Genomic DNA, 57,671 nt, shown 5'->3' on the forward strand with positions numbered 1-57,671 from the left:
TCCGAGTTGGCCGAGATGGTACCGACCTGGGCGATCGCCTTGTCGTCGGCGGTCGGCTTGGAGATGTTCTTCAGCTCGGCAACGGCGGCCACGACGGCCTTGTCGATACCACGCTTCAGGTCCATCGGGTTCATGCCGGCGGCCACAGCCTTGGCGCCTTCGCGGATCAGGGCCTGGGCCAGCACGGTGGCGGTGGTGGTGCCGTCGCCAGCGTCGTCGTTGGTGCGCGAAGCAACTTCCTTCACCATCTGCGCGCCCATGTTCTCGAACTTGTCAGCCAGTTCGATTTCCTTGGCGACGGAGACGCCGTCCTTGGTGATGGTCGGAGCGCCGAAGCTCTTTTCCAGCACGACGTTGCGGCCCTTCGGGCCCAGGGTGGCCTTGACGGCATTGGCGAGAACGTTGACGCCGCGCACCATGCGCGAACGGGCGTCTTCACCGAAACGAATATCCTTGGCAGCCATTGCGATTACCTCGATGTTTGCGCCGGGCCAGGCCCGGCGACGAAAAGGGATGTCTTACAGGAAAGCAGGTCGCGCCGAGGCTCAGCCGATGATGGCGAGCACGTCGTCTTCGCGCAGGACCTTGTACTCGACGCCTTCGCTCTTGTACGAGCTGCCGGCGTACTGGCCGTAGATGACCTTGTCGCCAACCTTCAGCGACGGGGCGCGCACGGTGCCGTTGTCCAGGGCCTTGCCCGGGCCGACGGCGACGACTTCACCCTTGGTGGACTTTTCCTTGGCCGAATCCGGAATGACGATGCCACCGGCGGAGATTTCGTCGGCTTCGATCGGCTTGACCACAACGCGGTCGTGCAGCGGCTTGATGCTCATGAGAGACCTCTTAAGTTATTGATTGGTCTGAAAAAGTCTGGCGATGTTAGCACTCACCCCAGGTGACTGCCAGCATTGCTCGTGAAAAAGCCCGACAGGTCGGGAGCAGGACAGAGATGGAGCTGCCCCCGGGCCTTTCAAGCCCCGTGGCGGAAAATTTTTCGACCGTGCGCTGCGGCGACGGACAGACGGGGGCCAGGGCTGGTTTCCGCAATTTTGGTGAACTGCGTCGCAGTGTCAGATATCTGACGTTCAGTTACGGCAAAGTGTCACGCGTTCGGCCTTAGGCTCGCCCGGCATTCCCAATCACAAGGAGTAGTCGATGCGATTGCTGTCCCCGCTCGCCGCCGCCTGCCTGCTGGCGCTGGCCGCCGCGCCGGCCCAGGCCGAGGTCTTCATCAACGAACTGCACTACGACGACAGCACCCCGGCCGGTGACGTCGGCGAAGCCATCGAAGTGGTCGCCACCGCGGGCGAGGACCTGTCCGGCTACCGGCTGTACCTGTACAACGGCGCCAACGCCTCGGCGGCCGTGGTCTACGACAACAAGCCGGTGCCGGCCGGCACCGCCGCCGGTTGCGGCAGTGCCACCCTCGCGGTGGTTACCTACCCGACCAACGGCCTCCAGAACGGCCCCAACGACGGCATCGCCCTGGTCGACGCCAGCGGCAAGGTGGTCCAGTTCCTCAGCTACGAAGGCGCGATCACCGCCTCCGGTGGCCCCGCCGCCGGCATGACCAGCCAGAACATCCCGGTTGCCGAAACCAACAGCACCGCCCCGGGCACCTCGCTGCAGCTGACCGGCAGCGGCAGCCAGTACGCCCACTTCACCTGGGCTGAATCGGCCGGTGAAACCTTCGGCCGCTGCAACAACAACCAGACCTTCAACGGCGGTGGCGGTACCCCGGGCGGCCCGAACACGCCGCCGTCGGTCACCACCACCACCCCGGCGCAGGGCAGCAGCACCTTCCCGGCCGCGGCCGACCTGGAAGTGGTGTTCAGCGAGACGGTGACCCTGGCCAGCGGCGCCTTCGCCCTGAGCTGCGGCAAATCCGGCAGCGTGCCGCTGACCTGGCCGGGCAGCGGCAAGACCGTGAAGCTGTCGACCAACACCGCCCTGGTGGCCGGTGAGGCCTGCCGCTTCGACATCCGCGCCGCGCGCATCACCGACAACCAGGGCGCGCACCCGGCCGCTGACAGCCGCATCGCCTTCACCGTGGCCAGCACCACCGGCAACCCGGACCCGGGCAATCCGGACCCCGGCAATCCCGGCAACCCGGGCACCCCGGAGGGCTACTACTCCAAGGTGAACACCTCCAGCCCGAGCCAGCTGCGCTGCTCGCTGCACGAGACCATCAAGGGCCACACCGCCTACCCGTACAGCGGCTCGGGCACCAGCACCTGGACCATCCTGGAAATTGCCGACGAGGACCCGAACAACAGCGGCAAGATCCTCGACGCCTACCGCAACCACAGCTACACCAAGGTGAGCAGCCGTGCGGGCACGGGCAGCGGCCTGACCTACAACCGCGAGCACACCTGGCCGAACTCGCTGGGCTTTGCCAGCACCACCGGCGACAAGGGCCTGCCGTACGCCCCGTACACCGACACCCACATGCTGTACCTGACCGATGCGCAGTGGAATGCCGACCGCGGCAACAAGCCGTTCGGCAAGTGCGATGCCAACTGCGGCGAGCGCGCCACCGAGGCCAACAACGGCCAGGGCGGCGGCAGCGGCGGTTACCCGGGCAATTCCAACTGGGTGCGCACCCCCGACGGCAACACCGGCACCTTCGAGGTGTGGGGCAAGCGCAAGGGCGACATGGCGCGTGCGGTGATGTACATGGCCATCCGCTATGAGGGCGGCAAGGATGCGGCCACCGGCCAGTCCGAACCGGACCTGGAGCTGACCGACGACCGCAGCAAGATCGTCAAGACCAGCAGCTCGCCGGCCTACATGGGCCTGCTGTCGACCCTGATCGACTGGCACCTGTCCGATCCGCCGGATGCCGCCGAACGTGCTCGTAATGACGTGATCTACTCGTTCCAGGGCAACCGCAACCCGTTCATCGACCACCCGGAATGGGCCACCCCGGCCCTGTTCACCTCGGCAAAACCGACCAGCTGCCAGCTGGCCAACTGACCGCGCAACGCAGCGGTCCATGCCGCCGCCGGGCCCAGACCCGGCGGCGGCCCTATACTCGGCGGTCATGTCGACCGTCGATCCCGTCCTGCTGCTGTTGACCACCTGCCCCGACCGGGCCAGTGCCGAGCGCATCGCGCACGCGCTGGTCAGCGAGCGCCTGGCTGCGTGCGTCACCCGGCTGGAGGGGGCACAGTCGACCTACCGCTGGCAGGGCGACGTCACCACCGACGCCGAACTGCAGTTGCTGGTGAAGACCACGGCGAGCCGCGTCGATGACGCGATCGCCCGCATCGTCGAACTGCATCCGTATGAACTCCCGGAGTGCATCGCGGTCGAAACCCGGGCCGGCCTGCCGGCGTATCTGGACTGGATCCGGGCACAGACCCGGGAGGACACCGATTGATGAAGTTGTTTGCTCGTGGCGCCGCACTGTGCGCCCTGCTCTGGCTGTCCCTGCCGGCCTTCGCGCTGGATGAGAAGGATCTGCTGCCGGTCGACCAGGCGTTCGCGCTGACCGCCACCGCGCCCGAACGTGGCCAGCTGCAACTGCAGTTCAAGATCGCGCCGGGCTATTACCTGTATCGCCACCGCACCAGCGTCAAGGCCGACCCGGCCTTCAACGCCGGCGCGCTGCAGATGCCCAAGGGCGACAAGCACCACGACGATTTCTTCGGCGAGGTCGAGACCTATCGCGAGCGCCTGCTGGCCACCCTGCCCGGCACGCCCGCCGATGCCGCCGGCACCATCAGCCTGGAAGTGCGCTACCAGGGCTGCGCCGATGCCGGCGTCTGCTACCCGCCGCAGAAGCGCATCGTGCAGGTGGCCCTGCCCGGCGCCGGCGGCAAGGCCGCGCTGCCCACCGCGCGCGCCACCGGCGTGAGCCCGTTCAACAACCCGCTGGCCGGTAGCGGCGGTGGCCTGCGCCTGCCGGGCGCCAGCAACACCCAGGCCCTGCCGCTGCCGTCGGAACAGGCGTTCGGCTTCGATGCCATCGCCAGCGATGGCAACACCCTGCTGCTGCGCTTCACCCCCGCACCGGGCTATTACCTGTACCGCGACCGCACCTCGCTGAAGCTGGAAGGCAGCACCGGCGTGCTGGCCGACAAGCCGCGCTGGCCGGCCGCGCAGTCGCACCGCGATGAGCACTTCGGCGATGTCTCGGTGTACTTCAACCAGGTGGAAGTGCCGCTGCCGTTGCGCCGCACCCGCACCGAGGCCGTGGACAGCACCCTGGTGGTGACCTTCCAGGGCTGCCAGACCGATGGCATCTGCTACCCGCCGATGACCCGCCGGGTGAAGCTGTCGATTCCGGCCGGCACGCTGACCGCCGCCGGCAATGGCACGGCCACTGCGGCGCCTGCCACGGCCAGCGACAGCCCGCGCGAGGAGGCCGATGGCACGCCGCGGCGCCTGCTGCCGACCGTGCCCAACGATGCCACCGACGCTGCCGTTGACAGCGCCGCGGGCGGTGATGCGTTCGCCGCCGATGCGCAGCAGGACAATGCCAAGCGCACCAAGCCGCCGGGCAGCGTGCCGAAGACCGACAGTTCACTGCTGTGGGTGCTGCTGCTGGCCCTGGGCGGTGGCCTGGTACTGAACCTGATGCCCTGCGTGCTGCCGATCCTGTCGCTGAAGGTGCTGAGCCTGGCGCAGAGCGGTGAGAGCGCCGAGCGTGCCCGCAGCCATGCCATGTGGTACACGCTGGGCGTGCTGGTGGCCTTCGCCGTGATCGGCGCGTTGATGGTGGGCCTGCGCATGCTCGGCAACGCGGTGGGCATCGGTTTCCAGCTGCAGCACCCGGGCGTGGTGGCGGCGCTGGCTTACATCATGTTCGCCGTCGGCCTCAGCCTGTCCGGCGTGTTCACCATGGGCGGCGGCATCGGCAACCTGGGCCAGTCACTGGCCCGCCGCAGCGGCCCGGCTGGCGATTTCTTCACCGGCGTGCTGGCCTGCGTGGTCGGCAGCGCCTGCGTGGGTCCGTTCTTCGGCCCGGCCGTGGCCTACGCCTTCGTGGCACCGCCGATCGCGGCGATGCTGGTGTTCCTGTTCCTCGGCCTGGGCCTGGCCCTGCCGTTCCTGCTGATCGGCTTCGTGCCGGCCCTGGCCCGCCGCCTGCCCAAGCCCGGCCCGTGGATGGAAACGCTGAAGCACGTGCTGGCCTTCCCGATGTATGCCGCCGCGCTGTGGCTGCTGTGGGTGCTGGGCAAGCAGCGCGGCGTGGACGGCATGGCGCTGGCCCTGGGTGGCCTGCTGCTGCTCACTGCCGGCCTGTGGCTGTTCGAGACCAGCCGCTGGCGCAGCAAGCGTGGCGCCAGCCTGCTGGGCGTGCTGCTGGCCCTGGCGGCGCTCGCCCCGGTGTGGGGCGTGACCCAGCTGGCCCCGCCGGCGCGCGCCGCCCAGGCCGCCAGTGACAATGTGGTGGAGTATTCGCCGCAGATGCTGGACCGCCTGCGTGCGGACAACCGCGTGGTGTTCGTGAACATGACCGCCGACTGGTGCGTGAGCTGCAAGGCCAACGAACGCGCGGTGCTGTCGCGCCCGGAGTTCAAGGAACTGCTCAAGCGCACCAACGCGGTGTACATGCGCGGCGACTACACCAACGTGGACCCGCAGATCACCGCGTTCCTGGATGAGCACAAGGCCGTGGGCGTGCCGCTGTACGTGGTGTACGGCCCCGGCGCACCGCCGACCGTGCTGCCGACGCTGCTGACCCAGGCCCTGGTGGAAGAAGCGCTGCTGCGCACCGCCCGATGAGCTGGCAACGGCCCGCACTGCTGTGGACAGCGGTGCTGGCCTCCGGCCTTGGCCTGTGGGCCGGGCATCGGTTGACGCCAGCGCCGGCGGCTTCGACGCCCGCTGATATGAAGTCTCCGATGCCTGTCCTTCGCGCCGGCGATGCGTTGCCGGCGCTGGTACTGCCCGGCGTGGACGGGCAAGCACTGGACATCCGCCAGCGTTTCCGCGGGCGACCGCTGCTGGTGAATGTCTGGGCCAGCTGGTGCGGGCCCTGCATCGAGGAAATGCCCGAGCTGGCGCGCTTCGCCGACGCGCAGGGCACGCACGGCGTGCAGGTGCTGGGCCTGGCACTGGATACGCCGGAGGGCGTGGCTGATTTCCTGCAGCGGGTGCCGGTGGGCTACCCGATCGTGCTGGACACCCCGGGCCCGCGCGATGCCAGCGTGCAGCTGGGCAATGCGCAGGGGCTGCTGCCGTACAGCGTGTTGTTTGATGCGCAGGGGCGGATGGTGAAGGCCAAGCTGGGGCCGTTCGAGCACGGTGAGATTGCAGGCTGGGTGGAGTGAGGGTGTTTTGCAGGGCTTGCAGCCCTGCACCTGCAGAAGCCGAAGCAAGAGCAACAGCAACAGCGGGCATTCCGTGGGATGGCGGGGCACTGTGGGTTTGCGGGGACGCCGTGAACCCATCCATGGGGGCTTGGTCGCCGCATCCATGCGGCTCACACCCCGCAAACCCACAGTGCCCCGCCTTCGACAGTTGGCCGGCGGCTGTTGGTGGGTGCCGACCGTTGGTCGGCACATCTGTCAGATATCGAATGAACTCATCCACGCATGGCGTGGATCTACTGGAACGGCGTCCGGCAGTAGATCCACGCCATGCGTGGATGAAATCTCTCAGATATCGAAATTCCGAATTGGGGTCAGAGCCCGTTGCGCAGCAACGGGATCCGACCCCGTGCCGACCAACGGTCGGCACCCACCAAAGCAGAGCGTCGTTCCAACAGCTCGCGGAAAACTGTCGAAGGCGGGGTGGGTCCGGTTGAGGGGGTCACTTCATGGATGGGTTTACGGCGTCCCCCTCAACCGGACCCACCCCGCCAACCCACGGAATGCCAGCTTTTGACGTTGATGTTGACGTTGATTCGGCGGGTGCAGGGCTGCAAGCCCTGCAATAAAACCCTCCTTGACCGCAGCCCGTCCCCGCCCGGAGAATTACGGATTAATTCTCATTTGCTGTTGCGCAGGATGCGGGCGGCAGCCTCAACGGCCTCTCTCCCCGATGTTCAAGAACGTCCTGTTCCAACTGCACTGGCTGCTGGGCATCACGGCTGGCACCCTCCTGGCCATCATGGGCCTCAGCGGCGCCACGCTGTCCTTCGAGGACGAGCTGCTGCGCGCGGCCAATCCCGGCTTCGCCGCCATCGCCGAGCACCACGCCGACGGACAGCAGGCCCTGGCCCTGAGCGAACTGGTGCCGCTGCTGCAGGCCGGCAGCGATCGGCCGCTGCAGCGACTGCGCGTGGATGCCACCGGCCAGCGCCCCTCAGTGGCGCGCTTCGCTGGCGGCAAGGATCACTGGGTCTATTTCAATCCTTACAACGGCGAACGCTTCAGCCACCTGCGTGGCCAGGCGTTCTTCGACTTCGTCGAAGACCTGCACCGGCACCTGGCCGCTGGCGAGCGCGGCAAGGTCGTGGTCGGCAGCTGCGCCATCGCGCTGCTGTTCTTCGCGCTGTCCGGCCTCTACCTGCGCTGGCCACGGCGCTGGTGGCACTGGCGCAGCTGGCTGGCAGTGGAATGGAAACGCAGCGGCCGGGGCTTCCTGTGGAGCCTGCACTCGGTGGTCGGCACCTGGGTGCTGCTGATCTACCTGATGAGTGCGCTGACCGGCCTGTGGTGGTCGTTCGACTGGTACCGCAGCGCGGCCAACAGCGTGCTGGGCGTGCCTGCACCGGCCAAGCACAAGGTCGCCCCGGATGCGTCCCTCGATCTGCAGCACGTGGAGGACACGCTGTATGCGCAGCCCGGCGTGCGCAGCGGCTACATCGACCTGCGCCTGCCGGAAAAGCCGGGCCAGGTGCTGAACGTGCGGGTGATGTCCGGTGACCCTGCCCTGCGTGGCGGCCACCACGACCGCGCGCACGACCTGCTGCAGCTGGACCCGGCCAGCGGCGCCCTGCTGGAAGCGCGCCCCTACGAACGCCAGGGCAGCGGCGGCAAGCTGGCCACCAGCATGTTCGCGCTGCATTCGGGCAGCTACTTCGGCCTGCCCGGCCGGGTGGTGGTGATGCTCAGCAGCCTGGCCATGAGCCTGTTCTTCATCACCGGCTGGATGCTGTACCTGGACCGCCGGCGCAGCCAGCGCGCGGCACGTGCGCTGCGGCAGACCCTGCCCGCAGGGCAGGAAAGCGGCGGCGAAGGCACGCCGTGGCGGGTGATCCATGCCAGCCAGAGCGGCCTGGCCGAACAGCTGGCCTGGCGCGCGGCGGCACAGCTGCAGGCCGCCGGCCACCCGGTGCAGGTGCTGCCGCTGGCGCGGGTGACGGCTGCGCTGCTGCAGGACAGCTCGCAGGTCCTGTTCATACTCAGCACCTTCGGCGATGGCGAGCCGCCCGACAGCGCCCGCCGTGCGGCACGCCTGCTGCTGGCCCAGAGCGTGGATCTCTCGGGCCTGCGCCATGGCGTCCTGGCGCTGGGCGATCGGCAGTATCCGCATTACTGCGCGTTCGGCGCTGCGGTCGACACGTGGCTGGCAGGCAACGGGGCACAGCCCCTGTTCCCGCGCATCGACGTGGATGCCGCCTCGGTGGTGGCGCTGCGCCAGTGGCAGCGCGAGCTGGGCGCACTGACCGGCATCGACACCGATGACAGCGTGCTGCCGCCGGCCACGCAGATGCACGACTGGCAGCTGCTGGCACGCGAAACATTGAACCCGGGCAGCCTGGGCGGCGCGATCTGGAAGATCCGGCTGGCACCGCCTGCCGACACGACCTGGCAGGCCGGCGACATCCTGCACATCGCACCGCGCAACAGCGTGCAGCACACCACGACGGTGCTGGAAGCACGCGGGCTGGACCCGCTGCAGCCGCTGCTGCTCGACGGTGGCACCCGCACGCTGCTGGACCTGGCAGGCGAACGCGTGCTGCCCGACGAAGGCGCCGCGCTGCCGGTACAGGACGCTGCGCTGTGGCTGGCGGGCCTGCCGATGCTGCCCGGGCGCGAGTACTCCATCGCGTCGTGCGCCGCCGATGGTGCAGTGGAACTGGTGGTGCGTCTGGTGCACGACGCTGCGGGCCGCCCCGGCCTGGGCTCGGGCTGGCTGTCGCTGCATGCGCCGCTGGGCAGCCGCATTGCCGCGCGCGTGCACCGCAACCCCGGCTTCCACCGCCAGGCCGGCGCGCCGATGGTGCTGGTCGGCAACGGTACCGGCATTGCCGGCCTGCGCAGCCTGCTGCGCGAAGCCGCCCAGCATGGCGAACACGGCCATTGGCTGCTGTTCGGCGAGCGCCAGCGCGCGTACGACCAGCTGTTCGGCGAGGAGATCGCGCAGTGGCAGGCCGAGGGCCACGTGGCACGCGTTGACCTGGCGTTCTCGCGTGATACCGATGGCGGTGGCTACGTGCAGCACCAGCTGCAGGCCGCTACGGCGGAACTGCAGGGATGGCTGGCGCGTGGGGCGGTGATCCACGTGTGTGGCTCGCTGCAGGGCATGGCCGAAGGCGTTGACCAGGTGCTGCGTGCGGCGCTGGGCGATGATGCGGTGGAGACGCTGCTGGAGAGCGGGCGCTACCGCCGCGACGTGTATTGATCCACCTCTGGTAGTGCCGGCCGCTGGCCGGCATGACCATGGCAATGCCGGCCAGCGGCCGGCACCACCGGAGTTCCATCACGCCGCCGCGCGCGGGCGTCGCTCCGGTTGCAGGCGGAACGCCGATACCGCTTCCGCCAGAGCCTGGACCTGCGTCTGCATGTGCGCGGTGGAGGCACCGGCTTCCTCCACCAGGCTGGCATTGCGCTGGGTGCTCGATTCCATCTGCACGATGGTCTGGTTCACCTGGGCGATGCCTGCATGCTGGTCCTGCGATGCGCTGCGGATGGCGGTGAGCAGTTCCGCCAGCTGCTGCACGCTGCCGACGATCTCGCCCATGGTGGTACCGGCCTGTTCGGCCTGCACATTGCCCTGGCCGACGCGGGCCACCGAGTCTTCAATCAGGCCCTTGATCTGCTTGGCGGCCTCGGCGCTGCGCTGTGCCAGCAACCGCACTTCGGAGGCCACCACGGCGAAACTGCGGCCCTGTTCGCCGGCACGCGCGGCTTCCACGGCGGCGTTCAGCGCCAGGATGTTGGTCTGGAACGCGATGCCATCGATCAGCTGCGTGATGTCACCGATGCGACGCGACGCTTCGCTGATGCCGTGCATGGTGGCCACCACCTGGCCCACGGCCTGGCCGCCTCGTGCGGCCACCGCCGCCGCGCCCTGCACCAGCGCATCGGCACGGCCGGCGGCATCGGCGTTGCGGCCGACGGTGTCGGTCAGCTCGTGCATCGACGCAGCCGTTTCTTCCAGGTTGGCCGCCTGCTGCTCGGTGCGCTGCGAGAGATCATGGTGGCCGGCAACGATCTCGCCCACGCCCACGTCCAGCCGCGAGGTGGCCTGCTGGATGCGGGTGACGATGCGGCCGAGCTGGCCGACGGTGGCATTGGCATCGTCGCGCATGCGCGCGAACACGCCCTGCAGGTCGCCTTCCATGCGCACGCTCAGGTCACCCCGGGCCAGTGCCGCCAGCAGCGCCTGCAGGTCGCCCAGGTTGGTTTCGAACGTGGCCAGCAGGTGGTTGATGCTGGTGGACAGCGTGCGCACGAAGCCCTGCTTGCCCTCCAGGGCGATGCGGCCGTGCAGTTCGCCGTGTGCGGCGGCGTCGACCAGCGCGGCCACTTCGGTTTCCAGCAGGGTTTCCAGCGCGCGGCTGCGCCATTCCACCGCCACGCCGAGGAAGTGATCCTCGTCGATGATGGCGTTGGCGATGAGCTGGTAGCGCACGCCGAGATGATTGATCTCGCGCTCCTCGCGACGGCGTACGCCCGCCAGGCTGGTCATCGCCGGGTGCAGGCGCACGGCATCGCTGCCAACCAGCGCGTCGGCCTGCATGCCCAGCTGTTGCAGCAGCGCGGGATTGGCGTAGGCCACCTGCCCTTCCGCATCGATCACCATCAACCCGGTCTGTGCGCTGTCCAGTGCCTGGCGCACGCGGGTGTTGCCGCGGGCGACCGCGCGCTCCTCCTCGATGCGCGCGCGCAGGCGCTGCTGCATGTCGATCAGGCGCTGCGCCAGCTGGCCGATCTCATCGTTGGCGTTGTGCACGCGCAGGGTGGTGTCCAGGCGATCGTCGGCGATGTCACTGGCAAAGCGCAGGGTGTCCTGGATCGGGCGGCGCACGGCGCGCAGCACCAGCACCAGGCTGGTGATCAGCACGCCAGCCACCAGGGCCAGCGTCGCGGCGAACAGCACGCTCAGGGTGCGTGCACCGGCCTGCTGGCGTGCCTGCGCCTGGGCCAGCGCCTGCACCTGTGCCTTCTGGAACGCGGCCAGTGCCGGCGCCACGCCGGCCGCAGCATCGACCAGCGACTGTGCTTCCACATCCAGGCCGACGCGTGCGGCGGTATAGCCCAGCAGCGCCGCCTGGTAGGCATCCATGTCGGTACGCAGGCGTTCCTGCGCCTCGGCCGGCAGCCCGGCCAGGGCCAGGTCGAAGGGCAGCTTCTCCTCGCTGGCCCGGTCGGCGTGGGTGGAGTCGCCATCGAGCAGCAGCAGGGCCTCCTGCCGGCGCATCTTCTGCACGTGCAGCTCCAGTGCCGGACGCTGCAGCGCGGCCACGTTCGCCTGCAGTGGATCGGCGGCCTGCTGCAGCTGCGCGGCCAGGCCGGCATCGCCGCGGCCCATTTCATCCACGCGCTCGAACAGGGCGGCGATGCCCTGCGAGAAGCCGTCGACCGCCTCGGCCAGGGACTGCAGCGCCTTGCGGCGGCCCGCATCCATCGGCATCGCGCGCAGCGCCTGCAAGTCGTCCTTCAGTTCCTGCTGGGTGGCCAGCAGCTGGCTGCGGTCGGCATCATCGAAACTGCGCGCATACTGGGTCTGCAGTCGCCGCGCTTCGGCCACGCGGGTGGCCAGCGCCGCCGCCAGATCGCTGCCATGCTGGTAGCTGGCCTGGGTGCGGGCGGCCTGCCCGCTGGCGTGGCCGGTCCACGCGTAGGCGCCGGCAATGGCGACCAGGCCCAGGCCGCAGACCCACAGGGTGGCCTTCAGTTTGTCGGCCACGCTGAGCCGGTGCGGCTGCAGCCAGCGCAACAGGGCAGGAAACGCCGAGCGCAGCCCAACCAGGCGGGTGCGCAGGGACCGAAGGCGAACAACCGCGGTCGACATGACAGACTCCAGGCGAAAGGACGCACCTGTATCGGCCTGGATCAGAAAGACTTTAGGACTGTTTTCCGCATCGGGCCGCCGAGCCGGCGGTCGCGGTCTTTGTACCGGCCGCAGGCGACGGGGCGATGACATCGAGGCCCGCCCTTGACCTCAACCCCGGTTGCGGTTGCACAGTAGGTGCCCCTGCCCCGCCTGGTGCCGTCATGACCGCGCTCGACATCCCCCGATACCTGCAGCGCCTGCAGTTGCAGGCCGCGCCGCCGGCCACCCTGGCCGGGCTGACCCTGCTGCAGCAGCGCCACAACGCCCATGTGCCGTTCGAGACCCTGACCTGCCTGCTGCGCGACCCCGTGCCGATCGATCTGGACAGCGTGCAGTGCAAGCTGCTGGAGGCGCAGCGCGGGGGCTACTGCTTCGAGCTCAATGGCGCCTTCCTCGCGCTGCTGCAGGCGCTGGGCTTCGACGCCCATGCCTTGAGTGCGCGCGTGCTGCTGTCGGCCAGCGAAGGTGAACTGACGCCGCGCACGCACCTGTTGATCCGGGTGCGCCTGGACGGCGAGGACTGGCTGGTGGATGCCGGCTTCGGCAGCCTGACCCCGACCGTGCCGCTGCGCCTGCACGCGACGTCGGCGCAGGACACGCCGCATGAGCGCTATCGGCTGCAGCGGCTGGACGATGGCGATTTCCTGCTGGCGGCCAGCAGCGGCGAGGACTGGCGGCCGCTGTACCGCTTCGACCTGGCGTCGCCCGCGGCCGCCGACAACGAGGTGGGCAACTGGTATGTGTGCACACACCCGCAGTCGAGTTTCCCCGGGGAACTGCGTGCATCGCTGACCTGGCCGGAGGGCCGCCGCACGGTTGGCAGCGGCCACTACACCGAGTACCGCCCGGGAAAGGTGCCGGAGAAGCGCGCACTGCGCGACGTGGCCGACGTGCGGCAGGTGCTGCAGGAAGGGTTTGGCATAAGGCTGCCGGAGGATGCGCGGCTGGACCCGGCCATTGCCGGGTGGCTGCAGCGGTGGCAGGCGACGGTCTTGTAGAGCGTGTTGTCCGCTCAACCGGCGCTTGTGTAGAGCCGAGCCCATGCTCGGCTGCCTCTGCCAGAAGCAGCCGAGCATGGGCTCGGCTCTACAGAAGATCAAAAGCAGCCGAGCATGGGCTCGGCTCTACAGAAGATCAGAAGCAGCCGAGCATGGGCTCGGCTCTACAGAGGGCTGTCAGGTCGCTACCGGGGCCTGCATGGCGATGCGGTTGCCTTCGCTGTCGGCGATCTCCGCCACGCGCCAGCCGCCGGCCTCGGCAGGGCCGAAACGCAGCGCGGCACCGGCCTGCAGCGCGCGGGCCAGGCTGGCGTCCAGATCATCGACGCCGATATAGATGCGCGCGCCCCGCTCGGACGGGCGATAGTCCGCGCCGTGCACCAGGGCCATGCTGGCGCCGCCGGCGTCATCATCGAACGGCAGGTAGGCCATCGTGCAGTCGTGCACATGCACCGGGGCGTCGATCTCCACCTGCAGCCACTGCTGGTAGAACGCGATGGCGCGGGCCAGGTCGGCCACCGCAATCTCGACATGCATGACAGGGTTCATCGCTGCACCACTCCGCTTCAGATGATGCGCAGGGTAATCGCCTTCAGCACCGCGCGGGTACGGTCGCGGGTGCCGAGCTTGTCGAGGATGGTGGACACGTAGTTCTTCACCGTGCCTTCGGCCAGGAACAGGCTGCGCGCGATTTCCTTGTTGCTGTAGCCGCCGGCCAGCAGGCGCAGGATGGCCACTTCGCGTTCGCCGAAGGTATCGCTGGGCGGTGCTTCGTCGTGGAAACGGTAGCGCGAGCGCACCGGTTCGGTGCTGACCGGCAGCAGCAGGGTTTCGCCGGCGGCCACCCGCTCGATCGCCTCGCGCAGGTCGGCCGGCGCCGCATCCTTCAACAGGAACCCCTGTGCACCCGCTTCGCTGGCGCGCAGCAGCAGGTCGCTTTCATCGAAGGTGGTCAGCAGCAGGCAGGGCGTGGCATCGCCGCGGGCGCGCAGCTGGCGCAGCGCCCCGATGCCATCCAGGCCGGGCATGCGGATATCGCTGAGCACCACGTCCACGGGCTGCGTCGCCAGTGCATCCAGCAGCGCCTGGCCATCCTCGGCTTCCAGCACCACCTGTACGCCCAGCCCCTGCAGCAGCGCACGCAGCCCGGCACGGACCAGGGCCTGGTCATCGGCCAGGGCGACGCGGATCGGTGCACCGCTCATGCCGGCAACCGTGCGATCAGGTGCATGCCACCCTGCGCGGTACGGGCCAGCTCGAGCTGGCCGTGCACGTCGGCCAGCCGCTCGCGCATGCCGGAAATGCCATTGCCTTCGCGGATGCGCTCGGCGCGCTGGCCGTCATCGCGGATATCGATACGCAACCTGGATTCCTCTTCCGTCATTGTCAGCCACACGTTATCGGCTTCGCCATGCCGTGCGGCATTGGTCAGGGCTTCCTGCACCAGGCGCAGCACGGTCTCGGCCGTGCGCGGGTCGGTCACCCGCACGCCATCGGCAATCTGCAGCTGCAGGCGCGGGCGCGGAAACGGCGCGGCCAGTGCATGCAGGGCGGTATCCAGGTCCAGGCCACGGTCATCGCGCATGGACTGCACGACCTGGCGGATGTCGGACAGCAGTTCGCCGGACAGCTGTTCGGCGGTCTGCAGGCCCTCGCGCCCGGCCAGTACCGGATCGGCGGCCAGCGCCCGCAGGTTGAGGCGCATGGCCGTGAGCTTGTGCCCGGCCACGTCGTGCAGCTCGCGCGCCAGGCGCAGCCGCTCGGCATCGCGGGCACTGTCGGCCAGCAGGGCACGGGTGGCCAGCAGATCGGCGTTGACCCGCGCCAGCTCGTCGCGGGCCAGCGCCGTGCTGCGCGCGTAGTGCGCGGTCAGCGCGGCGAAGGCCTGGAACCCGCCGTACAGCAGCACCACCAGCAGCGGCTGGGTGAAACCGCTGTGGCGCAGCACAGCGTACTCGGCCAGGTTGGCCAGCAGCGCAACCACCAGCACGAAGCGCGGCGGCCAATGCTCGGCCAGCTGTGCGACCAGCACCACCAGCAGCACCGGTGCAGTGCCCGTGCGTGGCTGCAGGGCAATGAGGGCGACGGCCAGCAGCGCCTGCAGCACGGCGGCCACCGCACGCACACGGGTGGGCAACCGCGCCCAGCCGTGCGCCACGAACAACAGCAGGAACAGACCGAGCAGCAGCAGGCTCGCCCCGGCATCGCTGCGTTGCACGCCGAACGACAGGCCGACCACCAGCACGGTGACCGCGCCGGCGAGGCTGAGGGGACGCAGCAGATGGCGGAGCAGGCTGGGCATGGGCGCATGCTGACCGGCGCGGGCCCCCGACGGCAATGGGTCCGGCGCAGAAAGTGACTTCTGGCACGTCGGATCGATGACCACTGGCCCTGAACCCCGGCCAGGCCCCGGCGCAGACTGGCCCCACACCTCCAGACGGAACTGCCGCCATGATCCGCACCGCCCTGACCTGCTCCCTGCTTGCTGGCCTGCTGCTGACCGGCGGCACCCATGCCGCCGAGCTGACCGTGAACGTGCACGATGTCCGCGCCCAGACCGGCACCCTGCGCGCCGCGCTGGTGTCCTCCGACGAGGCCTGGAACGGCAAGGCCGCACCGGTGCAGGCACAGCAGGCACACCCGCAGGGCGACAGCCTGCACTTCACCTTCAAGGATCTTCCGGCCGGCAGCTACGCCGTGCTGCTGACCCACGACGAGAATGACAACGGCAAGCTCGACACCAACCTGGTGGGCATGCCGATCGAAGGCTACGGCTTCAGCAACAATCCGCAGGTGATGCGCAAGCCGACCTTCGAGGAAGCCCGCTTCACGCTGCCCGTCGCCGGCACCGCCATCGACATCACCCTGCGCTGATTTCCCACCTGCACCGAGGCCCGCCATGGATCGTCGCCGCTTCCTCCGTACCCTGATCAGCAGCACCGCTGGCCTGGCCCTGGGCGCCACCGCCCTGCGCAGCGCCCCGGCCTTCGCCAACGACCCGGCGCAGTTCGCCCAGGGCCTGCAGGCGCATCCATGGCTGCTGGGCTGGCGCGGGGTGAGCAGCGAGACGCTGGGCCCGGCCACGGTGCAGCTGCAGGGGCGGCTGCCCGCCGGCCTGGCCGGCACCCTGTACCGCAACGGCCCGGCCTGGAGCGAGCGCGGCACCCTGCGCTACGACCACTGGTTCGACGGCGACGGCATGGTCCACGGCTGGCATTTCAACGGCGACGGCAGCCTGACCCACCGCGCACGCATGGTGGCCACGCCCAAGTTCACCCGTGAACAGAAGGCCGGGCGCTTCCTCTACCCCGCCGCCGGCACCAGCGTCCCCAACGCGCAGGCGGTGCGCAACAACGACGATGCCAACGTGGCCAACACCTCGGTGATGGCGCTCAATGGCCGTGTGTTCGCCCTGTGCGAATCCGGTTCGGCGTTCGAGGTCCACCCCGATTCTCTGGAAACCATCGGCCCGGTGACCTGGCGACCCGACCTGGCGGCCCTGCCGTTCTCGGCGCACCCGCTGGTGGACCGCGACGGCAGCGTCTGGAACTTTGGTTCGATCAGCCTGATGGGGGGCGCCGGCCTGCTGGTCTGGCACATCGGCAAGGACGGCCAGCTGCGCAGCGCCGATGTGATCGCCACGCCCGGCCGCGGCTACCTGCATGCCTTCACCATGACCGACACGCATCTGGTGTTCGTGCTGGCGCCCTTCGACTTCAAGGAGAGCGGCGGCAGCTTCTTCGAACGCATGCAGTTCGCACCGCAGCGCGCGGCCAACATCGCGGTGGTCGCCAAGGACGCCCCGGACAAGGCGCAGTGGTTTGAAGCACCGTTCGCGGCGATCTACCACTTCGGTGACGCGCACCGGAGCAAGGACGGCATCGTGGTGCGCGCCGTGCGCCGCGACAACATGGACGAAGCGCGTTCGCCGATGAAGGAAGCGATGGCCGGCGACGGCGCGCATGCCACCAACGGCCACAGCACCCTGGTGGAACTGCACCTGGACCTGCGCCGCGGCCAGGCGCGCTGGCAGGACACGGGCATCAGCACGGTGGAGTTCCCGCTGTTCGACCCGCGCACACCCGACTGCCGCGCCGCCCGCCTGTATGCACCGACGGTCGATGGCGCCAGCAACACGCCGTACTTCAATGCAGTCGCGGCGTTCGACGTGGAGCGCGGGCGCCGCCAGGTGTGGCGCTACGGCAGCGACATCATGGCCGAGGAGCATGTGTTCGTGCCCCGCCCCGGCAGCCGCAATCCCGATGATGGCTGGCTGCTCGGAACGTTGCTGGACCCGGTGAACAAGCGCAGTGGCCTTGCCGTGCTCGATGCGCGCCACGTGCAGGACGGTCCGCTGGCGCAGGCGTGGCTGCCCTATGCGGTGCCGCTGGGCTTCCACGGCACGTTTGCCGCACAGGCGTAAGCGCACGCGCACGCGGTCCGCACGCCGCCGCTGGCATGCTGAAGCTCCCCCGCGTCCTGCTGGAGCACCACATGCCCTTGTCCGACCACCGCCACGCGCTGGCACCGCACGGCCACCTGCGGGTGGCGATCAACCTGGGCAACCCGGTGCTGGCCCAGGGCGATGCCCGATCGCCGCGCGGGCCATCGCTGGAACTGGCCACGGCGCTGGCGCAGCGGCTGGGCGTGCAGGCCCGCTTCACCTGCCACGAGGCAGCAGCTTCGGTCGTGGCCGCAGCCGCTGACGACGCCTGGGACCTGGCCTTCCTGGCGGTGGACCCGGCGCGTGCCGACCGCATTGCCTTCAGTGCGCCCTACGTGGAAATCGAAGGCACCTACCTGCTGCGCGAGGCCAGCCCGGCACGCACGGTGGCCGACCTCGACCGCGAAGGCGTGCGTATCGCGGTGGGCCGCGGTGCGGCCTATGACCTGTACCTGAGCCGCGAACTGCGGCACGCGCAGATCGAACGCGCCGCCACCTCGGCAGCGGCGATCGAGCTGTTCGACCAGCAGCAGCTGGATGCGGCGGCGGGCGTCCGCCAACCCTTGCAGGCCTGGGCGCAGGCGCATCCCGGCCATCGGGTGCTGGCTGATCGTTTCACCGCGATCCAGCAGGCGGTGGCCGCCCCGGCTTCGCGGCCGGCAGACGCGCTGCAGGCGTTGTTCGCCGAAGTGGAGGCGATCAAGCAGGGGCCGCTGCTGGGCGAAGCGTTCGCGCGTGCCGGGCAGGCGGTGACGCTGGTGCGGTGAGGGCGCTTGCGTTCTGTAGAGTCGAGCTTGCTCGACTGAAGCGGCAGAAGCAGTCGAGCAAGCTCGACTCTACAGAGAGCGAAAGGCAGCCGAGCACGGGCTCGGCTCTACCGTTGCAGCAGCGCCAGATATCCCGTCACCGTCAGCAGGGACAACAGGGTTGTTCCCAGTACCGTGGCCGCCGTGGTCGATGCTTCGCGGCGGTGGAACTCGGCCAGCATGAAGGGGCCCGTGCCGGTGGGCAGCACGGCCATCAGCACGGCGGCGTGCGCCAGCGCGGCCGGCAGTGCGAATACCTGCGTGGCCAGCAGCCACACCAGCAGCGGGTGCACCAGCAGCTTCAACCCGCCCAGCACCACGGCACTGCGCCCAGCACCCGGCACGGGCGAGCGCCGCTCTCCGAGGAACAGGCCCAGCGCGATCAGCGCGCACGGCGCCGCCGCACCGCCCAGCAGCTTCAGGAACGTTTCCGCCGGTGCGGGCACCGACAGGCCCAGCGCCATCGGCAGCACGCCGGCCAGCGGCGCCAGCAGCAGCGGATTGCGCAGCAGCGAGCGCGCCACCTTGCCCAGCAGATGATGCAGGCGCTGCTCACGCTGCAGGCCGATCTCGATCAGCACGATGGCGGCGGCAAACAACACGCACACCGTCAGCAGGGTCGCGACCAGGGTCGGCGCCAGCGCCGACTGCCCGAGCGCGGCCACCGCCAGCGGAAAGCCGACGAAACCGGTGTTGGCATAGGCGGCGTTGAGCCCGTCGATGCTGGCATCGGCCAGCGCGTGGCCGCGACGTCGGCGCCACCACACCGTGGCGGCAAACAGCAGCGCCGTGCCACCGCCGAAGCTGGCGATGAAGCCCGGGTGCCACAACTGTTGCCAGTGCGCGTTGGCGACCACGTCGAACAGCAGCGCCGGCAGCGCCAGCTGCACCACGAACCGGTTCAGTTCGCTGGTCGAGTGCGGGCCCAGCGCGCCACTGCGGCGGGCCAGCCAGCCGGCAAAGATCAACGCGAACACGGGAAGGACGATGGCCAGGACGGACAGCATGGGCAGCGCGGAGGGAGGGAATGCCGCGCAGGCTACGCGCCATCATCAATACCTTCCAATGCTTTTAACGGGCATCAGCGATACCATTCGCGCATGATCGACATCCGCCCGCTGCGTTACTTCCTGGCCGTCGCTGAAACCCTGCACTTCGGTCGCGCCGCCGAACGCCTCAATGTCACCCAGCCGCCGCTGAGCCGGCAGATCGCCGCGCTGGAGGAATCACTGGGCGTGGCGCTGCTGGAGCGCGACTCGCGCCACGTGCGCCTGACAGCCGCCGGCCAGCGTTTCCAGGAAGACGCCCGCGGGGTGATGAATGCCCTGCAGCAGGCCTGCCACGCTGCCCGCCAGGTCGGTGCGGGCGAGCTGGGCGAGCTGCAGGTGGGCTTCATGATGCATGCCGCGCACAGCTCGGTACCGCCGCTGGCCCGTCGCTTCATTGCCGCGCATCCACAGGTGCAGCTGCGGTTGCGTGAGGCGCTGCCGATGGCCCTGCTGGACGGCGTCCGCTCGGGTGCGCTGGATGCGGGTATCGGCTTTGCGCCGGCGTCGCTGCGCGGGCTGGAACTGCTGCCGCTGCAGGAAGAGCCGCTGTGCGTGGTGGTGCCGGCCGACCATCGCCTGGCCCGCCGCCGCAGCGTCGATATCACCGCCCTGGCAGGCGAGGCACTGATCACCGCGCCGGCCGACGTGGTGCCAACCCTGCGCGAGGCCATCGAAGCCAGCTTCCATGCCGCCGGCCTTCAGGCCGATGTGCGGCTGGAGGTGCAGCTTCAGCAGAGCATCGTCAGCCTTGTGGGCGAAGGGCTGGGCATCGCGCTGGTGCCGGCCTCGCTGCAGCGCATGGGCATGCCCGGCGTGTCCTTCGTTCGCCTGAAGGACGCGCCGCGCGTGCAGCAGGTGGTATTCTGGAAAGCGGACAACCGCAACCCGGTGCTGGCGAGGTTCCTGGCCTGCGTGGTGGATCGGTAGGAAAGCAGCCGAGCATGGGCTCGGCTCTACAGAGAGCCAAAGCAGCCGAGCATGGGCTCGGCTCTACAGAGAGCCAAAGCAGCCGAGCATGGCTCGGCTCTACCGTAAGCGGTCAGCGCTGCAGGGCGTCCTGCACGGCCTTGGCCACGTCGGTGTTGTCGATATAGCTGCCGTCGTTCCAGCGCACGTGCTGGCGATAGCCGGCGTCGACGCCGCGCACGCGCTGGCCCAGCAGCTCGGCGCCGTTGCCCTTGGCCCACAGCGGCACCAGGCCGTTGGAGTGGTTGCCGGTGGGGCGGAAACTCATGCCCGGCATCTGCCCGCGGCCGTTGTTGCGCACCGGCTCAAAGGCTACCTTCTGCGCGTCCGGTCCCATCGGCATGCTGTTGTCGTGGTCGGTGGTGACGATCAGCAGGTTGCGTTCCCAGCCGCCGTTCTGCTCGATCCACGCCACCACCGCCGACACCGCATCGTTGAACTCGGCGGTTTCCTCGATCAGGCGGCCGTACTGCGGCTGGTCGGTGCAGGCACCGTAATGCCACTCGGTACCGCAGGCGCTGGTGTGCGCGGCCCAGTCGGTGGCACCGCCTTCAACCATCAGGAACAGGCCCTTGGGCGAACGCTGCTGCAGGAAGCGCAGCGCACCCCGGGTCATGGTGGCCAGGTCCGGCACGCTGTCGATCTTCTTCACCCCTGACGGCGTGGCGGCATCGCGACCGACCACCGGCAGCTGGCGCGCCTGCTGCAGAGTGTTGGCCACGCGCGGTACGCCGATCAGCGGGCGGTCTGCCGGCAGGCGGCCGTCGGCCAGCGCGGCGAAGTCTTCCTTGCTGCGGATCAGGCGCCAGGCACCGGCCGGGTTGCCGGCAATCGGCGTACCCGCTTCCAGCTGCTGCCAATCCTGCTGCGACACCCATTCCCACGGGTTCTGGCAGCCTTCGGCGGCGACCTTGTCCATGCCGTCCACGCAGGGCCTTCCGTCAACGCTGTAGCCGGGGCCACCGGTACCCATCACCAGGTCCATGTGGCCCTGGGCCAGCATCTGGTGGGCGATCTGGTGGTAGCTGTTGCGCGATTCGGCCTGCGCAGCGAACGCCGCCGGGGTGGCATGCGGGAACGGCACCGAGGTGACCACGCCGGTGGCCATGCCCAGTTCCTTGGCACGCAGGGTATTGAACTCCACCGGCTGGCCATCGTTGTTGTAGTTGATGGCGTTGTTGTAGGTCTTCACCCCGGACGACAGCGCGGTGCCGGCGGCGGCGCTGTCGGTGGCCACAGCCGCCAGGTACTGGTAGGCGACGAAGGGCAGATCCGGTGCCGGCACTTCGGTGGTGTCCCACGCCTGGGCGGGGTCATAGCCGATGCGCTGCGAATCGTCGCGGGTGGGCTGGCCGCTGGCGTTGAGCGGGAAGGTGGTGACCGCCAGGCGCTGCGGGAAGTCCGCATACGGCGCGCCTTCGCGGCTGCCGTACTGCCAGTACGCGGCTGCGTCCCAGGTGCCCCAGCCCGCGCCGTCGTTGATCATCACGATGACGTTGTGCGGGCGCGCTTCGGCGGTTGTCGCGGTGGCCGCCTGCGCATCGGGACGCGCATTGGGCTGGCAGGCAGTGAGCGCGACAAGCGCAGCCAGGATCGACGGGCACAGCCAGCGTCGCGCGAGGGGTCGGGTCATGGAGTTTCCTGCAGTACGAACGGCGGCGACACCGCCAACAGCGGCTCGTTATATCATTGCAATGTTGCAGATTCGTGCGGCGTTGCAGCCGGCACGCTGCGTACGATTGCGTTGATGATGTCACTGACCGATTCGCCGGTACCGGCACTTTCTTCGATCACCGTGGATGCGGCCACGCTGCGCATCCTGCAGCAGCACGATGCCAGGCAGCCACGCGCGCCGGCCTCGCTGACCAAGCTGATGACCGCGCATGTGGCCTATGAAGCCATCGCACACGATGGCCACGCGTGGTCGGATACAACGACGGTCGATGCGCGCGACGTACATGCCGTCGCTGCCGACGAAACACGGATGGGCCTCGTGCCGGGCGAGACCATCACCCTGGCCCGCCTGCTGGAAGGGCTGATGATCGTGTCCGGCAACGATGCCGCGCTGGCGCTGGCCCGCCATCTGGCAGGTTCGGAGGCTGCGTACGTGCAGCGCATGAACACTGCGGCCGCGCGGATGGGCCTGCGCGATACGCACTTCGTCTCGGTCTCGGGCATCACCACGCCCGGCCATGTGTCGACCGCGCATGACATGGCGATGCTTGCCGCGCGGCTGCTGGCCGATCGTCCGCAGGTGCTGGCCATCACCGCGCAGCGCCACTTCAGCCACGGCACGTTCTGCAAGGCCAACCAGAACACGCTGCTGGGCAGCGACGGCATCGATGGCCTGAAGACCGGCTATACCCGCGCGGCAGGCTTCTGCCTGGCGGCGACCGCGTGCCGCGACAGCGAGGAGGCAACGCACCGGCTGATCAACATCACCCTCGGCGCGCCCACGCGGGAAACGCGGAACGCGTGGGTCCAGCAGTGCCTGCAGGCAGGTTTCGCGCAGCTGCAGCGCGACGCGGCGATCAGCGCGTGCGGTTGACGGTGTCGACGATCAGCCGTTGCAGCTCCGCTTCCGCATCCGGCTGCCGCAGCGCGCCCGCGGCCACCGCTTCGGACAGCGATTCGGCGGCTCCCAGGATCGCCCAGCGCCCGGCCACGGGCACATTGCCGTCGTTCGCGAACGCGCCCAGCCACTGCGCGCACTGGTCGACGAACGCCTGCTGGTAGCGGTGGCGCACGTCGCGCAGCTCAGGTGACCCGGCCAATGCGGCGAGGATCGCCTGGATGTCGCTGCCCTGCGACAGCACGCAATCGATGTAGCCCGATGCGATGGCCTGCGCGCGTGCATCCAGGCGCGCCGGCGCCGCGCCGATGCGCGCATCGAACACGGCGGTCTGGCGCTGGTCGTAGTCGGCGTACAGCGCGGCCAGCAGCCCGTTGCGCGTGGTGAAGTGATCGTAGGCCACGGGCTTGGTCACGCCTGCGGCCTCGGCCAGGCGGCCCAGGCTGAGTGCATCGGTGCCCTCGCCGCCCACCAGGGTCCAGGCCACGTCCAGCAACTGGCGGCCGCGCTGTTCGCGCGACATCCGGCGGCGGGTGGGCGTGGCGGTGGTGGACATGCAGCGGCTCCATGTCAGCGGGCGGGCGTGCCTATGGTAAGGCCGATGTCCGCAGCGGTCTGCAGATGCGCCTGCGCCTGGCCACTGTCAGCATCGAGCAGCAGCGTGGACGAACGCACGGTGGCACCGCAGTAATCGAAGATGCCCATGTCGATCTGCGTCTTCATCGCCGCACCATAACCGCGCCGTTCGATCATCTCCGCGCCTGCGCCACCGATACCGACCAGGTGCACCTGCAGCCGCTGCAGCTTCTTTTCCACCTTGCCGTCGGCACCGTCGGCGTAAGCCCAGCCCTGGGTGAACACACGATCGATCCAGCCCTTCAGCAACGCCGGGAACGACCACCAGTACAGCGGATAGACCAGCACCAGCGCGTCGGCGGCATCCACGCGCGCGTGCTCGGCGGCCACGTCGGCCGGCACCGCTGCGGCCTGCTTGAACAGGCCGATGTCAGCGGTGTTGAAACGGGGATCGAAGCCTTCGGCGGCGAGATCGGCCACGGTGACGGTGTTGCGCGCGTCGGCGCCGGTGATGGCCTGGCCGATGCGGGCGGCGACGGCATGGGTGAGGGAGGCGGGATCGGGATGGGCGACGACGATCAGGCTGTGCATGGGAGATGCTCGTGAAGTAGTTAGTTACCAATGGTAACTAACGGGCATGTTTCCACCAGTACCTCGCGCAGGACGCTGATTTCAGCTGGATCGGCGCGGCCCCGCGCCGCCCATGCAAGCGTTCATGTGTCACCAAACGTCAAATGCGAATGATTCGTGATACGATTGTTAAAGAATTCTGAAACCCCCACACACGGACGTCCCAGCCATCGCCAGTGGACCCTCAACAGGAGTACTGCGCGATGTCGCACGCCGTTCTGAAACCCCGTCGTTCCGTTGCCGCCCTGGCTGCCGCCATCGGCCTTGCACTGGCCAGCACCGCCCACGCCGATGCCTCCGCTGATGCCGCTTCGGCCAAGCAGATGGATACCGTGGTGGTCACCGCCACCGGCGCCCAGCAGTGGATCAAGGATGCGCCGGCCAGCATCAGCGTCATCAGCCGCGAGGAGATCGAGCGCAAGCCGGTCACCAGCATCGGCCAGCTGCTGAGCACCGTGCCCGGCGTGACCGGCGGCTATGCGCTGTCCGGCGCGCAGTCGAAGATCCGCCTGCGCGGCCTGCCCGAGCAGTACACGCTGATCCTCATCGACGGCCGCCGCCAGGGCAATTCCTCCGGCGTGAACTACCGCGACGACCTTGGCCCGCAGGATCTGAACTGGCTGTCGCCGGACATGATCGAGCGCATCGAAGTGGTGCGCGGCCCGATGTCCTCGCTGTACGGTTCGGATGCGATGGGCGGCGTGATCAACATCATCACCCGCAAGATCGCCGACCACTGGGGCGGCTCGGTCACCTTCAACCACAGCATGCCCGACGCGTCCACGCGCGGTGACACCACGCAGATGGGCGCGCTGTTCAGCGGCCCGCTCACCGACAACCTCGGCGTGCGCATCGGTGCCAACGTCACCGACCGCAAATCCGACCGCCTGGAAGACCAGACCCCCGGCAGCAAGGCGGAGAATGCCAACCTGCAGTTCCACTGGCGCCTCAACGACGACCACGCGCTGACCATCGAAGGCTCGCGCGGCGTGCAGCGCAACACCGGTGCCGGTGATGTGTACGCCTGGGGCCTGTCCAAGCTGGTGCAGACCGGTTACGTGCTCGGCCACGATGGCCGTTACGGCGACACCACCACCTCCAAGACCACCCTGGTGCAGAACGACTACAAGGACAAGGGCAGCGCGGTGGGCAACCACTCGAAGGAAACGGTGTTCGATACCGCCTTCACCACCGGCTTCCACTGGGGCTTCGAACACAGCCTCAACGTGGGTGGCCAGTGGAAGCGCGAGCAGCTGGAAAACAGCGACACCATCGGCACCGTGCCGGTGACCTGGACCGGCAGCAGCCGCATCAGCCCGACCAGCGAAGCCGATTCGTGGGCACTGTTCGCCGAGGACCACATCACCCTGCACGAGCGCTTCGTGCTGACCCTGGGCGTGCGCTGGGACAACACCGACAACTACGACGACAACGTCAGCCCGCGCATCTACGGCGTGTGGCACCCGGGTGATGCGTGGACCGTGCGCGGTGGCGTGTCCAAGGGCTTCCGCGCGCCCAACCTGAAGCAGGGCACCGCCGGTGCCGCCACCCAGTCCGGTGGCCGTGGCTGCGGCAGCCTGACCCCGGAAGGCTGGAACAGCCGCCTGGTCAGCGCCGACGGCACCACCGGCTGCTACATGGCCGGCAACCCGAACCTGGAACCGGAAACCAGCACCAACTACGAGCTGGGCGTGGGCTTCGACCAGAACGGCTGGTCGGCGTCGGCCACCTACTTCCTGACCAACTTCAACGACAAGATCGAACAGGTGCCGCTGCGCGACATCCCCGGCCAGACCACCAGCTTCGTCAACGGCTTCTGGTGGACGGTGGCGCAGAACATCCAGAAGGCCCGCACGCGCGGCGTGGAAGCCAGCGTGACCGTGCCGCTGCACGAACGCCTGAGCTGGACCACCAATGCCACGCGCATGCTGGAATCGAAGAACCGCACCACCGGTGCCAGCCTGCTGGTGGTGCCGAAGATCACCGCCAACACCTCGTTGAACTGGGACGTGACCGATGCGTGGTCGTTGAACCTCAGCGCGCAGCACATCGGCAAGCAGCTGGTGGCCACGTCCAGCTCGACCTTCGCCAAGGCGTACACCACGGTGGACCTGGTGACCGGCTATGACGTGAACGAGAACCTGACCCTGCGTGCGGGTGTGCAGAACCTGGGCGACGTGTCCACGATCGAGGAAGGCAACAACTACGACGGCGGCGCGCGTACGTTCTTCGTCGGCCTGACCGCGCGGTTCTGAGGAAGTAACGGGGTCGGATCCCTTCGTGCAACGAAGGGCTCCGACCCCATCCACGCATGGCGTGGATCTACACCAGATCCTGCAGTGGCACGACCAGGGTTTCCCGCAGGTGCTCGTGGTTCCACGTGCTGGCGCCCCGCGCGTGACCCTCCAGCCGCAGCGCCGTGTGTCCGGCATCCTGCCAGCGCACGAGGATCTCCAGCTCCAGCGGTCCCTCCTCGCGCTCCAGCACGCGTACAAGCGCCGGACCGTCGACGCGGGCCAGCAGCCCCGGCGCCTGGCGCAGCGCGTCCATCTCCCTCACCAGCGCTGCATAGGCGGTTACGTTGTCCATGGCGTCAGCGGAACAGGTCGTTCAGGGCTGCGCCCGCAGCGGCCTGCTGCAGGCCGTCGAAACGGCCCTCGCGCAGGATCGGATCGGTGGCCTGCATCAGCCCGCCCCATGCCGCGCGCGCCAGTGCGCCGCCCAGGCTGACCCGGCGCACGCCCAGCGCGGCGATGTCCTGCAGCGTCAACGGGCTCGGCCCGCCGACCAGCAGGTTGACCGGCTTCGGTCCTGCTGCCGCAACCACCGCCGTGATCTGCTCGCGCGTGGTGATGCCCGGCGCGTACAGCACGTCGGCACCGGCTGCGTCATAGGCACGCAGCCGCTGCAGGGTGTCTTCAAGATCAGGCACGCCCACGAAGAAGTTTTCCGCGCGCCCCACCAGCAGCACATCGGCACCGGCACGGTCGATGGCCGCACGCGCAGCCGCCAGACGCTCCACGGCTTCCTCCAGCGGCCGCAGCGGCGCCCCCGCCACGCCGCTGGCATCTTCAATGGACAGCGCGGCGATGCCGGTTTCCAAGGCGGCGGTGACCGCTGCGCCGACCTCGTCCGGCGTCGCGCCGAAACCATCGCCGAAATCCGCGTTCAACGGCAGCGACGTCGCACCCGCCATCAGCCGCAGGTGTTCCAGCGTGGCTTCCAGCGAAACGGCACCATCGGGCCGGCCCTCGCTCCACGCGCAGCCGGCACTGGTGGTGGCCAGCGCCTGGAACCCCTGCCGCTGCAGATAGCGCGCACTGCCCACGTCCCACGGGTTGGGCAGCACGAAGCAGCCCTGCGCATGCAGCTGCCGGAAGGCGGCGCGTCGGCGGGCGGTATCGGCGTCGGGAGCAGTCATGGCGGACATCCAGGGCGGCGGTCCGGCCACCCTAGCCCGGCGGCCACCACGACTCAACGTGGCGGCCGCTGCCCGGCATCACCTGATACCTGCTGCTTATTGGACGCTGCCAGCCACATCGCCGAGCGTGGCGCCTCTGCCACCAGGACGCTGGCCATGCCGCCACATACCCCTGCCCCACCCTTTGACGCGGCCGACGACGCGCATTGGGCCGACCTGCTTTCACCCGTACGCCGGCGCCTGATCGCTTCGGCCGGCGTGGCCGTGGGCGGGCTGGCCGCCGCCAGTACGGCCAGCGCCGCGCCCAACACCACCGAACCCGGCCGCCCCGGCTTCCGCCCGATCATGCCGCCGCCCGCACAGGGCCACAGCCCCTGGGGCCAGGACACGGCCGCCGAAGCGACGCCGCGCCCGGCCAGCGTGCGTCCGGGCGAATCGCCGCTGCCCAGCCGGCCGCGTGCCTATACCGCTATCAAGAGCTACCACGCACACATCTATTTCGACGAAGACAGCTACCAGAAGGCCGCCCTGCTGCGGCGCTGGGCGGCCGAGCGCTTCCCGGTGGAACTGGGCAACTGGAACCTGGAGCCGCGCGGCCCGCATGTCACGCCCTCGTTCTATTTCGGCTTCACCAACGATCTGCTGCCGGTGCTGGTGCCGTGGCTGCAGCTCAACAGCCTGGGCCTGACCATCCTCATCCACCCCAACACCGGCGATGGGCGTGCCGACCATCTGTATTACGCGCTGTGGGTGAACCGCGCGCAGCCGGTGAACGCCTACAACTGGCCGGCGCCGAAACCCGGCGAGACCGAGGCACTGGAGGAGGTGTTCCCGAACGTGGTGCCGACGGTGCCGCTGGAGACGTGAGGGGGGGGGCCATCCACGCATGGCGTGGATCTACCGGGCGTGAGCGCGGGGGGGCCATCCACGCATGGCGTGGATCTACCGGGCGTGGGCGCGGGGGGCAGTCATCCACGCATGGCGTGGATCTACCGGGCGTGGGCGCGGGGGCAGTCATCCACGCATGGCGTGGATCTACCGGGCGCGGGCGCGGGGCGCGGTCATCCACGCGTGGCGTGGATCTACGTCATCGTCGGCCTACGTGCGGGCATCCCCGCCGCGATGGCGTTCAGCGGGCCTTGATCCGCCGCCACCCATAGGGCCGCAAGCGCTTCCACGAGTTTCAAACGATTGCTTTAAACGCCTGCAATTTCGCCGAACTGGACAGCATCCGCAGGTTCCGCCAGACTGCCGCCCTTTCCCGTTGATCGGATTCCATGGCGAAGCTGCTGGTCCTGCACGGCCCCAACCTCAACCTGCTCGGTACCCGCGAGCCGGAGGTCTATGGGCATACCACGCTGGCCGACATCGACCAGGCGCTGGCCGCCCAGGCCGCTGCGGCCGGGCATGCGCTGGAAAGCCTGCAGTCCAACGCCGAACACGTGCTGGTGGACCGCGTGCAGGCCGCACGCACCGACGGTACCACGTTCATCCTGATCAACCCGGCTGCGTTCACCCACACCTCGGTGGCCCTGCGCGATGCGCTGGCGGCGGTGGCCGTGCCGTTCATCGAGATCCACCTGTCCAACCCGCACACCCGCGAACCGTTCCGCCAGCACAGCTATTTCAGCGACAAGGCGGTGGGCGTGGTGTGTGGCTTCGGCGCCGACAGCTACCGCTACGCGATGGACGCGGCGCTGCTGCGGGTGTCCGCCACCTGATTGTCGACCCGGGCGCCAGCCGGCGCTCCACCTCACCTAGATAGAAACCAAAGAGGCCCTCATGGATCTGCGCAAAATCAAGAAGCTGATCGACCTGCTGGAAGAGTCGAACCTGGCTGAAATCGAAATCAAGGAAGGCGAAGAGTCCGTGCGCCTGTCGCGCGCCCCGGTGGCCGGCTACGCCGCGCCGATGCCCGCCCCGGTGTACGCCGCGCCGGCCGCCCCGGCTGCGCAGGCCATGCCGATGCAGTCGCCGACCGAAGCCTCCACCGGCGGCGCCGCCAAGCCGGGCCCGGCCCTGCCGGAAGGCCACGTGCTGCGTTCGCCGATGGTCGGCACCTTCTACGCATCGGCCGCTCCGGACAAGCCGGCGTTCGTCACCGTTGGCCAGCAGGTCAAGGAAGGCGAGACCCTGGCCATCATCGAAGCGATGAAGATGTTCAACCCGATCGAAGCCGACAGGTCCGGCACCATCGTCGCCATCCTGGGCGAGAACGGCCAGCCGGTGGAATTCGACCAGCCGCTGTTCGTGATCGGCTGAGGGGCACGCCATGCTCGACAAAGTCGTCATTGCCAACCGAGGGGAGATCGCGCTGCGCATCCTGCGCGCGTGCCACACCCTGGGCATCCGCACGGTGGCCGTGCACTCCACGGTCGACCGCAACCTCAAGCACGTGGCCATGGCCGACGAGTCGGTCTGCATCGGCCCGGCACCGTCGCCGCAGAGCTACCTCAACATCCCGGCGCTGATCGCCGCGGCGGAAGTCACCGACGCCCAGGCCATCCACCCGGGCTACGGCTTCCTGTCGGAGAACGCCGACTTCGCCGAGCGCGTGGAGGAGTCCGGCTTCATCTTCATCGGCCCCAAGGCCGACACCATCCGCATGATGGGTGACAAGGTCGAAGCCATCCGCGCCATGAAGTCCGCCGGCGTGCCGTGCGTGCCCGGCTCGGGCGGCCCGCTGGGCGAGGACATCGTCGCCAACACCAAGATCGCCCGTGAGATCGGCTACCCGGTCATCATCAAGGCGGCCGGTGGCGGCGGTGGCCGCGGCATGCGCGTGGTGCACGCCGAAGCCTCGCTGAAGACCTCGATCGAAACCACCAAGAGCGAGGCCAAGGCCGCGTTCGGCAATGGCGAGGTCTACATGGAGAAGTTCCTGGAGAACCCGCGCCACGTGGAGATCCAGGTGCTGGCCGACGGCCAGGGCAACGCCATCCACCTGGGTGAGCGCGACTGCTCGATGCAGCGCCGCCACCAGAAGGTGGTGGAAGAAGCACCGGCACCGGGCATCAGCGCCGAACAGCGCGAACAGATCGGCAAGGTCTGCACCGAAGCCTGCGTGCGCATCGGCTACCGTGGCGCCGGCACCTTCGAGTTCCTGTACGAAGACGGCCGCTTCTACTTCATCGAAATGAACACCCGCATCCAGGTGGAGCATCCGGTTACCGAAATGGTCACCGGCATCGACCTGGTGGCCGAGCAGCTGAAGATCGCCGCCGGCCAGAAGCTGTCGATCAAGCAGAGCGACGTGGTGCTCAGCGGCCATGCCATCGAGTGCCGCATCAACGCCGAAGATGCTGAAACCTTCGTGCCGAGCCCGGGCACCATCACCGGCTTCCATCCGCCGGGCGGCCCCGGCGTGCGCGTGGACACCCACATCTACAGTGGCTACCGCGTGCCGTCGAACTACGACTCGATGATCGGCAAGCTGATCGTGCACGGCCCGGACCGCGAGACCGCCATCGCCCGCATGCGGGTGGCGCTGAGCGAAATGGTGGTGGACGGCATCAAGACCAACGTGGCCCTGCAGCAGCGCATCATGCGCGACAAGGGCTTCCAGGCGGGTGGGCAGAACATCCACTACCTGGAAAAGCGTCTGGCCGAGCGCAAGAACAAGCCGATCGCGCTGACCTGATCGGCGGCAGATGCTGGACACGAAAAGGGCGGGGATTTCCCCGCCCTTTTTTGTTGCCTGTTTCCTGTAGTGCCGAGCCCATGCTCGGCATGCCGGGAGAAGCCCAGCCGAGCGTGGGCTCGGCTCTACAGAATCGGGTCAGCGCTTGTCGGCGACTTCGGCAGGAATCTGCGTATCGGCCAGCGGACGCACGCCATTGGGCGAGGTCGGGTCGATGATCACCATCGTTTCGGTCGAACCATCGGGCCAGACCACCTGGAAGGTACTGCCCGCCGGCAGCGCAGCGAAGGGCGCGCCGCTCTGCGCGCGGTACACCGCGGCCACCTGGCTGGCACCGGCGCGGCGCACGTCTTCCTGCGCCTTCACCGAGGTCAGTTCAACCTTGGAAAGGTGCCGGTAGCGATCCTCGTAGGTGTCGATCATCAGCAGGCCAACGGCGCCGGCCGAATACGCGACAAACAACGCCACCCAGAACCAGAACTTGGCCCCGTGCAGGAATCGACGGTAATTCATTGCCCGTTCCTCTTTCCAATCAATTGCTTGATCCATTCGTTCATCTTCCCCGCACCTTGCCGCGATACCGCAGCGTCATACACGAAATCCTGGAAATCCTGTGTCCCATCCTGCGAACAGATTCCTCCGTTCGCGCAGTAACTGTTCATCAGCACGCTGTCGGCCCCACAAGGTAGACCGAGTTGGCAGGCCGCAACCCGCCATGCCATCTCACTGAGCTGTTCACCGGCCACCATGTCCACCAGCGCCTTGTCGCCGGCAGCGCGCGTGCCCATGCCCGGCGCCAGAGCCATGTAGGCCTCCGGATCGCGCGAGGTACGCACGCGTTCGACCAGGTCACGGCGGTACTGCTCGTTGCTGTGCAGCGGCTCGCCCTCGGCGAACAGCGCCGCTTCGGCGGCGAGGTTGCCCTGCAGGGCTGCACGGCGGCGTTCGTTGAACACCAGCGACGGCCCCAGCTTGTCACCCGGCACGAAACCGCCGCAGCGCTGGGCCACGCGTTCGCGCGCCTGTACCATCGCCGGCGCCGCGCTCAGGCCCAGGCCAGCCAGCACGTTGTTGTCCAGGCGGTAGCCACCCGGGTCGACCGCATACTGCGCGCAGTAGTCGTAGACCCGGCTGAGCATCCAGCGCGCTTCGTGGTTGCCCTGCTCGGCCTGCACCTTCAGCCGCTGCGCGTAGGCGAACAGATCGGTCTCGCCCTCGATGTCGGCGCGGATATCCAGCGGCAGGCCCGAAGGCAACGCGGCGCTGCGCTCGAAGCCGGCCAGGCGGCGCGCGAGCGCCTCGGGCATCACCGGCTCCAGTGCTTCCTGCACCGTGGCCCTCGATACGGCCAACGGTTCGCCGACGTCCACCTGCGCGGCATGGCCATGGCCGCTGGCCCGATAACCGGCCACGCCCAGCACGGCCACGGCCGGCAGCACGAGCAACCAGGTTTTCAGGGTCGGGGCGAGGGCCATCGGCGGTCGGTTACGGCACGTCGGGCAGGAAAGCGCCAAGTCTAGCAAGGCCCGGGAGGCATGTCTGAACCGGTCTCGTTCAGCCTGGGTCGGCATCTCAGAGCATACGGAGACGGCCGGATGGTCTAGCATGGCCCCCTTTCCCGCGATTGCCCCCACCGCCATGCCGTTCCTGGAACTGACCCTGCGCTGCACCGAAGCCACCCAGCCCCGCTATGAAAACGCGCTGGAGGACGTGGGCGCGCTGGCGGTCACCCTGCTCGATGCCGAGGCCGACACCAGCAACGAGCAGGCCATCCTCGAGCCGGGCGTGGGCGAAACGCCGCTGTGGGACACCCTGGTGCTGAGCGCGCTGTTCCCGGCCGACAGCAACGCGCTGCTGCTGCTGGCTGCGCTGGAGGCGTTCGACCCGGAACTGGACTGGACCGGCGGCAGCTTCCGCGCGGTCGAGGACGAAGACTGGGAACGCGCCTGGCTGGACCAGTTCCAGCCGATGGATTTCGGCAGCCGCACCTGGATCGTGCCGTGGAACCATGAGCTGCCGGAGGCCGCGCAGGCCGCCGACGCCGCCGTGGTGCGCCTGGACCCGGGCCTGGCCTTCGGTTCGGGTACCCACCCGACCACCGCGCTGTGCCTGCGCTGGCTGGACCAGCTGGCCGTGGATGGCGTGCTGCAGGGCCAGCGCGTGCTCGACTTCGGCTGTGGCTCGGGCATCCTCGCCCTGGCCGCGCTGAAGCTGGGCGCCGCCGAGGCCATCGGCGTGGACAACGACCCGCAGGCGCTGATCGCCACCGCCGACAATGCCGAGCGCAACGGCGAACTGGCCCGCATGCACGTCTACCTGCCGCAGGACGAACCGGTGGCCACCTACCCGATCGTGGTCGCCAACATCCTCGCCTCGGCGCTGGATGCGCTGGCCGAACTGCTGGCCGCACGCGTTGCTGCCGGTGGCCGCATCGCGCTGTCGGGCATCCTGCATGGCCAGGAAGGCGAACTGCTGCAGCGCTATGCCGCGTGGTTCGACGACCTGCAGGCCACCCAGGATGGCGATTGGATGCGCATCACCGGCGTACGCCGCGCCTGATCGTGGTTGAATGACGGCTGGATCCGAGCCCGCGCCCTGAGCATGTCCGAGCCGAACCCACCGCGTCGTCCGCTTGCCACCTTCCTGCGTTCCGCGCCGGGAACCGATGCGCCGCCCGGGACCGGGCAGGCGCAGGACCCCGCTGACGACACGACGGATGCCACCGACGATCAGACGGCGCCGTTCGAACTGCCGGCCGAACCGGTGGTGGACACACCGCCACCGCCGCAGACGCGACAGTCCGATGACACTGTCATCGAACCGTCCTCCCGCATCGACGCGCCTGCGTCGGTCACACCCGCCAGCGATGCACCCAGTTTCCTCGGCGCCCGCCCGCGTGCCCTGCCGACGCCACGCTGGCACTGGGCACTGGTGGCCGGGCTTGCCCTGCTGCTGGTGCTGCAGAGCGTACTGGCCGACCGCGCGCGGCTGGCCGCCGATGCCGCGCATCGCCCGTGGGTCAGCGCACTGTGCGGCGTCCTGCGCTGCAGCCTGCCCGCATGGCGCGAACCGACTGCATTGACCATGACCAGCCGCGAGATCCGCCCGTTGCCCGGGCAGGCCGGCGTACTGCAGGTGCAGGCCAGCATCCGCAATGATGCGCGCTGGGCGCAGGCATGGCCCGACCTGCGCCTGTCATTGGCCGATGCCGATGGCCGGGTGATCGGCACCGGTGTGTTCCCGCCCGCGCAGTACCTGGGCGAAAACCCGGGCGCGGCACTGCTGGAACCGGGGCAGAGCGCCCGCATCGCCTTCCGTGTGCAGGAGCCGGCAGCCTCCACGGTCGCATTCACCTTCGAGTTCCTTTGATCGGGACGAAGGCGTCCAGCCGTGGCAGGTCGGGCACGCTCGCGCTAGACTGGCCGCCTCCACCTCGTCCGGCCGCGCGCTCCGCGCGCACGGGCCACCGAATCGGGAACCCCCTTGAACGCTGTCCTTTCTCGTCCTGACAACAGTCGTGGCGCTGCCCGGCCACCGCTGCGTGAACACGTCGCCCAGTCCGTGCGCCGCTACCTGCGTGACCTCGATGGCTGCGACGCGGACGATGTCTACGAGATCGTGCTGCGCGAGATGGAGATTCCGCTGTTCGTGGAAGTACTCAACCACTGCGAAGGCAACCAGAGCCGCGCCGCCGCGATGCTGGGCATCCACCGCGCGACCCTGCGCAAGAAGCTGAAGGAATACGGCATCAGCGCGTAAGCGCGCGCCGCCTCGCATGGCCCGGCGCTACCGATGCCCGCCCGGTAGATCCACGCCATGCGTGGATGAACGCCCGGCACGATCAGCCCACCCCACCGGCCCGTAGATCCACGCCATGCGTGGATGAACGCCCGGCACGATCAGCCCACCCCACCGGCCGGTAGATCCACGCCATGCGTGGATGAAAGCCCGGCACGATCAGCCCACCCCACCAGCCGGTAGATCCACGCCATGCGTGGATGAACGCCCGGCACGATCAGCCCACCCCACCGGCCTTCCAGTAATACCGCACCACGTGGAAGAACACCGGCGCGGCGAAGCACACCGAATCCAGCCGGTCGAGCATGCCGCCATGGCCCTCGATCATGTGGCCCCAGTCCTTGATGCCGCGGTCGCGCTTGATCGCCGACATCACCAGGCCACCCCAGAATCCCATCAGGTTGATCAGCAGCGACAGCCCGAACGCCTGCAGCGGCGTGAACGGGGTGATCCACCACAGCGCCGCCCCCAGCGCGCTGGCACTCAGCACGCCGCCCACGAACCCTTCCACCGTCTTCGACGGCGACAGCTTCGGCGCGATCAGGCGCTTGCCCAGCAGCTTGCCCCAGATGTACTGCAGCACGTCGGAGGACTGCACCACGATCACCAGGAAGGCAAACAGCAGCACGTTGCGCGACGGATCGTGGCCGGGCACGTGCAGGTTCAGCAGCAGCGGCACGTGCGAGATGCAGAACACGCAGATCATCAGCCCCCACTGCACCTTGGCTGTACGCTCCAGGTAGTGGGTGGTGTCACCACCGATGGTCGACAGGATCGGCAGGAACAGGAACGCATAGACGGGAATCAGCAGCGTGTACATGCCGTACCAGTCGATCCACACCAGGTAGTACTGCCACGGCAGCACGATGTAGAACGCCGCCAGCAGCGCGTAGTAGTCACCCGAGCGGGTCGGCGCCAGGGTGATGAATTCGCGCAGCGCGAACAGCGAGATGATGGCGAACAGCACGATCACCCCGGCGCGGCCGAACAGCAGCGCACCGCCGACCACGATCGCCATCACCCACCACGCGCGGATGCGCGAAACGAGATTGGCGATGACCGCACTGGGATTGCCGCGCTGGCGCCAGCGCAGGGTTTCGGATACCAGCGTGGCCAGCACCAGCACCGCGCCGACACCGGCAAACAGCAGGCCGGTCTGCTGGCCCACGCTCTGCGTGGCCAGATCACCGGAGACATCCAGCAGGAAACTCATGCGCGGCCTCCGTTCGGTGCCAGGTCCAGCAGCGCCTGCCGGCTGCGCGCCAGGAACGCCGCCTTGTCCTCATCGGCCTGCAACCGCAGCGGCGTGCCGAACGTGGCCGTGCACAGCAGCGGCAGCGGCAGGAAACGCCCCTTGGGCATCACCCGCTTGAGGTTGTCGATCCACACCGGTACGAACTCCAGTTCCGGGCGCTGCCGCGCCAGATGATAGATGCCACTCTTGAACGGCAGCAGCGGTTCATCACCGATGTTGCGCGTACCTTCGGGGAACAGGATCAACGAGCATCCCTCGTCCACCGCATCGCGCAGCCCCTGCAACGGATCCTGCTGGCGGCGCGCCGCATCGCGCTCGACCAGCACGCCGTTGAACACCGCATCGATCAGGTAACGGCGCAGCGCATCGCCCTGCCAGTACTCGGCAGCAGCCACCGGCCGCACCTGGCGCCGCAGTGCCGGCGGCATCGACGACCAGATCAGCACGAAATCGCCATGGCTGGCGTGGTTGCCGTAGTACACGCGGTGCTCGCTGGACGGCGCACAGCCGATCCACAGCGCGCGCGCCCCGGTCACTACATGGATCGCGCCACTGCAGGCGCGGGCGATCAGTTCAGCAAACATCGACACCTCCGCTCAGGTCTGCGGCCACAGCACTGCCAGCAGCAGCACCGAAAACTGCAGCAGCGTGGCCACGTACTGGCGCACCAGCAGGCGGCGCATGCCGATCCAGCGTGCCTCCCAGCCGCGCACGGGCGCCTGCGCATCGCGGCGGCGCAGGCCGGCGGTGTGCAGGGCCGCGTCCACCCGCTCGGCGGCGGCATCACCCTGCAGGTGCTCGCGCAGCAGCAGCTGCAGCAGGCTGGCGTCCAGCTGCACCCGAACCGCGTAATACGCCTGCACCACGCCCACTGCCACGCTCAGCAGCAGCAGGCCGGCGGCGAACATCGCCAGCCCAGGTTCCACGCCCAGCAGCAACAGCGCCACCAGCAGCAGGCCCAGTGACAGCGCGGCGGGCAGCCGGCCCTGGCGCAGCAGCAGGTGCATCATCGGCAGATCGGCAGCGGTGCTCATGCGGTGCTCTCCGGTGCGGCGGCGGCCGCGATGGCCTGTAGATGAACGTCATGCAGGACGATGGACGGCCGCGCGGCACGCACCCGGGCCACGGCCTCGGCGGCGCTGCAGACCCGCCCGGTCCGCAGCAGCCAGGTGGCCACGCTGGCCGCGCTGCGCGAGTAGCCCAGCGCGCAGCACACCAGCAGCGGCCCGTGCGCGCGCAGGCGCTCGATCGCCTCGGCAGCTTCAGCCAGCTGCGCGGGGGACGGCACCACCAGGTCCAGCATCGGCACGCTGGCATAGGCCGCGCCCGGCGCGTGGCAGGACAGTTCGGCGCAGGTATCGACCACGCCGCGCAACGGGGCAGGCAGTGCCGCGCAGGGAATGCGTCCCAGCCACACCCCGCCGGCCACCTCCACCGGCTGCGGCGCACCTCGCGTCCACAGCCGCGAATTGATCCAGGCCGCCGCCAGGTAAGGTGCCAGCAGCCAGCGCGCGGCCATGGTCAGCCGCCCATCGGCGCGCTTCTGGAACACCGCCGTGCCCAGCCCGGCATAGGCCAGCGCCACCAGCAGCAGCGACACCACCGGCCACAGCAGCCACAGCGCCGCGCCCCCCAGCAGCAGCACCGGCACCAGCAGCGCCGCCGCGCCCAGCAGGTAGAACGACGCCAGGCGCCACCGCTTCGGCGCGCGTGCCATGCGCCAGGCGCGCAGCGGCGGGGTGCCCTGCTCCGGCCACAGCCACACGCACAGCCAGCCGGCCAGCAGGCCGGTGGGCACATCGATGAAGTGGTGCTGGAAGGTGGTCAGCACCGAAACACCGATCAGCAGCGCCCACGCGTGCAGCAGCCAGCGCCATGCGCCCTGCAGGTACTGCGCGTACTTCACCCACAGCACGATCAGCAGCACGATGTGCAGCGACGGTGCCTGGTTGAACGGCTTGTCGAAACCCAGCAGCACATCGAACAGCCAGCCGAACACGCCGCCGATCTCCGGCCGTTCAAAGCTGAAGCGCAGCGGCCACAGCAGGAAGCAGGCCACCGCGATGACCTGCGCACTGAACAGCCGCAGCGCGTGCCGGTCCAGCTCGAGGCGCTGCCGGCACAGGAAGAACGAGATCGCGTAGAACAGGTCGATCGACCAGTACGGCACGATCGTCCACGGCACGAACGGGATGTGCGCTTCCCAGGCGAACGCCATCACCGGCAGCGCGGCGTGGCGCCCGGCCATCCAGTTGGCGAAGCCATAGCTGGCGAAGAAGAACGGACCCAGCAGCACCAGCCACAGCAGGGCGCGCCGCCAGGGGCGCCCCTCCGCAGCCAGCGGGGTTGCGGCCAGCGTCGCCATCACGCGGTCCGGCGCGCCAGCGACACGGTGAAGATGCCGAATTCGTCGATGCGCTGGGCCACCTTCTCGAAGCCAGCCAGGCGCACCAGCTCGTCCATTTCCTGCTGGGTACGGCGGCGCATCACCCACGCTGCGCCGCCCCGGTGGCTGGTCAACGCACGGGCGATGAACTCCAGCTGCGGGTGCCAGGGCTGGCCGGTGTAGGCCAGGTAGCCGCCCACCGGCACGGTCGCGGCGATGCCCTGTAGCGAACGCAGCACCGCATCGTTGTCGGGGAACAGTTCGTACAGGCCGGAGACCACCGCCAGCGTCGGCGCCGGGTCGACCTGCGCCAACTGTGCCGGGTCGAACGCATCGCCCTGTTCGAAGCGGGCGATGTCGGCCGCGCCGAGGCGCTCGATCAAGGCCTGGCCCTGGGTCACGTTCAACGCACTGAAATCACGCAGCACGATGCGTTCGGCGCGCTGCTCGCCCTGGCCCAGCGCTTCCAGTACGTAGCGGCCATGGCCGGCCGCCACGTCCAGCACGCGCACCGGCGTGCCCTGCCCGCGCAGGCGCTGGGCGGCATCGCGCAGCAGTTCCTGCAGGTGCTGGCCGCGGATGCGGATGCCGCGCCAGCCGATCGCATCCAGATAGTTGCGGTCGACCATGCGCCCCAGCGGACCCTTGCCGCGTGCTTCGTCGCGGTAGATGTAATCCAGCGTGCTGCCCGAGTCGAAGCCGGTCTGCAGGCCCAGGGCGATGCCCTCGGAGAGCGTGCCGCCGACCCGCAGGCCGCCACGCACCACGCGCCAGCGCAGGTCGGCCAGGCTGTTGCGCTCCGGCGGCCAGGCCAGGATCTCCGACTCTTCGAAGGTCGGCCCATGGCGGTGCGCATCGCGGCGCGACAGCTCGCGCAGCGGTTCGGCGAAACGCGCCTGGATGAAGCTGCGGATGCGCGCCAGTGCCGGCGCGCGATCACGTTCGCCCAGCGTGTCGTGGAAGAAGCCCGGCAGGTGCACGCGCTCCTTGATCGGGCTGGACAGGCGCTCGTAGAAGCGGTCCTGCGGGCCACGGTGCACGACGAAATCCGAGCCGGACACCAGCAGCTGCACCGGCACACTGATCGCCTGCGCATCGGCGACGATGCGGTCGGCGGCCTCGTACAGGCCCAGCAGCACGCGCACCGAGATCGGCCGGGTGATCAGCGGGTCGGTGCGGTAGCTTTCCACCCGCGCCGGGTCGTGGGTCAGCCACTGCGGCTTGACGTAGCTGTTGACGAAGAAGTTGCCGCGCAGCTTCTGCATCAGGCCCAGCCCCGCCCGTGCGAACGGCACGTACAGCTTCACCTTGAACGCCGGCGAAGCCATCACCAGTGCGCGCAGGCGCGGCGCGTAGTCGTGCACCCAGGTGGCGGCAACCACGGCGCCCACGCTCTGCGCGATCACCACGATGTCCTCCACCGCGATGCCATGCTCGGCACCGATGTGGGCGATGAAGCTGTCCAGGTCGCGCACCAGCGCCGGGAAACCCGGGGCATCACCGCGCGCGCCCGGCGAACGGCCGTTGCCACGTGCATCCCAGGCGAAGAAGGCGGTGTCGGGCAGGTCCAGCTCATCGACCAGGTGGGTGACCCGCCCGGAATGTTCGTGGCCGCGATGCAGCAGCACGATGGCCCTGGCCGGCGTGGTGGTCGTGGTGCTCGCCCAGTACCGGTAGAACAGCGGTACCTGGTCGAAGCTGTGGAATTCCCGTTCCTGCGCCTGACGCATGCAATCTCCAGATTGTCTTTTTGGTTTGTAGTTGATTACTGCGGCGGAAGCGCCGCTTCCTGCAGCCCGCGGCGGACGCGGTTGATCATCGTCAGCACGCACAGTGCGGCCATGGCCGCAGCCACGCCAGTGACCGTCATCGCGCCAACCCACCCGAACGCCAGCAGCAGGCCCAGCGCACCGATCACGAAGGCGCGGTCGCTCTTGCCCATCGGGCCGTCATAGCGGCGGCTGGCACCGACCATCAACCCCAGTACGCCGGCGTATTCGCTCAGCGCCGCGGTCCAGGCCAGCAGCCACAGCGCCTCGGGGCGCACGCCCGGCACGCTGAGCAGGCTCAGGTACAGCGCCGCATCGGCGATCACATCGCACAACTCGTTCAGGTAGGCGCCCAGCTTGGACTGCTGTCCGAACTCGCGGGCGAGCATGCCGTCCACGGCGTTGAGCGCCATGCGCAGCAGCATCCACAGCGGCAGCAGCAGGTACAGCAGCGGCTGCGCGGGCGCGCAGCACCACACGGCGGCGGCCACCAGCAGCGAGACCACGGCGGCGGCCACGGTCACCGTGTTGGCGGTGATGCCGAGGCGGTAGAGCCCGCGCACGGCCGGACGCAAGAGGTCCTGGAAACGTCCTTTCAATGCATAGATCGACACGATCTGAACCCGCAACTCCCTGGCAGTTCCGGCATAGCCTACCCCATGGCGTGTTCAGCCCGGCATGCCGATGCAGGCCGTTTTCCCCTGCCGGGGCCAGCAAAGCGCGCCGACAGCGCCCGCCACCGGCCCCCACGAACTACAATATCGGCCCCGCTCCGCTGCCGATTGCCCTGTCCCCATGACTGCTGATCTGTTGCCCGTCCGTCGGGCCCTCCTCTCCGTTTCCGACAAGACCGGCCTGGCCGAGCTGGCCACCGCGCTGGCTGCACGCGGCGTGGAGCTGCTGTCCACCGGCGGCACCGCCAAGGCCATTCGCGACATGGGCCTGGCCGTGAAGGACGTGGCCGACGTCACCGGTTTCCCGGAAATGATGGATGGCCGGGTCAAGACCCTGCATCCGATGGTGCACGGCGGCCTGCTCGGCCGTTCGGGCCTGGATGACGCGGTGATGGCCGAGCACGGCATCGGCGCCATCGACCTGCTGGTGCTGAACCTGTATCCGTTCGAATCGGTCACCGCCAAGGCCGACTGCACCCTGGCCGACGCGGTGGAGAACATCGACATCGGCGGCCCGGCCATGCTGCGCTCGGCGGCCAAGAACTTCGCCCGCGTGGCGGTGGCCACCGACCCGTCGCAGTACGCCGAACTGCTGGCCTCGCTGGAGGCCAACAACGGCCAGCTGTCGGCCAGCACCCGCTTCGCGTTCTCGGTGGCGGCGTTCAACCGCGTCGCCCAGTACGACGCGGCCATCAGCAACTACCTGTCGGCGGTCACCGCCACCGACGCCGCCGTGCCGGCCCGTGCCGAGTACCCGGCGCAGATGAACTCCACCTTCGTGAAGGTGATGGACCTGCGCTACGGCGAGAACCCGCACCAGAGCGGCGCGTTCTATCGCGACCTGTACCCGGTGCCGGGCACCCTGGCCACGTTCCAGCAGCTGCAGGGCAAGGAACTGAGCTACAACAACCTGGCCGATGCCGATGCGGCGTGGGAATGCGTGCGCCAGTTCGATGCGCCGGCCTGCGTCATCGTCAAGCATGCCAACCCGTGCGGCGTGGCCGTCGGTGCCGGCAACGGCGATGCCTACGAGCTGGCCTACGCCACCGACCCGACCAGCGCCTTCGGCGGCATCATCGCCTTCAACAAGCCGCTCGATGCGGCCACTGCGAAGGTCATCCTCGACCGCCAGTTCGTCGAAGTGCTGATCGCCCCGGACTACGAGCCGGCCGCGCTGGAATACGCGCAGAAGAAGGCCAACGTGCGCGTGCTGCGCATCCCGCACGGTGATGGCCTGAACAACTTCGACAGCAAGCGCGTGGGCTCGGGCCTGCTGCTGCAGTCTTCCGACAACCGCGGCATGACCCGCGACGAACTGAAGGTGGTGAGCAAGCTGGCACCGACCGACAAGCAGTTCACCGACCTGCTGTTCGCCTGGAAGGTGGCCAAGTTCGTGAAGTCCAATGCGATCGTCTATGCCAAGGACAACCGCACGATCGGCGTCGGCGCCGGGCAGATGAGCCGCGTCTATTCCGCGCGCATCGCCGGCATCAAGGCGGCCGACGCGAACCTGGTGGTGGAAGGTTCGGTGATGGCCTCCGATGCGTTCTTCCCGTTCCGCGATGGCATCGATGCCGCAGCGGCCGCCGGCATCAAGGCAGTCATCCAGCCGGGCGGTTCGATGCGCGATGCCGAAGTGATCGCCGCCGCCGACGAACATGGCCTGGCCATGGTGTTCACCGGCGTTCGCCACTTCCGCCACTGATCCTGGAGCGACACGGATGTCCGCAGTTTCTATCAACCCCCTGCTCCTGCCCGCCCTGCTGGGCGCGGTCCTGCTGGCCGGCTGCAAGCCGGCCGCCCAGCCGGCACCCGCCACTGCCCCGCACGCAGAGACGCCCGCCGCGGGCAGCACCGCAGCGGCCGGGCATGCCAGCCGCACCGCGCGCCTGCAGGCCTTCCTGACGGCGCGCTACGGCAAGGACGCGCAACTGTCCGGCGACTGGCGCGGCAGCTGGGCGCAGGACGGTGACAGCCGCCCGGTGGACTGGGCGGTGTGCGCCGAGCAGCCGGTGGTGAACGGTGACAGCTGGCAGCAGCTGCTGGCGGTGTGCGGCGAAGTGGCCGACGCCGGCCATGCCGACGCGGGCACCATCGACTTCTACGTGCTGCGCCCGGCCGCCGACAGCTTCGAGGTGGCGGCCGAGCTGACCGGCGGCACCTATGGCAGCAGCGGCCGCCCGGGCAGCGTCGAGATCCTGCGCTTCGGCAGCGATTTCTACGGCTTCCGCAACGTCAGCGGCTGGTACGGCCAGGGCTACTCGCTGCAGACGCAGAGCTTCATCCTGCCCGGCCCGAACGGTCTGGTGGATGCCGGCAGCGTGCGCAGCCACATCGACAACACCGCGGCCTACGACTGCGATGACGCCGAGCAGGCCGAAGACTGCCGCACCCGCATGTTCGACATCGAGTTCGAACTGCGCATGGACGACAGCAACCGCAGCGCGCGCACCTGGCCGCTGCTGATCGAGGAAACCGGCAGCAGCTGTGGCGGCACCAACGTGCGCCGCACGCACCGCTTCACGCTGGACCCGAAGACCTGGACCTATTCCTTCCCCGACGCGCTGCAACGCGAGGGCTGCGAGTGAAGCACGCGCGCCGCCGGGGACATCGCCCTTCCCTTCCCACGCAATCTGGAATCTCGTGATGAACGTACTTGTCATCGGCTCTGGCGGCCGCGAACACGCCCTGGCATGGAAGCTGGCCCAGTCCTCCCGTGTCACCGAAGTGATCGTGGCGCCCGGCAATGCCGGCACCGCCACCGAAGACAAGTGCCGCAACGTGGCGGTGAAGGTGACCGACATCGACGGCCTGCTGGCGCTGGCCCAGGCCGAAGGCGTGGCGCTGACCGTGGTTGGCCCGGAAGTGCCGCTGGTGGCCGGCGTGGTTGATCGTTTCCGCGCCGCCGGCCTGCGCATCTTCGGGCCGACCGCCGCCGCCGCGCAGCTGGAAGGCAGCAAGGCGTACGCCAAGGATTTCCTGGCCCGCCACAACATCCCCACCGCATTCTATGCCGTGCACACCGAGGTGGACGCTGCGCTGGCCTACATCCGCGACAAGGGTGCACCGATCGTGGTCAAGGCCGATGGCCTGGCCGCTGGCAAGGGCGTGATCGTGGCGATGACCCAGGCCGAGGCCGAGGACGCGGTGCGTGACATGCTCTCGGGCAACGCCTTTGGCGACGCCGGCGCGCGCGTGGTCATCGAGGAATTCCTCGATGGCGAGGAAGCCAGCTTCATTTCGATGGTCGATGGCGTGCACGCGCTGCCGATGGCCACCTCGCAGGACCACAAGCGCGTCGGCGACGGCGATACCGGCCCGAACACCGGCGGCATGGGCGCCTACTCGCCTGCGCCGGTGGTGACCCCGGAGGTGCATGCCCGGGTGATGCGCGAAGTCGTGAACCCGACCGTGCAGGGCATGATCGCCGATGGCATCCCGTTCACCGGCTTCCTCTATGCCGGCCTGATGATCGATGCCAGCGGCGCGCCGAAGGTGATCGAGTTCAACGTGCGCTTCGGCGACCCGGAAACCCAGCCGGTGATGCTGCGCCTGCAGTCGGACCTGGTGGACCTGGTGGAAGCGGCCATCGATGGCCGCCTGGACGCGGTGGACGCGCAGTGGGATCCGCGCCCGTCGCTGGGCGTGGTGCTGGCCGCAAAGCCTTACCCGGAAGCGCCGATCACCGGTGACGTGATCTCCGGCCTGGACGCCGTGCCCGCCAATGCCAAGGTGTTCCATGCCGGCACCACGCTGGATGCACAGGGCCAGGTGCTCAGCGCCGGCGGCCGCGTGCTGTGCGTGGCCGCGCTGGGCGACAGCGTGCGCGACGCGCAGGCCAATGCCTACGCCGGCGTGGCCAAGGTGACCTGGGCCAACGAGTTCCACCGCACCGACATCGGCTGGCGCGCGATCGCACGCGAGGGTTGAGGCCCGCGCGGTATCAGTAGATCCACGCCATGCGTGGATGAGCCTCACAAACAGAAAGGCCCGGCAGTGCCGGGCAGCCACGCATGGCGCGGGTCCACGGATGCCGTACCGCCGGGGTAGATCCACGCCATGCGTGGATGAGCCCCACAAACAGAAAGGCCCGGCATTGCCGGGCCTTTCTTCATTCCAACGCCACCCCGCCTTACGCGGTGAACAGCGCCTTCATCTTCTTCAGCGCGTTCGCTTCGACCTGGCGGATGCGCTCGGCGGACACGCCGTACTCATCGGCCAGTTCCTGCAGCGTCACCTTGCTGTCGGCATCCAGCCAGCGGCGGCGGATGATGTCGCGCGAGCGCGCATCCAGCTCGGCCAGGCCTTCGCGCAGCAGCTGCATCTGGTTGTCTTCGCTGTCTTCACGCTCGTAGGCCATCGACGGATCTTCGTCGTTGGACACCAGGAACGCAGCCGGCGACGGCGGGGCGTGGTCGTTGTCCTCGTCGGTCGGTGCGTCGAAACCGATATCGCGGCCGGACAGGCGCGATTCCATTTCCATGACCTCGCGCTCGGACACGTTCAGATCCTTGGCCACGGCGCTGACTTCGGCCGCGTTCATCCAGCCCAGGCGCGTCTTCGACTTGCGCAGGTTGAAGAACAGCTTGCGCTGCGCCTTGGTCGTGGCGACCTTGACGATGCGCCAGTTCTTGAGGATGAACTCGTGCATCTCTGCACGGATCCAATGCACGGCAAAGGACACCAGGCGCACGCCCATGTCCGGGTCGAAGCGCTTGACCGCCTTCATCAGGCCGATGTTGCCTTCCTGGATCAGGTCGCCCAGCGCAAGACCGTAGCCGTTGTAACCGCGGGCCACGTGCACCACGAAGCGCAGGTGCGAATGCACCAGCTCACGTGCGGCGTCCAGATCGTCACCGTCGCGGAAACGACGGGCCAGGTCCTGTTCGTCATCGACCGACAGCACCGGAATCTGGTGCACGGCACCGATGTAGGCGTCCAGCGAACCGAGCGCACTGGGAATCGGGAGATTGTTTGCCACAAGGGCAGTAGAGGTGTTCTGGCTCATAGGGGCTCATCTTAGCAGTCCGGCTTTTGGACTGCTAAAGCGGGAGGAAGTTCCAGTGTTCCGTCAACGGAACAATGGGCGATTCAACATCCCTACCCTATCGCGTATTGATGACAATGGCGAGCAGGCTCGACCATGGTCGAATACAAGCAAAATCAATCACTTGCCCCGAATAAAGTGCATGAATGGTCGTTTTGGGCCGCAAAATCCCATCGGCCCACCCCATTCAGCCGGGCAATGTTGCCGGTCGTTCAGCCCAGCCAGGCAAACGGCCACATCCGCCACCCCGGTAGTGCCACGCCATGCGTGGCAGGCGACGCTAATAATACCCGGCCATGTTCAGGAAGAAGCCCTTCTGGTCGTACTTCAGCTCGGTCATGTCGTCGCTGAACTCGGTGAAGTTGTAGCCTACGCCGACCTTGAAGTTCTCGCCCACCCGGCGGTCCACGCCCAGCAGCCAGCCCTTGCGCACGCCGCCGTCGCGCACCTTCAGCCAGCGGTGCTCGGCCAGCCCCTCCCACTGCGCGAACAGGCGGTAGCGCAGCTGCAGGGCCGCGAAGTCGGCGCGGCTGTCCAGCCAGGCGCCCTCGCCACGACCGGTCCGGTAGTCGCCCCAGCGCGAGGCCAGCTTGGCGGCCATCTCCCAGCGCTCGCCGATCTGGCGGATGCCTTCCAGCGACAGCACCTGCGAGCGCTGGTCGTACAGGTTGCCACCTTCCTGCCCCAGCGAGGCCACGTCATAGAGGTAGGTGAACTTGCCGAAGCCGGCCCAGCGCGTGTTGTCGTGCGGGCGCCAGGCGAAGCCGACGTTGGTCTCCACCAGCTTGGCATCGGCCACCGGGTTGATCCGGTCCTGGGTGTCGGCGTAGTTCGCGCGCAGGGCGAAGCGCCAGTCTTCGTTGAGCTTGTACAGCAGGCGGTTGGTGGTCACCCACTGCTCGCGCTGCTCGGCACCGCTGTCGCGGCGGTACTCCAGCTTGCTGTTCCACTGCGCCACCGCATCGGTGCGGCCACCGCTGACGCTGTACGCGCGGCGGTTGATGCGGCCCACGGTGGATTCCAGCTCGCCATCCATCAGGGTGAAGCCCAGGTTCCAGCCCTGCGCCGGATAGAAATCCATGCCGAAGGTGTGCACCAGCCCCGCGCTGTCCTGCCGGCGGTCCTTCAGGTACTGGCTTTCGTTGTAGACGTTCACCTGGTTGCTCAGGCGCCAGCGCTGGCCGACCGTCCAGCCGCTCTGCAGGCCGCTGTCGAACAGCGGATCGGTGCCGGTGCGGTCGGTGCTGTAGCTGTAGCTGCCGTACAGGCTGTGGTCGGGCGCCATGCGGTACTCGGCATCGACCTTGCCGCCGTGGCCGCGGCTGCCGCCACTCAGTTCGGCACCGACGCTGCTGCGGTCGCCGAACAGGTAGCGCGCGCCCAGGGTCAGCAGGTCGTTCTTCTCGTAGGCACCACCGTCATCGTCGAGGGTCACCTGGCCGGTGCCGTACAGCTCCCACGAGGAACCGAAGCGCTGGCGGTAACCGATCGCCGCCAGCAGCGCGGAGACATCCTGCAGCTCCTGCTCCTCGCGCACCCGGCGCAGTTCGCCGGTCAGCTGGCCGTCGTTGCCCAGCCGCCATTCGGCGGTCAGCTGGCTCTGCTCCAGCGCCAGTTCGCCCTGCTCGGTGCGGGTGTGGCGGCCGTACAGGCTGAAATCATCGGTGAGGTAGCCGAGGAATTCCACGCCGTATTCCTGGATCGGCAGGCCGGTGTCCTGGCGTGCCACCGAGAAACCGGCGTCGACGTCGCGCCACCATGCGCCCAGGCTCCAGTCCTGGCTGGTCCAGCCCAGCTCGCGCAGGTTGGCGCGGGCTTCCACCGCCGAGGCCTTGCCCGAACGGCGGCCTTCATAGGGGTTGCGGCGGATGAAGCTGAGGCCGCCGTTGTCCGAATAGAACACCGGCGCTGCGGTGGCATCGGTGCGGGTCTGTTCCATCTTCAGGTAGGTGCCGCGGCCGGCCTGCAGGGTCAGGTCGGCGCCCTTCAGGCTGTAGTTCTCGCCGCTGCGGTTCTCTTCCACCCAGGTGCCGCCCACCGCGACGTGATCGCCGATCCACTGGCGGCCGCGCGCGCCATAGGTCACATCGTCGCTGCTGAAGCCCAGCGGCACGTATTCGTAGTCCACCAGCAGCAGCTGGTCGTAGCCATCCAGCGGCATGTCGCGGGTGATGCTGCGCACGTTCTCGCGGGTCAGCTGCGCCAGCGGACGGGTCAGGATCAGGCGGCCCTGCAGGTCGTCGATCTCGTAGTCCACGCCCTCCTGCAGGGTGGCACGGGTTTCGGTGCGGCCGGTGGTGCGGTCGCGCACTTCCAGCACCACCTGTTCCGAGCCCGGCAGCAGATCGGTGTGGCGCAGGTAGTACAGGCTGCCGCCCGTGCCGAGGAATTCGCTGTGGCCCGGCGCAGACTGCGCCTCCGAACCGAACACCTTCAACTGCGAACGCGCTTCGCCCAGCGGCGTGGCCGACAGCGAACGCCAGTTCAACGCGCCGCCGTACAGCGAACGCACGTACTGGCCGTATTCGGTGCCGGTAATGCCGGTGGCGAAGTTGCCCCACAGGGCCTGGCTCTGGTCCCAGTCCACGCGCAGGTACAGGCGGCCCTGGGTATCGACGTCGCGGTAAGTGGTGGAGTCATCACCGTACACCGGGTAGTACAGGTCCGGATCGAGGCGGCGGAACACATCCTGCGCATCGGCACGGCTGAAATCGCGGAACAGGTACTTCAGTTCGCGGTCCTGGGTGTCGGCCTGCGCCGTCACCAGGTACTTGCCCCGCATTTTGCCCTTCAGGTAGAACGCCAGCCGGCCTTCGCTGAGGAAGCCATCGGTGTCGCGGTCATCGGCGGCCAGCGGCTGCACGTTGCCACTGGCACTGTTCTTGGACAAGGTGACATCGGCAATGGCGACCAGGAACAGGTAGCGGCCGGTCACGTCCACGTCCAGCTGGCGCTGCGCGGACGGTGCGTCGCGCGATTCCACCCGCACGTCATAGCGGTGCTGGCCGACCGGCTCCAGGAACTCGGCAGCGAACTTCTGCTCCAGGTCGACCGGGAAATCCTGGCCGTTGATGCGCACCCGGCTGTTGGGTTCCAGGTTGCGGCCGTACAGGCGCACGCGCGAGCCGTGGATGGGAATGTTCTGCAGGCGCAGCATGCTCTGCCCGTAGATGCTGTTGCTGACCTGCAGGTCCTGCGCGCTGGCCCCGTCCAGCGCCTGGCCCAGGGTCTTTTGCACGTTGTCGCGGGTCACCTGCAGGCCACGGTCGAAGTCGGCCGGGGTGACCAGCTGGATACGCTGGATCTGCGTTTCATCAAACGAGCCGCCGGCGCCGTACGCGCGCGCCACGTAGATCAGTTCATCGCCGGTGCGCAGCTTGAACTGTTCCGGCACGGTGCCATCCCATTCGGCATCGCCCACGTAGTCGGACGGCAGCTCGATGCGCGCCAGCGGCGTCACCAGATCGGTATCGGTGCCGCGGTACAGGGTGACTTCCAGCTTCTCGATGAAGGAGGCGTAGTTGTTGTAGCTGTGGAAGCGCAGGGGGCGGATCACCCGGCCGTTTTCGAACGGTACGGTGGCGGCGGCCTGCACGCTCAGGCTGGGTGGCACCATGCTCGGGTCTTCGGTGGCCCACACCACGCCGCCGTTGGGCAGTTCGGCCATGAACTGGCCACCTCGCGCGGACACGTCCGGGGTGACCGCCGGCGCCAGCGGCACGCTGCTGGCGGCGGACGGATCGGCTTGCCCCGGCAGTGGCAGCAGCGGCGTGTCGGCGTCATCACCGATCCGCAGCAGTTCGCCGTCGTCGCTGCGGCAGGTGTCACCCTCGCAGCGCACGTCGCTGGATGCCGTCGGCGCGGCCTGCTGGGCCAGTACCGGGGGGGCGGCCAGCAGCAGGGCCAACACGCTGCAGGACATCGCATGGGGAAGCAGGGCTCGCACGATCAGGGCAGGGCTCCGGTGGTGGGTCTTCATCTCAGCGCCCCTCCCCGCTGTTGGGGCCGGCCGGCGGTGGCCCGCTGGGCGGTTCGATCGTCAGTTGCTGCAGGACGCGGCCATCACCGCCATGCACCTCGATGCGGGTGGCGGCGGCGACGTCGGCCGGCAGGCGGCTGGCCAGTGCGCCACGCACCGCCTGCGCACGCTGCTGGGCCAGGGCTTCCTCGCCCGCCGTGGCGACCAGCAGCACGCGGCCACCGCCGCGCGCCAGCAATGCCTGGGCGGCCTTGTCCAGCACGCTGGCGCGGTCGGCGGCCAGCGTGGCGCTGCCCGGCGCGAACAGCGCCTGGCCCAGTTCCACCCGCGCCGGGCGTGGCACCACGGCGGCAGGCGTACCTTCGCGGCTCATCCCGCCGTCGGGCATGTGCACGCCGAAGTCGAAGCGCGCCGGCAGGCCGGGGGTGATGCGCCGTACCAGCGGGTTGGGCGTGGTGAAGCGCGCACCGGCCGGCAGCGTCGACGGATCGACCTTGAGGATGAAGTTGCGGCCGCGTGCTTCGCCACCCGGGATGCCGACCAGGTGGTAGCGCCCGAACGCATCGGTTTCCATCACCAGGCCTTCCACCGCCGCCACGCGCACGCCCGGGATGCCGCGTTCGCCGTCGTCCTGGATGCCGTTGCCGTTGCGGTCGTCGAATACGCTGCCGATGATCAGGCTTTCATCCAGCAGCGGATCCACGCTGACATCGACGTCGGCCGTGGCCACGTTGCCGATGCTGCGGTTCTGCCCGTCGATGGCGGTGATGCGGTTGGTGTGTACGCCGGTGCCGGTGCCTGCGCCGACGCGCAGGTAGTACACCACCGTGGCGCGCTCGCCCACCGGCACGTCGATGCCGTCGATGCGCAGCGGCTGCACGCCACTGGTGCGCGCATCGTTGTCGGCATCGCGCACCGCGAAGCCACCACTGACGAAGGTGAAGCCCGGCGGCAGCGTATCCAGCAGCGTGGCACCGTTGGCATCGACCTCGCCCACGTTGTCGATGGTGACGGTGTAGCGCACCAGGTCGCCGATCTGCGCACTGCGCTTGGCGGCCACCTTGGTCAGGCGCAGCACGGCCTGCTGGCCGGCCACGGTCACCGCCACGTTGGCTTCGGCGCACAACGGGGTCGGCACGCTCAGGTCGCAGACGCGGTAGCGGAAGCTGTCGGTTCCGCTGAAGTCCGCGGCCGGCGTGTACGTGCACACCCCGTTGGCGCACTGCACGGTGCCATGCGCGGGCGCGGCCGCCACCTGCAGCGAGGCCGGGTCCAGCGGCGCGCTGCGGGTGGTGTCGTTGGCCAGCACGTTGATCAGCAGCGGGCCGCTGGTCTCGGCAGTCACCGCGTCATCGACCAGGGTCAGCACGTTCGGCTCGACGACGATGGCCACCGATGCGCTGGCACACATCGACGGATCGGCGACATCGCAGACCTGGTAATCCAGGCTCTGGATACCGGCGAAGTTGGCCAGCACCGCGAAGCGGATGTGCTTGTTCGGCAGCACCGTGGCATCGCCATACGGCGGCGGCGCGGTGATGGTGACAGTGACCGTGGCCGGATCCACTGGCGTGCCATCCACGCGGTCGTTGCCGAGCACGTCGATGTCCACCACGCCGTTCTGCGGCATGTCGATGCGGTCATCCTCGGCCACCACGCCCGGCTCTGCGGCGATGACGGTCACGGTGACGGTACCGACGTCGCAGACGGTGGGCTGGTTGACCAGGCACAGCGTGTAGGTGGTGCTGTAGCTGCCCGGCGCCAGGCCCGCAGCCACGTCCACCCAGCCATCGGCGCTGAAGGTCAGTGCATTGGTCGCCACCGGCACGAAGTTGACCTGGGCCGGGTCGAGCGCGGCGCTGTTGAAGGTGTCGTTGGCGAACACGTTCAGCAGGCGGGTGCGCCCTTCCGGCCCGACCGGGCCACCCGTATCGTCCACCGCCAGCAGTGCGCCCACCGGGCCCTGCACCAGCACGGTGGCGATGGCGGTGGTGCAGTTGGTCGGCACGCCGTTCTCGCACAGCTGGTAGGCCAGCTGCACCTGCCCGGCCTGTACGCCCGGGGCCACCATGATCTGGCCCTGGTTGTTCATGGTGTAGCCCGGCGTGCTGCCGGTCAGGCTGGCCACCACGCTGCCCACCGGCGGCGGCGAGACGTTGTTGAAGCTGTCGTTGTCCAGCACCGAGCGGGCGATGGTGCCGCCCACCGAGGGATCGACCGGCGTGCTGCTGAAGTCATCGTTCACCGCCAGCACCACGTTGGCCGCGCCACCCACGTTGAAGGTGACGGTGGCCGTGCTGCACAGGGCCGCGTTCGGCGCGGGCAGGCAGACCTGGTAGGTGAAGCTGACCGGCCCGCTGGTACCCACCGGCGGCGTGTAGGTGAAGCTGCCATCGGCGTTGAACTGCAGGCCCGCCGGGGCCGCGCCCTGCACGCTCCACACCGAACCGGCCGGCATGTTGTCGTTGCTGGCCACGCTGTTGGCCAGGGTCTGCCCGGCCTGCACGCTGAAGGCATCCGGCTGCGGCGCGGGGCTGACCACCACGGTCACGCTGGCGGTGGCACAGTTGCCGGGCGCGGCCACTTCGCAGACCTGGTAGGTGACCGTGGTCGGCCCGGACGTGACGCCGGTGCCGATGCTGATCGTGCCGTCCGGGTTGATGCCGAAGCCCGCCGGTGCGCCCACCAGGGTCAGGGTGACGGTGCCGGCCGCCGGCGGCGAAGTGCCGTTGAGCGAGTCGTTGGCCAGCACGCTGGGCGTGGTGCCGCCCGGGGCGATGCCGCTGAAGCTGTCATCGCCCGCCACCAGGGTGCCGGTGTTGACGTTGAGGGTGACCGACGCGGTGCCGCACTGTGCGGCATTGGGTGCGGGCAGGCACACCTGGTAGGTGAAGGTGACCGCGCCCAGCGTGCCGGCCGGCGGCGTGTAGGTGAAGCTGCCATCGGCGTTGAACACCAGGCCCGGCGGCGTTGCGCCCTGCACGCTCCAGGTCGAACCGGCCGGCATGTTGTCGTTGCCCGCCACCGTGCTCGACAGCACCTGGCCCGCGCGCACGCTGTAGGCATCCGGCTGCGGCGCCGGGCTGACCACCACGCTCACCGTTGCGTTGGCGCAGTTGCTGGGCGCGGCCACTTCGCACACCTGGTAGGTGATGCTGGTCGGGCCGGAGGGCACGCCGCTGCCGATGCTGATCGTGCCATCGGGGTTGATGCTGATGCCGGCCGGTGCGCCGACCAGGCCCAGGGCCACCGTGTTCGCCGGCGGCGGGGTGACGCCATTGAGCGAGTCGTTGCCGAGCACGCTGGGCGTGGTGCCGCCCGGGGCGATGCCGGGGAAGCTGTCATCGCCGGCCACCAGGGTGCCGGTGTTGACGTTGAGGGTGACCGTGGCGGTGCCGCACAGCGCCGCATCCGGTGCCGGCAGGCAGGCCTGGTAGGTAAAGGTGACCGCACCGGTGGTGCCCACCGGCGGCTGGTAGGTGAAGCTGCCATCGGCGTTGAACACCAGGCCGGCCGGCGCGGTGCCCTGCAGGCTCCAGGTCGAGCCGGCCGGCAGGTTGTCGTTGCCGGCCACTGAGTTCGACACCGTCTGCCCGGCCTGCACGCTGAACGCATCCGCCTGCGGTACGGGGCTGACCACCACGTTCACCGTGGCGGTGGCGCAGTTGCTGGGCGCTGCCGCTTCACACACGCGGTAGGTCAGCGTGGTGGCCCCGGAGGTGACGCCACCGCCGATGCTGATCGTGCCATCGCCATTGATGGCGAAGCCGGCCGGCGCCCCCACCAGGCCCAGCGTCACCGTCCCGGCGGCTGGCGGCGACACGCCATTGAGCGAGTCATTGGCCAGCACGCTGGACGTGGTACCGCCCGGGGCGATGCCGCTGAAGCTGTCATTGGCCGCCAGCAGCGTGCCGGTGCCGATGTTGAAGCTGACCGTGGCGGTGTTGCACAGCGCCGCATTCGGTGCGGGCAGGCAGGTCTGGTAGGTGAAGCCGACCACGCCGGTGGTGCCGGCCGGCGGCGCATAGGTGAAGCTGCCGTCGGTGTTGAACACCAGCCCGGCCGGCGTCGCGCCCTGCACGCTGAAGCTGGAGCCGGCCGGCATGCTGTCGTTGCCCGCCACCGTGTTGGAGAGCACCTGCCCGGCCTGCACGCTGAAGGCATCGGGCTGCGGCGTCGGGCTGACCACCACGGTCACCGTGGCGGTGGCGCAGTTGCTCGAGGCCGCCGCTTCGCAGACCTGGTAGGTCAACGTGGTGGTGCCTGCAGTGACGCCGGTACCGACGCTGATCGTGCCGTCGGCGGCGATGGTGAAGCCGGCCGGTGCACCGACCAGGCTGACGGTGACGCTGCCAGCGGCCGGCGGCGACACGCCATTGAGCGAATCGTTGGCCAGCACGCTGGGCGTGGCGGTGCCCGGGGCGATACCGGTGAAGCTGTCGTTGCCCGCCACCAGGGTGCCGCTGTTGACGTTGAGGGTGACCGTCGCGGTGCCGCACAGCGCCGCATCCGGTGCTGGCAGGCAGGCCTGGTAGGTGAAGCTGACCGGGCCGGTCGTGCCCGACGGCGGCGCGTAGCTGAAGCTGCCGTCGCTGTTGAACACAAGGCCCGCCGGCGCGGTGCCCTGCACGCTCCAGGTCGAGCCGGCCGGCATGTTGTCATTGCCGGCCACGTTGTTGTTCACCGACTGCCCTGCCTGCACGCTGAAGGCATCGGCCTGCGGTGCCGGGCTCACCACCACGTTGACGCTGGCGGTGGCGCAGTTGCTGGACGCCGCCACTTCGCAGATCTGATAGGTGAGCGTGGTGCTGCCCGACACCACGCCGCTGCCGACGCTGATCGTGCCATCGGGATTGATGCCGAAGCCGGTGGGCGCACCCACCAGGCTCAGCGACACCGACGCAGCCGGCGGCGGCGTCACGCCATTGAGCGAATCGTTGCCGAGCACGCTGGGTGTAGCCGTGCCCGGGGCGATGTTGCTGAAGCTGTCATCGCCGGCCAGCAGCGTGCCGGTGTTGACGTTGAGGGTGACCGTCGCGGTGCCGCAGACGCTGCCGTTCGGCGCCGGCAGGCAGGCCTGGTAGCTGAAGGTCACGGCACCGAGGGTGCCGGCCGGCGGCGTGTAGCTGAAGCTGCCATCGGCGTTGAACACCAGGCCGGCCGGCGCCGTGCCCTGCAGGCTCCAGGTCGAACCGGCCGGCATGTTGTCGTTGCCGGCCACGTTGTTGACCAGCTGCTGGCCGGCCTGCACCGAGAACGCATCGGCCTGCGGCGTCGGGCTGACCACCACGGTGACACTGGCGGTATCGCAGTTGTTGGCCGCCGCCGCTTCGCACAGCTGGTAGCGCAGCGTGGTGGAACCGGCCAGCACGCCGCTGCCGACACTGATCGTGCCATCCGGGTTGAGGGTGAAGCCGGCCGGTGCGCCCACCAGCGACAGCCGCACATCGGCCGCCGGGGCCGGGCTGGCGCCATTGAGGCGGTCATTGGCCAGCACGCTGGCGGCCGACGTGCCACCGGCAACCACGCCGGTGATGACGTCATCGCCAGCCACCAGGTCGCCGTTGTTGATGTTGAGGGTGAACGTGGTGGTGCCGCACAGTGCCGCATTCGGTGCCGGCAGGCAGGCCTGGTAGGTCACGGTGATCGGCCCGGCGGTGCCGGCCGGCGGTGCATAGGTGAAGCTGCCATTGGCGTCGAAGGTCAGCCCGGCCGGTGCGGTGCCCTGCACGCTCCAGGTGGAACCCACCGGCATGTTGTCGTTGCCGGCCACGCTGTTGGCCAGCGTCTGCCCGGCCTGCACGGCGAAGGCATCCGGCTGCGGCGCCGGGCTGACCACCACCAGCACGCTGGCGGTGTCGCAGTTGGCCGGCGAGGCGGCCTCGCAGATCTGGTAGGTCAGCGTGGTCGGGCCGGACTGCACGCCGGTGCCCACGGTGACCAGGCCATCGGCACTGATCGAGAAGCCGGCCGGTGCCCCGACCAGGGCCAGCGTCACCGTACCGGCAGCCGGCGGCGACACGCCGTTGAGCGAATCGTTGGCCAGCACGCTGGTGCCCACGGTGCTGCCCGGCGCGATGTTGCTGAAGCTGTCGTCGCCGGCCACGAGGGTGCCGTTGTTGATCGTGAGGGTGGCGGTCGTGACGCCACAGACTGCCGCGTTCGGCGCAGGCAGGCAGACCTGGTAGTCGAAGGTGACCACGCCCAGGCGGCCCGGCGGCGGCGTGTAGGTGAAGGCACCGGTGGCGGTCATCACCAGGCCATCCGGCGCGGTGCCCTGCACGCTGTACTGCGCACCCGGCGGCACGTTGTCGTTGCCCGCCACGCTGTCCGACAGCGTCTGCCCGACCTGCACGGCAAAGGCATCCGGCTGCGGCGACGGACGGACCACCACGGTGACGCTGGCGGTGTCGCAGTTGTTGGCCGCAGCGGCTTCGCAGATCTGGTAGGTCAGGGTGACCGGGCCGGAGACCGCGCTGGACGGCACGCTGATCGTGCCCTGCGGGGTGATCGCGTAACCGGCCGGCGCGCCGACCAGGCTCAGCACCACCGTGGCATCGGCCGGCGGCGACACACCATTGAGCGAATCATTGGCCAGCACGCTGGTGCTGGAGGTGCTGCCGGCGACCACACCGGACAGGGTGTCATCGGCCGCAACCAGCGCGCCGTTGTTGATGTTGAGGGTGAGCGTGGCGGTGCCACACAGGTTGGCGTTGGGTGCCGGCAGGCAGACCTGGTAGGCCACCACCACCGGACCGCTGGTCCCGGCCGGCGGCGCATAGGTGTAGCTGCCATCGGCGTTGAAGCTGAAACCGGCCGGCGGCGTGCCCGGCAGGCTCCAGCTGGAACCGGCCGGCATGTTGTCGTTGCTGGCCACGCTGGCGCTTAGGCTCTGCCCCACCTGCACGGCGGCGGCATCATCCTGCGGTGCCGGGTTGACCACTACGGTGACGCTGGCATTGGCGCAGTTGCCCGGCGCCACGGCTTCGCAGATCTGGTAGGTCAGCGTGGTCGGGCCGGACATCGCACCGCTGCCCGCGGTGATGGTGCCGTTCGGATTGAGGGTGAACGCGGCCGGTGCACCGACCAGGCTCAGCACCACGTCGCCCGGCGCAGGCGGGCTGACGCCGTTGAGCGAATCGTTGGCCAGCACACTGGCGGCGGACGTGCCGCCCGGGGCAATGCCGGCCAGCGTGTCGTCACCGGCCAGCAGGGTGCCGTTGCTGACGTTCAGCGTGACCTGCGCGGTGGCGCAGTTCGCGGCATTCGGTGCGGCCAGGCAGGCCTGGTAGAGGAAGGTGACCGCGCCGGTGACGCCGCTCGGCGGCGTGTAGTTGAAGCTGCCATCGGTGTTGAACACCAGGCCGGCCGGCGTGGCGCCCTGCACCGTCCAGCTGGAACCGGCCCGCATGTTGTCGTTGCCGGCCACGCTGGCCGACAGCACCTGCCCGGCCTGCACGCCGAACACATCGGCCTGCGGT

At 68.9% G+C, this 57,671-nt stretch carries 45 protein-coding genes (2 of these 45 cut by a window edge); 22 read left to right on the top strand and 23 right to left on the bottom strand.

The window, feature by feature from the left end:
* Both groL and QMZ26_RS06080 read right to left on the bottom strand, forming a co-directional pair.
* Nucleotides 1-464, bottom strand: partial view of a chaperonin GroEL gene (gene groL, locus QMZ26_RS06075; RefSeq protein WP_006473018.1) — the 5' portion only. It extends 1,186 nt beyond the left edge of the window; only the first 464 of its 1,650 coding nucleotides appear in the window; the start codon lies at nucleotides 462-464; the stop codon falls past the left edge of the window.
* A gap of 81 nt (nucleotides 465-545) precedes the next feature.
* On the bottom strand, nucleotides 546-833 hold the full coding sequence (locus tag QMZ26_RS06080) for a co-chaperone GroES (RefSeq protein WP_079223700.1): 288 nt from the start codon (nucleotides 831-833) through the stop codon (nucleotides 546-548).
* Nucleotides 834-1,155: 322 nt separating this feature from the next.
* Between QMZ26_RS06080 and QMZ26_RS06085 the strand changes: the two genes are divergently transcribed.
* The 5 genes from QMZ26_RS06085 to QMZ26_RS06105 all read left to right on the top strand — a co-directional run bounded on the left by QMZ26_RS06085 (nucleotide 1,156) and on the right by QMZ26_RS06105 (nucleotide 9,522).
* On the top strand, nucleotides 1,156-2,976 hold the full coding sequence (locus tag QMZ26_RS06085; protein ID WP_079223702.1) for an endonuclease: 1,821 nt from the start codon (nucleotides 1,156-1,158) through the stop codon (nucleotides 2,974-2,976).
* Between the two features lie 67 nt (nucleotides 2,977-3,043).
* A complete protein-coding gene (gene cutA, locus QMZ26_RS06090; RefSeq protein WP_150453002.1) occupies nucleotides 3,044-3,382 on the top strand; it encodes a divalent-cation tolerance protein CutA in 339 nt (112 codons plus the stop codon).
* Entirely contained in the window at nucleotides 3,379-5,733 is a 2,355-nt protein-coding gene (locus tag QMZ26_RS06095; RefSeq protein WP_283220890.1) for a protein-disulfide reductase DsbD domain-containing protein, read from the top strand. The genes cutA and QMZ26_RS06095 overlap by 4 nt, the downstream gene beginning before the upstream one ends.
* Nucleotides 5,730-6,281, top strand: a complete 552-nt coding sequence (locus tag QMZ26_RS06100; RefSeq protein ID WP_283220891.1) for a TlpA disulfide reductase family protein — start codon at nucleotides 5,730-5,732, stop codon at nucleotides 6,279-6,281. Before QMZ26_RS06095 ends, QMZ26_RS06100 begins: the two co-directional genes overlap by 4 nt.
* Nucleotides 6,282-6,993: 712 nt before the next feature.
* Nucleotides 6,994-9,522: a sulfite reductase flavoprotein subunit alpha gene (locus QMZ26_RS06105; protein WP_283220892.1), complete on the top strand. Its 2,529-nt coding sequence runs from the start codon at nucleotides 6,994-6,996 to the stop codon at nucleotides 9,520-9,522.
* Nucleotides 9,523-9,600: 78 nt separating this feature from the next.
* Here QMZ26_RS06105 and QMZ26_RS06110 read toward each other — a convergent pair whose 3' ends face one another.
* Nucleotides 9,601-12,138 (bottom strand): methyl-accepting chemotaxis protein, encoded by a 2,538-nt coding sequence (locus tag QMZ26_RS06110; protein ID WP_283220893.1) that lies wholly within the window; start codon nucleotides 12,136-12,138, stop codon nucleotides 9,601-9,603.
* A gap of 203 nt (nucleotides 12,139-12,341) precedes the next feature.
* On the opposite strand from QMZ26_RS06110, the gene QMZ26_RS06115 reads away from it, so the two are divergent.
* Nucleotides 12,342-13,178 carry an arylamine N-acetyltransferase gene (locus QMZ26_RS06115; protein ID WP_283220894.1) on the top strand — a complete coding sequence of 279 codons (837 nt, stop codon included), beginning with the start codon at nucleotides 12,342-12,344 and terminating at the stop codon, nucleotides 13,176-13,178.
* 177 nt (nucleotides 13,179-13,355) lie between these two features.
* On the opposite strand, the gene QMZ26_RS06120 is transcribed toward QMZ26_RS06115, so the two are convergent.
* The 3 genes from QMZ26_RS06120 to QMZ26_RS06130 are packed head-to-tail and all read right to left on the bottom strand — an operon-like array spanning nucleotide 13,356 to nucleotide 15,480.
* A complete protein-coding gene (locus tag QMZ26_RS06120) occupies nucleotides 13,356-13,727 on the bottom strand; it encodes a VOC family protein (protein WP_345782659.1) in 372 nt (123 codons plus the stop codon).
* 17 nt (nucleotides 13,728-13,744) lie between these two features.
* Nucleotides 13,745-14,383, bottom strand: coding sequence for a response regulator transcription factor (locus QMZ26_RS06125; RefSeq protein WP_079223725.1), 639 nt, complete (start codon nucleotides 14,381-14,383; stop codon nucleotides 13,745-13,747).
* Nucleotides 14,380-15,480 (bottom strand): histidine kinase, encoded by a 1,101-nt coding sequence (locus QMZ26_RS06130; RefSeq protein WP_283220896.1) that lies wholly within the window; start codon nucleotides 15,478-15,480, stop codon nucleotides 14,380-14,382. Before QMZ26_RS06130 ends, QMZ26_RS06125 begins: the two co-directional genes overlap by 4 nt.
* A 149-nt stretch (nucleotides 15,481-15,629) precedes the next feature.
* Between QMZ26_RS06130 and QMZ26_RS06135 the strand changes: the two genes are divergently transcribed.
* The 3 genes from QMZ26_RS06135 to QMZ26_RS06145 all read left to right on the top strand — a co-directional run bounded on the left by QMZ26_RS06135 (nucleotide 15,630) and on the right by QMZ26_RS06145 (nucleotide 18,389).
* Nucleotides 15,630-16,052, top strand: a complete 423-nt coding sequence (locus QMZ26_RS06135; RefSeq protein ID WP_283220897.1) for a DUF2141 domain-containing protein — start codon at nucleotides 15,630-15,632, stop codon at nucleotides 16,050-16,052.
* Between the two features lie 25 nt (nucleotides 16,053-16,077).
* Nucleotides 16,078-17,601 (top strand): carotenoid oxygenase family protein, encoded by a 1,524-nt coding sequence (locus tag QMZ26_RS06140; protein WP_283220898.1) that lies wholly within the window; start codon nucleotides 16,078-16,080, stop codon nucleotides 17,599-17,601.
* 71 nt (nucleotides 17,602-17,672) lie between these two features.
* Entirely contained in the window at nucleotides 17,673-18,389 is a 717-nt protein-coding gene (locus QMZ26_RS06145; RefSeq protein WP_200733391.1) for a transporter substrate-binding domain-containing protein, read from the top strand.
* 107 nt (nucleotides 18,390-18,496) lie between these two features.
* On the opposite strand, the gene QMZ26_RS06150 is transcribed toward QMZ26_RS06145, so the two are convergent.
* On the bottom strand, nucleotides 18,497-19,435 hold the full coding sequence (locus tag QMZ26_RS06150) for an AEC family transporter (RefSeq protein WP_283220899.1): 939 nt from the start codon (nucleotides 19,433-19,435) through the stop codon (nucleotides 18,497-18,499).
* A gap of 93 nt (nucleotides 19,436-19,528) precedes the next feature.
* Here QMZ26_RS06150 and QMZ26_RS06155 point away from each other — a divergent pair, with 93 nt between their 5' ends.
* Nucleotides 19,529-20,404: a LysR substrate-binding domain-containing protein gene (locus QMZ26_RS06155; RefSeq protein ID WP_200733389.1), complete on the top strand. Its 876-nt coding sequence runs from the start codon at nucleotides 19,529-19,531 to the stop codon at nucleotides 20,402-20,404.
* Nucleotides 20,405-20,516: 112 nt separating this feature from the next.
* Here the strand turns inward: QMZ26_RS06155 and QMZ26_RS06160 are convergent, their stop codons facing one another.
* Nucleotides 20,517-22,076, bottom strand: a complete 1,560-nt coding sequence (locus tag QMZ26_RS06160; RefSeq protein WP_283220900.1) for an alkaline phosphatase — start codon at nucleotides 22,074-22,076, stop codon at nucleotides 20,517-20,519.
* A gap of 117 nt (nucleotides 22,077-22,193) precedes the next feature.
* On the opposite strand from QMZ26_RS06160, the gene QMZ26_RS06165 reads away from it, so the two are divergent.
* The gene (locus tag QMZ26_RS06165) at nucleotides 22,194-22,991 is read left to right on the top strand and encodes a serine hydrolase (RefSeq protein WP_283220937.1); all 798 of its coding nucleotides are present in this window, start codon (nucleotides 22,194-22,196) and stop codon (nucleotides 22,989-22,991) included.
* Here QMZ26_RS06165 and QMZ26_RS06170 read toward each other — a convergent pair.
* Nucleotides 22,975-23,538, bottom strand: a complete 564-nt coding sequence (locus QMZ26_RS06170) for a TetR/AcrR family transcriptional regulator (RefSeq protein ID WP_345782662.1) — start codon at nucleotides 23,536-23,538, stop codon at nucleotides 22,975-22,977. The genes QMZ26_RS06165 and QMZ26_RS06170 overlap by 17 nt on opposite strands.
* Before the next feature lie 47 nt (nucleotides 23,539-23,585).
* Nucleotides 23,586-24,182 (bottom strand): NAD(P)H-dependent oxidoreductase, encoded by a 597-nt coding sequence (locus tag QMZ26_RS06175; protein ID WP_200733387.1) that lies wholly within the window; start codon nucleotides 24,180-24,182, stop codon nucleotides 23,586-23,588.
* Between the two features lie 242 nt (nucleotides 24,183-24,424).
* Here QMZ26_RS06175 and QMZ26_RS06180 point away from each other — a divergent pair, with 242 nt between their 5' ends.
* On the top strand, nucleotides 24,425-26,476 hold the full coding sequence (locus QMZ26_RS06180; protein WP_283220902.1) for a TonB-dependent receptor: 2,052 nt from the start codon (nucleotides 24,425-24,427) through the stop codon (nucleotides 26,474-26,476).
* A 67-nt stretch (nucleotides 26,477-26,543) separates the two neighbouring features.
* Here QMZ26_RS06180 and QMZ26_RS06185 read toward each other — a convergent pair whose 3' ends face one another.
* Nucleotides 26,544-26,810: a hypothetical protein gene (locus QMZ26_RS06185; RefSeq protein ID WP_283220903.1), complete on the bottom strand. Its 267-nt coding sequence runs from the start codon at nucleotides 26,808-26,810 to the stop codon at nucleotides 26,544-26,546.
* A 4-nt stretch (nucleotides 26,811-26,814) separates the two neighbouring features.
* Entirely contained in the window at nucleotides 26,815-27,642 is an 828-nt protein-coding gene (locus QMZ26_RS06190) for an isocitrate lyase/phosphoenolpyruvate mutase family protein (RefSeq protein ID WP_283220904.1), read from the bottom strand.
* 156 nt (nucleotides 27,643-27,798) lie between these two features.
* Between QMZ26_RS06190 and QMZ26_RS06195 the strand changes: the two genes are divergently transcribed.
* The 4 genes from QMZ26_RS06195 to accC all read left to right on the top strand — a co-directional run bounded on the left by QMZ26_RS06195 (nucleotide 27,799) and on the right by accC (nucleotide 31,282).
* Nucleotides 27,799-28,509, top strand: coding sequence for a DOPA 4,5-dioxygenase family protein (locus tag QMZ26_RS06195; RefSeq protein ID WP_283220905.1), 711 nt, complete (start codon nucleotides 27,799-27,801; stop codon nucleotides 28,507-28,509).
* 410 nt (nucleotides 28,510-28,919) lie between these two features.
* Nucleotides 28,920-29,363: a type II 3-dehydroquinate dehydratase gene (aroQ, locus tag QMZ26_RS06200; protein ID WP_079223757.1), complete on the top strand. Its 444-nt coding sequence runs from the start codon at nucleotides 28,920-28,922 to the stop codon at nucleotides 29,361-29,363.
* A gap of 61 nt (nucleotides 29,364-29,424) precedes the next feature.
* On the top strand, nucleotides 29,425-29,904 hold the full coding sequence (gene accB / locus QMZ26_RS06205) for an acetyl-CoA carboxylase biotin carboxyl carrier protein (protein WP_283220906.1): 480 nt from the start codon (nucleotides 29,425-29,427) through the stop codon (nucleotides 29,902-29,904).
* Nucleotides 29,905-29,914: 10 nt separating this feature from the next.
* Nucleotides 29,915-31,282 (top strand): acetyl-CoA carboxylase biotin carboxylase subunit, encoded by a 1,368-nt coding sequence (accC, locus tag QMZ26_RS06210; RefSeq protein WP_079223761.1) that lies wholly within the window; start codon nucleotides 29,915-29,917, stop codon nucleotides 31,280-31,282.
* Between the two features lie 138 nt (nucleotides 31,283-31,420).
* On the opposite strand, the gene QMZ26_RS06215 is transcribed toward accC, so the two are convergent.
* Both QMZ26_RS06215 and QMZ26_RS06220 read right to left on the bottom strand, forming a co-directional pair.
* The gene (locus QMZ26_RS06215; RefSeq protein WP_079223772.1) at nucleotides 31,421-31,795 is read right to left on the bottom strand and encodes a hypothetical protein; all 375 of its coding nucleotides are present in this window, start codon (nucleotides 31,793-31,795) and stop codon (nucleotides 31,421-31,423) included.
* Nucleotides 31,792-32,757 carry a hypothetical protein gene (locus QMZ26_RS06220; protein ID WP_283220907.1) on the bottom strand — a complete coding sequence of 322 codons (966 nt, stop codon included), beginning with the start codon at nucleotides 32,755-32,757 and terminating at the stop codon, nucleotides 31,792-31,794. Before QMZ26_RS06220 ends, QMZ26_RS06215 begins: the two co-directional genes overlap by 4 nt.
* Before the next feature lie 163 nt (nucleotides 32,758-32,920).
* Between QMZ26_RS06220 and prmA the strand changes: the two genes are divergently transcribed.
* From prmA to fis, 3 genes are all read left to right on the top strand, one after another.
* Entirely contained in the window at nucleotides 32,921-33,841 is a 921-nt protein-coding gene (gene prmA, locus QMZ26_RS06225; RefSeq protein ID WP_108747495.1) for a 50S ribosomal protein L11 methyltransferase, read from the top strand.
* A 42-nt stretch (nucleotides 33,842-33,883) separates the two neighbouring features.
* Nucleotides 33,884-34,651 (top strand): DUF3426 domain-containing protein, encoded by a 768-nt coding sequence (locus tag QMZ26_RS06230; protein ID WP_283220908.1) that lies wholly within the window; start codon nucleotides 33,884-33,886, stop codon nucleotides 34,649-34,651.
* A 114-nt stretch (nucleotides 34,652-34,765) separates the two neighbouring features.
* Entirely contained in the window at nucleotides 34,766-35,041 is a 276-nt protein-coding gene (gene fis / locus QMZ26_RS06235) for a DNA-binding transcriptional regulator Fis (protein WP_006397198.1), read from the top strand.
* A 256-nt stretch (nucleotides 35,042-35,297) separates the two neighbouring features.
* Here the strand turns inward: fis and QMZ26_RS06240 are convergent, their stop codons facing one another.
* From QMZ26_RS06240 to QMZ26_RS06265, 6 genes are read right to left on the bottom strand one after another with little or no spacing between them, the layout of a single operon-like run.
* The gene (locus QMZ26_RS06240; RefSeq protein ID WP_108747497.1) at nucleotides 35,298-36,293 is read right to left on the bottom strand and encodes a phosphatidate cytidylyltransferase; all 996 of its coding nucleotides are present in this window, start codon (nucleotides 36,291-36,293) and stop codon (nucleotides 35,298-35,300) included.
* A complete protein-coding gene (locus QMZ26_RS06245; protein ID WP_079223777.1) occupies nucleotides 36,290-36,919 on the bottom strand; it encodes a lysophospholipid acyltransferase family protein in 630 nt (209 codons plus the stop codon). Before QMZ26_RS06245 ends, QMZ26_RS06240 begins: the two co-directional genes overlap by 4 nt.
* Nucleotides 36,920-36,931: 12 nt before the next feature.
* Nucleotides 36,932-37,369 (bottom strand): hypothetical protein, encoded by a 438-nt coding sequence (locus QMZ26_RS06250; RefSeq protein ID WP_108759006.1) that lies wholly within the window; start codon nucleotides 37,367-37,369, stop codon nucleotides 36,932-36,934.
* Complete coding sequence (locus tag QMZ26_RS06255) at nucleotides 37,366-38,700, bottom strand: phosphatase PAP2/dual specificity phosphatase family protein (protein ID WP_283220909.1); 1,335 nt, start codon at nucleotides 38,698-38,700, stop codon at nucleotides 37,366-37,368. Before QMZ26_RS06255 ends, QMZ26_RS06250 begins: the two co-directional genes overlap by 4 nt.
* On the bottom strand, nucleotides 38,700-40,451 hold the full coding sequence (locus tag QMZ26_RS06260) for a bifunctional alpha/beta hydrolase/class I SAM-dependent methyltransferase (protein ID WP_079223780.1): 1,752 nt from the start codon (nucleotides 40,449-40,451) through the stop codon (nucleotides 38,700-38,702). Before QMZ26_RS06260 ends, QMZ26_RS06255 begins: the two co-directional genes overlap by 1 nt.
* A 35-nt stretch (nucleotides 40,452-40,486) precedes the next feature.
* The gene (locus QMZ26_RS06265) at nucleotides 40,487-41,104 is read right to left on the bottom strand and encodes a CDP-alcohol phosphatidyltransferase family protein (RefSeq protein ID WP_200733380.1); all 618 of its coding nucleotides are present in this window, start codon (nucleotides 41,102-41,104) and stop codon (nucleotides 40,487-40,489) included.
* A 181-nt stretch (nucleotides 41,105-41,285) separates the two neighbouring features.
* Between QMZ26_RS06265 and purH the strand changes: the two genes are divergently transcribed.
* From purH to purD, 3 genes are read left to right on the top strand one after another with little or no spacing between them, the layout of a single operon-like run.
* The gene (purH, locus tag QMZ26_RS06270) at nucleotides 41,286-42,869 is read left to right on the top strand and encodes a bifunctional phosphoribosylaminoimidazolecarboxamide formyltransferase/IMP cyclohydrolase (protein ID WP_079223782.1); all 1,584 of its coding nucleotides are present in this window, start codon (nucleotides 41,286-41,288) and stop codon (nucleotides 42,867-42,869) included.
* 16 nt (nucleotides 42,870-42,885) lie between these two features.
* A complete protein-coding gene (locus QMZ26_RS06275; RefSeq protein ID WP_283220911.1) occupies nucleotides 42,886-43,752 on the top strand; it encodes a hypothetical protein in 867 nt (288 codons plus the stop codon).
* Nucleotides 43,753-43,810: 58 nt separating this feature from the next.
* Complete coding sequence (purD, locus tag QMZ26_RS06280) at nucleotides 43,811-45,094, top strand: phosphoribosylamine--glycine ligase (protein WP_283220913.1); 1,284 nt, start codon at nucleotides 43,811-43,813, stop codon at nucleotides 45,092-45,094.
* A 202-nt stretch (nucleotides 45,095-45,296) separates the two neighbouring features.
* On the opposite strand, the gene rpoH is transcribed toward purD, so the two are convergent.
* From rpoH to QMZ26_RS06295, 3 genes are all read right to left on the bottom strand, one after another.
* A complete protein-coding gene (rpoH, locus tag QMZ26_RS06285; RefSeq protein ID WP_079223786.1) occupies nucleotides 45,297-46,172 on the bottom strand; it encodes an RNA polymerase sigma factor RpoH in 876 nt (291 codons plus the stop codon).
* A gap of 319 nt (nucleotides 46,173-46,491) precedes the next feature.
* Nucleotides 46,492-50,157, bottom strand: a complete 3,666-nt coding sequence (locus QMZ26_RS06290) for a TonB-dependent receptor (protein WP_283220915.1) — start codon at nucleotides 50,155-50,157, stop codon at nucleotides 46,492-46,494.
* Between the two features lie 34 nt (nucleotides 50,158-50,191).
* Nucleotides 50,192-57,671, bottom strand: the 3' end of a protein-coding gene (locus QMZ26_RS06295) for an Ig-like domain-containing protein (RefSeq protein ID WP_283220916.1). Its footprint extends 7,571 nt past the window's final position; only the last 7,480 of its 15,051 coding nucleotides appear in the window; the start codon falls outside the window, past its right edge; its stop codon occupies nucleotides 50,192-50,194.

This window comes from Stenotrophomonas sp. PFBMAA-4, assembly GCF_030053215.1.
Lineage (GTDB): Bacteria > Pseudomonadota > Gammaproteobacteria > Xanthomonadales > Xanthomonadaceae > Stenotrophomonas.

Coding starts and splice junctions, on each gene's coding strand:
- QMZ26_RS06085 (WP_079223702.1), top strand. CDS start 1,156: ATGCGATTGCTGTCCCCGCTCGCCGCCGCCTGCCTGCTGGCGCTGGCC.
- QMZ26_RS06170 (WP_345782662.1), bottom strand. CDS start 23,538: ATGTCGCGCGAACAGCGCGGCCGCCAGTTGCTGGACGTGGCCTGGACC.
- QMZ26_RS06145 (WP_200733391.1), top strand. CDS start 17,673: ATGCCCTTGTCCGACCACCGCCACGCGCTGGCACCGCACGGCCACCTG.
- QMZ26_RS06160 (WP_283220900.1), bottom strand. CDS start 22,076: ATGACCCGACCCCTCGCGCGACGCTGGCTGTGCCCGTCGATCCTGGCT.
- QMZ26_RS06110 (WP_283220893.1), bottom strand. CDS start 12,138: ATGTCGACCGCGGTTGTTCGCCTTCGGTCCCTGCGCACCCGCCTGGTT.
- prmA (WP_108747495.1), top strand. CDS start 32,921: ATGCCGTTCCTGGAACTGACCCTGCGCTGCACCGAAGCCACCCAGCCC.
- QMZ26_RS06250 (WP_108759006.1), bottom strand. CDS start 37,369: ATGAGCACCGCTGCCGATCTGCCGATGATGCACCTGCTGCTGCGCCAG.
- accC (WP_079223761.1), top strand. CDS start 29,915: ATGCTCGACAAAGTCGTCATTGCCAACCGAGGGGAGATCGCGCTGCGC.
- QMZ26_RS06180 (WP_283220902.1), top strand. CDS start 24,425: ATGTCGCACGCCGTTCTGAAACCCCGTCGTTCCGTTGCCGCCCTGGCT.
- QMZ26_RS06150 (WP_283220899.1), bottom strand. CDS start 19,435: ATGCTGTCCGTCCTGGCCATCGTCCTTCCCGTGTTCGCGTTGATCTTT.
- QMZ26_RS06215 (WP_079223772.1), bottom strand. CDS start 31,795: ATGAATTACCGTCGATTCCTGCACGGGGCCAAGTTCTGGTTCTGGGTG.
- QMZ26_RS06190 (WP_283220904.1), bottom strand. CDS start 27,642: ATGACTGCTCCCGACGCCGATACCGCCCGCCGACGCGCCGCCTTCCGG.
- cutA (WP_150453002.1), top strand. CDS start 3,044: ATGTCGACCGTCGATCCCGTCCTGCTGCTGTTGACCACCTGCCCCGAC.
- QMZ26_RS06130 (WP_283220896.1), bottom strand. CDS start 15,480: ATGCCCAGCCTGCTCCGCCATCTGCTGCGTCCCCTCAGCCTCGCCGGC.
- QMZ26_RS06115 (WP_283220894.1), top strand. CDS start 12,342: ATGACCGCGCTCGACATCCCCCGATACCTGCAGCGCCTGCAGTTGCAG.
- QMZ26_RS06165 (WP_283220937.1), top strand. CDS start 22,194: ATGTCACTGACCGATTCGCCGGTACCGGCACTTTCTTCGATCACCGTG.
- QMZ26_RS06100 (WP_283220891.1), top strand. CDS start 5,730: ATGAGCTGGCAACGGCCCGCACTGCTGTGGACAGCGGTGCTGGCCTCC.
- QMZ26_RS06185 (WP_283220903.1), bottom strand. CDS start 26,810: ATGGACAACGTAACCGCCTATGCAGCGCTGGTGAGGGAGATGGACGCG.
- QMZ26_RS06080 (WP_079223700.1), bottom strand. CDS start 833: ATGAGCATCAAGCCGCTGCACGACCGCGTTGTGGTCAAGCCGATCGAA.
- QMZ26_RS06120 (WP_345782659.1), bottom strand. CDS start 13,727: ATGAACCCTGTCATGCATGTCGAGATTGCGGTGGCCGACCTGGCCCGC.
- accB (WP_283220906.1), top strand. CDS start 29,425: ATGGATCTGCGCAAAATCAAGAAGCTGATCGACCTGCTGGAAGAGTCG.
- QMZ26_RS06175 (WP_200733387.1), bottom strand. CDS start 24,182: ATGCACAGCCTGATCGTCGTCGCCCATCCCGATCCCGCCTCCCTCACC.
- QMZ26_RS06220 (WP_283220907.1), bottom strand. CDS start 32,757: ATGGCCCTCGCCCCGACCCTGAAAACCTGGTTGCTCGTGCTGCCGGCC.
- QMZ26_RS06255 (WP_283220909.1), bottom strand. CDS start 38,700: ATGGCGACGCTGGCCGCAACCCCGCTGGCTGCGGAGGGGCGCCCCTGG.
- QMZ26_RS06140 (WP_283220898.1), top strand. CDS start 16,078: ATGGATCGTCGCCGCTTCCTCCGTACCCTGATCAGCAGCACCGCTGGC.
- QMZ26_RS06260 (WP_079223780.1), bottom strand. CDS start 40,451: ATGCGTCAGGCGCAGGAACGGGAATTCCACAGCTTCGACCAGGTACCG.
- purH (WP_079223782.1), top strand. CDS start 41,286: ATGACTGCTGATCTGTTGCCCGTCCGTCGGGCCCTCCTCTCCGTTTCC.
- QMZ26_RS06125 (WP_079223725.1), bottom strand. CDS start 14,383: ATGAGCGGTGCACCGATCCGCGTCGCCCTGGCCGATGACCAGGCCCTG.
- QMZ26_RS06155 (WP_200733389.1), top strand. CDS start 19,529: ATGATCGACATCCGCCCGCTGCGTTACTTCCTGGCCGTCGCTGAAACC.
- QMZ26_RS06240 (WP_108747497.1), bottom strand. CDS start 36,293: ATGAGTTTCCTGCTGGATGTCTCCGGTGATCTGGCCACGCAGAGCGTG.
- QMZ26_RS06135 (WP_283220897.1), top strand. CDS start 15,630: ATGATCCGCACCGCCCTGACCTGCTCCCTGCTTGCTGGCCTGCTGCTG.
- QMZ26_RS06275 (WP_283220911.1), top strand. CDS start 42,886: ATGTCCGCAGTTTCTATCAACCCCCTGCTCCTGCCCGCCCTGCTGGGC.
- aroQ (WP_079223757.1), top strand. CDS start 28,920: ATGGCGAAGCTGCTGGTCCTGCACGGCCCCAACCTCAACCTGCTCGGT.
- QMZ26_RS06105 (WP_283220892.1), top strand. CDS start 6,994: ATGTTCAAGAACGTCCTGTTCCAACTGCACTGGCTGCTGGGCATCACG.
- QMZ26_RS06195 (WP_283220905.1), top strand. CDS start 27,799: ATGCCGCCACATACCCCTGCCCCACCCTTTGACGCGGCCGACGACGCG.
- purD (WP_283220913.1), top strand. CDS start 43,811: ATGAACGTACTTGTCATCGGCTCTGGCGGCCGCGAACACGCCCTGGCA.
- QMZ26_RS06230 (WP_283220908.1), top strand. CDS start 33,884: ATGTCCGAGCCGAACCCACCGCGTCGTCCGCTTGCCACCTTCCTGCGT.
- QMZ26_RS06245 (WP_079223777.1), bottom strand. CDS start 36,919: ATGTTTGCTGAACTGATCGCCCGCGCCTGCAGTGGCGCGATCCATGTA.
- rpoH (WP_079223786.1), bottom strand. CDS start 46,172: ATGAGCCAGAACACCTCTACTGCCCTTGTGGCAAACAATCTCCCGATT.